This window comes from Desulfomonile tiedjei DSM 6799 (assembly GCF_000266945.1).
Classification (GTDB): domain Bacteria; phylum Desulfobacterota; class Desulfomonilia; order Desulfomonilales; family Desulfomonilaceae; genus Desulfomonile; species Desulfomonile tiedjei.
The window spans coordinates 4904800-4962470 of record NC_018025.1; the positions used below are offsets into that span (position 1 = coordinate 4904800).

The 57671-nt window shown below is 49.9% G+C and carries 55 protein-coding genes and 1 tRNA gene (2 of these 56 only partly in view); 38 read left to right on the plus strand and 18 right to left on the minus strand.

Features of this window, described 5'->3' with window-relative positions:
- On the plus strand, positions 1–592 hold the end of the coding sequence (locus DESTI_RS20905; RefSeq protein ID WP_237671475.1) for an IS4 family transposase. It extends 626 nt beyond the left edge of the window; 592 of the gene's 1218 nt are visible here — the last part of the coding sequence; its start codon lies beyond the left edge, outside the window; it ends in the stop codon at positions 590–592.
- Positions 593–845: 253 nt separating this feature from the next.
- Here DESTI_RS20905 and DESTI_RS20910 read toward each other — a convergent pair whose 3' ends face one another.
- The 3 genes from DESTI_RS20910 to DESTI_RS20920 all read right to left on the minus strand — a co-directional run bounded on the left by DESTI_RS20910 (position 846) and on the right by DESTI_RS20920 (position 3415).
- Entirely contained in the window at positions 846–1457 is a 612-nt protein-coding gene (locus tag DESTI_RS20910; protein ID WP_014811971.1) for a DUF47 domain-containing protein, read from the minus strand.
- The gene (locus tag DESTI_RS20915; protein ID WP_014811972.1) at positions 1435–2490 is read right to left on the minus strand and encodes an inorganic phosphate transporter; all 1056 of its coding nucleotides are present in this window, start codon (positions 2488–2490) and stop codon (positions 1435–1437) included. Before DESTI_RS20915 ends, DESTI_RS20910 begins: the two co-directional genes overlap by 23 nt.
- 445 nt (positions 2491–2935) lie before the next feature.
- Positions 2936–3415: a universal stress protein gene (locus DESTI_RS20920; RefSeq protein ID WP_014811973.1), complete on the minus strand. Its 480-nt coding sequence runs from the start codon at positions 3413–3415 to the stop codon at positions 2936–2938.
- A gap of 512 nt (positions 3416–3927) precedes the next feature.
- Between DESTI_RS20920 and DESTI_RS30935 the strand changes: the two genes are divergently transcribed.
- The 7 genes from DESTI_RS30935 to DESTI_RS20950 all read left to right on the plus strand — a co-directional run bounded on the left by DESTI_RS30935 (position 3928) and on the right by DESTI_RS20950 (position 11528).
- Complete coding sequence (locus DESTI_RS30935; RefSeq protein WP_014811974.1) at positions 3928–4074, plus strand: OadG family protein; 147 nt, start codon at positions 3928–3930, stop codon at positions 4072–4074.
- A 17-nt stretch (positions 4075–4091) separates the two neighbouring features.
- The gene (locus tag DESTI_RS20925; protein ID WP_014811975.1) at positions 4092–5240 is read left to right on the plus strand and encodes a sodium ion-translocating decarboxylase subunit beta; all 1149 of its coding nucleotides are present in this window, start codon (positions 4092–4094) and stop codon (positions 5238–5240) included.
- Between the two features lie 827 nt (positions 5241–6067).
- The gene (locus tag DESTI_RS29225; RefSeq protein ID WP_014811976.1) at positions 6068–8131 is read left to right on the plus strand and encodes a methyl-accepting chemotaxis protein; all 2064 of its coding nucleotides are present in this window, start codon (positions 6068–6070) and stop codon (positions 8129–8131) included.
- Positions 8132–8697: 566 nt separating this feature from the next.
- On the plus strand, positions 8698–9795 hold the full coding sequence (gene yedE, locus DESTI_RS20935; protein ID WP_014811977.1) for a YedE family putative selenium transporter: 1098 nt from the start codon (positions 8698–8700) through the stop codon (positions 9793–9795).
- Positions 9796–9898: 103 nt separating this feature from the next.
- Positions 9899–10114, plus strand: coding sequence for a sulfurtransferase TusA family protein (locus tag DESTI_RS20940; RefSeq protein WP_014811978.1), 216 nt, complete (start codon positions 9899–9901; stop codon positions 10112–10114).
- Entirely contained in the window at positions 10111–10680 is a 570-nt protein-coding gene (locus tag DESTI_RS20945) for a putative Se/S carrier protein (protein ID WP_014811979.1), read from the plus strand. Before DESTI_RS20940 ends, DESTI_RS20945 begins: the two co-directional genes overlap by 4 nt.
- The gene (locus tag DESTI_RS20950; RefSeq protein ID WP_014811980.1) at positions 10668–11528 is read left to right on the plus strand and encodes a carbohydrate kinase family protein; all 861 of its coding nucleotides are present in this window, start codon (positions 10668–10670) and stop codon (positions 11526–11528) included. Before DESTI_RS20945 ends, DESTI_RS20950 begins: the two co-directional genes overlap by 13 nt.
- A gap of 78 nt (positions 11529–11606) precedes the next feature.
- On the opposite strand, the gene DESTI_RS20955 is transcribed toward DESTI_RS20950, so the two are convergent.
- Positions 11607–12497: a LysR family transcriptional regulator gene (locus DESTI_RS20955; RefSeq protein WP_014811981.1), complete on the minus strand. Its 891-nt coding sequence runs from the start codon at positions 12495–12497 to the stop codon at positions 11607–11609.
- Between the two features lie 362 nt (positions 12498–12859).
- Between DESTI_RS20955 and DESTI_RS29230 the strand changes: the two genes are divergently transcribed.
- Together DESTI_RS29230 and DESTI_RS20965 are read left to right on the plus strand one after the other, a co-directional pair.
- Positions 12860–13579 carry a DUF1573 domain-containing protein gene (locus tag DESTI_RS29230; RefSeq protein ID WP_014811982.1) on the plus strand — a complete coding sequence of 240 codons (720 nt, stop codon included), beginning with the start codon at positions 12860–12862 and terminating at the stop codon, positions 13577–13579.
- Between the two features lie 184 nt (positions 13580–13763).
- Positions 13764–14123: a CGGC domain-containing protein gene (locus DESTI_RS20965; RefSeq protein WP_014811983.1), complete on the plus strand. Its 360-nt coding sequence runs from the start codon at positions 13764–13766 to the stop codon at positions 14121–14123.
- Positions 14124–14261: 138 nt separating this feature from the next.
- Here the strand turns inward: DESTI_RS20965 and budA are convergent, their stop codons facing one another.
- Both budA and DESTI_RS20975 read right to left on the minus strand, forming a co-directional pair.
- On the minus strand, positions 14262–14969 hold the full coding sequence (gene budA, locus DESTI_RS20970) for an acetolactate decarboxylase (protein WP_014811984.1): 708 nt from the start codon (positions 14967–14969) through the stop codon (positions 14262–14264).
- 190 nt (positions 14970–15159) lie between these two features.
- Entirely contained in the window at positions 15160–16011 is an 852-nt protein-coding gene (locus DESTI_RS20975; protein ID WP_014811985.1) for an ankyrin repeat domain-containing protein, read from the minus strand.
- 335 nt (positions 16012–16346) lie between these two features.
- Between DESTI_RS20975 and DESTI_RS20980 the strand changes: the two genes are divergently transcribed.
- The 8 genes from DESTI_RS20980 (at position 16347) to DESTI_RS29235 (ending at position 23329) form a co-directional block, all read left to right on the plus strand.
- On the plus strand, positions 16347–17564 hold the full coding sequence (locus tag DESTI_RS20980) for an ABC transporter substrate-binding protein (RefSeq protein WP_014811986.1): 1218 nt from the start codon (positions 16347–16349) through the stop codon (positions 17562–17564).
- 386 nt (positions 17565–17950) lie between these two features.
- The gene (locus tag DESTI_RS20985) at positions 17951–18847 is read left to right on the plus strand and encodes a branched-chain amino acid ABC transporter permease (RefSeq protein ID WP_041286372.1); all 897 of its coding nucleotides are present in this window, start codon (positions 17951–17953) and stop codon (positions 18845–18847) included.
- Between the two features lie 8 nt (positions 18848–18855).
- On the plus strand, positions 18856–19812 hold the full coding sequence (locus DESTI_RS20990) for a branched-chain amino acid ABC transporter permease (protein WP_014811988.1): 957 nt from the start codon (positions 18856–18858) through the stop codon (positions 19810–19812).
- Entirely contained in the window at positions 19813–20550 is a 738-nt protein-coding gene (locus DESTI_RS20995) for an ABC transporter ATP-binding protein (RefSeq protein WP_014811989.1), read from the plus strand.
- Positions 20550–21248, plus strand: a complete 699-nt coding sequence (locus DESTI_RS21000; RefSeq protein ID WP_014811990.1) for an ABC transporter ATP-binding protein — start codon at positions 20550–20552, stop codon at positions 21246–21248. The genes DESTI_RS20995 and DESTI_RS21000 overlap by 1 nt, the downstream gene beginning before the upstream one ends.
- Positions 21249–21653: 405 nt before the next feature.
- Positions 21654–22049 carry a hypothetical protein gene (locus tag DESTI_RS21005; RefSeq protein WP_014811991.1) on the plus strand — a complete coding sequence of 132 codons (396 nt, stop codon included), beginning with the start codon at positions 21654–21656 and terminating at the stop codon, positions 22047–22049.
- Positions 22046–22354, plus strand: coding sequence for a hypothetical protein (locus DESTI_RS21010; RefSeq protein ID WP_014811992.1), 309 nt, complete (start codon positions 22046–22048; stop codon positions 22352–22354). Before DESTI_RS21005 ends, DESTI_RS21010 begins: the two co-directional genes overlap by 4 nt.
- 57 nt (positions 22355–22411) lie before the next feature.
- Positions 22412–23329 (plus strand): restriction endonuclease, encoded by a 918-nt coding sequence (locus tag DESTI_RS29235; protein WP_014811993.1) that lies wholly within the window; start codon positions 22412–22414, stop codon positions 23327–23329.
- Positions 23330–23408: 79 nt separating this feature from the next.
- On the opposite strand, the gene DESTI_RS21020 is transcribed toward DESTI_RS29235, so the two are convergent.
- Positions 23409–24518 carry a PQQ-dependent sugar dehydrogenase gene (locus DESTI_RS21020; RefSeq protein WP_041286373.1) on the minus strand — a complete coding sequence of 370 codons (1110 nt, stop codon included), beginning with the start codon at positions 24516–24518 and terminating at the stop codon, positions 23409–23411.
- Positions 24519–24637: 119 nt separating this feature from the next.
- Positions 24638–25867, minus strand: coding sequence for an MFS transporter (locus DESTI_RS21025; RefSeq protein WP_014811995.1), 1230 nt, complete (start codon positions 25865–25867; stop codon positions 24638–24640).
- Positions 25868–26190: 323 nt separating this feature from the next.
- Here DESTI_RS21025 and DESTI_RS21030 point away from each other — a divergent pair, with 323 nt between their 5' ends.
- Positions 26191–26481, plus strand: coding sequence for a nucleotidyltransferase family protein (locus DESTI_RS21030; protein WP_041287422.1), 291 nt, complete (start codon positions 26191–26193; stop codon positions 26479–26481).
- Positions 26478–26819, plus strand: a complete 342-nt coding sequence (locus DESTI_RS21035) for a HepT-like ribonuclease domain-containing protein (RefSeq protein WP_014811997.1) — start codon at positions 26478–26480, stop codon at positions 26817–26819. Before DESTI_RS21030 ends, DESTI_RS21035 begins: the two co-directional genes overlap by 4 nt.
- 48 nt (positions 26820–26867) lie before the next feature.
- Here DESTI_RS21035 and rtcA read toward each other — a convergent pair whose 3' ends face one another.
- Genes rtcA through DESTI_RS21050 form a run of 3 tightly spaced genes read right to left on the minus strand, consistent with a single transcriptional unit; the run spans position 26868 to position 30142 of the window.
- Positions 26868–27908: an RNA 3'-terminal phosphate cyclase gene (gene rtcA, locus DESTI_RS21040; protein ID WP_014811998.1), complete on the minus strand. Its 1041-nt coding sequence runs from the start codon at positions 27906–27908 to the stop codon at positions 26868–26870.
- 9 nt (positions 27909–27917) lie between these two features.
- On the minus strand, positions 27918–28592 hold the full coding sequence (locus tag DESTI_RS21045) for an SOS response-associated peptidase (RefSeq protein ID WP_014811999.1): 675 nt from the start codon (positions 28590–28592) through the stop codon (positions 27918–27920).
- A gap of 47 nt (positions 28593–28639) precedes the next feature.
- A complete protein-coding gene (locus DESTI_RS21050) occupies positions 28640–30142 on the minus strand; it encodes a GNAT family N-acetyltransferase (protein ID WP_169316388.1) in 1503 nt (500 codons plus the stop codon).
- Between the two features lie 380 nt (positions 30143–30522).
- On the opposite strand from DESTI_RS21050, the gene DESTI_RS21055 reads away from it, so the two are divergent.
- Together DESTI_RS21055 and DESTI_RS21060 are read left to right on the plus strand one after the other, a co-directional pair.
- Positions 30523–31209 (plus strand): glycosyltransferase family 2 protein, encoded by a 687-nt coding sequence (locus DESTI_RS21055; RefSeq protein WP_014812001.1) that lies wholly within the window; start codon positions 30523–30525, stop codon positions 31207–31209.
- 46 nt (positions 31210–31255) lie between these two features.
- Positions 31256–31957, plus strand: coding sequence for a hypothetical protein (locus tag DESTI_RS21060; RefSeq protein WP_014812002.1), 702 nt, complete (start codon positions 31256–31258; stop codon positions 31955–31957).
- Between the two features lie 152 nt (positions 31958–32109).
- On the opposite strand, the gene DESTI_RS21065 is transcribed toward DESTI_RS21060, so the two are convergent.
- Complete coding sequence (locus DESTI_RS21065) at positions 32110–33111, minus strand: P1 family peptidase (protein WP_014812003.1); 1002 nt, start codon at positions 33109–33111, stop codon at positions 32110–32112.
- 617 nt (positions 33112–33728) lie between these two features.
- On the opposite strand from DESTI_RS21065, the gene tdh reads away from it, so the two are divergent.
- A complete protein-coding gene (gene tdh / locus DESTI_RS21070) occupies positions 33729–34757 on the plus strand; it encodes an L-threonine 3-dehydrogenase (protein ID WP_041287423.1) in 1029 nt (342 codons plus the stop codon).
- 242 nt (positions 34758–34999) lie between these two features.
- On the opposite strand, the gene DESTI_RS21075 is transcribed toward tdh, so the two are convergent.
- Positions 35000–35812, minus strand: coding sequence for a sugar phosphate isomerase/epimerase family protein (locus DESTI_RS21075; protein ID WP_014812005.1), 813 nt, complete (start codon positions 35810–35812; stop codon positions 35000–35002).
- A gap of 144 nt (positions 35813–35956) precedes the next feature.
- Here DESTI_RS21075 and scmF point away from each other — a divergent pair, with 144 nt between their 5' ends.
- Positions 35957–37060 carry a SynChlorMet cassette radical SAM/SPASM protein ScmF gene (gene scmF, locus DESTI_RS21080; RefSeq protein ID WP_014812006.1) on the plus strand — a complete coding sequence of 368 codons (1104 nt, stop codon included), beginning with the start codon at positions 35957–35959 and terminating at the stop codon, positions 37058–37060.
- A 240-nt stretch (positions 37061–37300) separates the two neighbouring features.
- Here scmF and DESTI_RS21085 read toward each other — a convergent pair whose 3' ends face one another.
- The 5 genes from DESTI_RS21085 to DESTI_RS21110 form a co-directional block, all read right to left on the minus strand.
- Positions 37301–40744 (minus strand): S16 family serine protease, encoded by a 3444-nt coding sequence (locus DESTI_RS21085; RefSeq protein WP_014812007.1) that lies wholly within the window; start codon positions 40742–40744, stop codon positions 37301–37303.
- Between the two features lie 388 nt (positions 40745–41132).
- On the minus strand, positions 41133–42389 hold the full coding sequence (gene icd / locus DESTI_RS21090) for an isocitrate dehydrogenase (NADP(+)) (RefSeq protein ID WP_014812009.1): 1257 nt from the start codon (positions 42387–42389) through the stop codon (positions 41133–41135).
- 19 nt (positions 42390–42408) lie between these two features.
- The gene (locus tag DESTI_RS29240) at positions 42409–43230 is read right to left on the minus strand and encodes a 50S ribosomal protein L11 methyltransferase (RefSeq protein ID WP_014812010.1); all 822 of its coding nucleotides are present in this window, start codon (positions 43228–43230) and stop codon (positions 42409–42411) included.
- Between the two features lie 10 nt (positions 43231–43240).
- Positions 43241–43819 carry a phage terminase small subunit-related protein gene (locus tag DESTI_RS21100; RefSeq protein WP_014812011.1) on the minus strand — a complete coding sequence of 193 codons (579 nt, stop codon included), beginning with the start codon at positions 43817–43819 and terminating at the stop codon, positions 43241–43243.
- 687 nt (positions 43820–44506) lie between these two features.
- Positions 44507–44594 (minus strand) — tRNA-Leu (locus DESTI_RS21110).
- Positions 44595–44739: 145 nt separating this feature from the next.
- Here DESTI_RS21110 and DESTI_RS30940 point away from each other — a divergent pair.
- From DESTI_RS30940 to DESTI_RS21185, 14 genes are all read left to right on the plus strand, one after another.
- On the plus strand, positions 44740–44901 hold the full coding sequence (locus DESTI_RS30940; RefSeq protein WP_157212236.1) for a hypothetical protein: 162 nt from the start codon (positions 44740–44742) through the stop codon (positions 44899–44901).
- Positions 44902–45550: 649 nt separating this feature from the next.
- Entirely contained in the window at positions 45551–46096 is a 546-nt protein-coding gene (locus DESTI_RS21125; RefSeq protein ID WP_014812013.1) for a 4Fe-4S dicluster domain-containing protein, read from the plus strand.
- 68 nt (positions 46097–46164) lie between these two features.
- A complete protein-coding gene (locus DESTI_RS21130) occupies positions 46165–47016 on the plus strand; it encodes a CoB--CoM heterodisulfide reductase iron-sulfur subunit B family protein (RefSeq protein ID WP_014812014.1) in 852 nt (283 codons plus the stop codon).
- A gap of 95 nt (positions 47017–47111) precedes the next feature.
- Positions 47112–50141 carry an FAD-dependent oxidoreductase gene (locus DESTI_RS21135; protein ID WP_014812015.1) on the plus strand — a complete coding sequence of 1010 codons (3030 nt, stop codon included), beginning with the start codon at positions 47112–47114 and terminating at the stop codon, positions 50139–50141.
- Between the two features lie 41 nt (positions 50142–50182).
- Positions 50183–50611 (plus strand): hydrogenase iron-sulfur subunit, encoded by a 429-nt coding sequence (locus DESTI_RS31430; RefSeq protein ID WP_014812016.1) that lies wholly within the window; start codon positions 50183–50185, stop codon positions 50609–50611.
- Positions 50608–51738 (plus strand): (Fe-S)-binding protein, encoded by a 1131-nt coding sequence (locus DESTI_RS21145; RefSeq protein WP_014812017.1) that lies wholly within the window; start codon positions 50608–50610, stop codon positions 51736–51738. The genes DESTI_RS31430 and DESTI_RS21145 overlap by 4 nt, the downstream gene beginning before the upstream one ends.
- A 53-nt stretch (positions 51739–51791) precedes the next feature.
- Positions 51792–51962 (plus strand): FAD-dependent oxidoreductase, encoded by a 171-nt coding sequence (locus tag DESTI_RS21150; protein ID WP_041286377.1) that lies wholly within the window; start codon positions 51792–51794, stop codon positions 51960–51962.
- A 66-nt stretch (positions 51963–52028) separates the two neighbouring features.
- Positions 52029–53225 carry a 4Fe-4S binding protein gene (locus DESTI_RS21155; RefSeq protein ID WP_157212237.1) on the plus strand — a complete coding sequence of 399 codons (1197 nt, stop codon included), beginning with the start codon at positions 52029–52031 and terminating at the stop codon, positions 53223–53225.
- Between the two features lie 12 nt (positions 53226–53237).
- Positions 53238–54914 (plus strand): CoB--CoM heterodisulfide reductase iron-sulfur subunit A family protein, encoded by a 1677-nt coding sequence (locus DESTI_RS21160; RefSeq protein ID WP_014812018.1) that lies wholly within the window; start codon positions 53238–53240, stop codon positions 54912–54914.
- Positions 54915–55135: 221 nt separating this feature from the next.
- Positions 55136–55579 (plus strand): hydrogenase iron-sulfur subunit, encoded by a 444-nt coding sequence (locus tag DESTI_RS21165; protein ID WP_014812019.1) that lies wholly within the window; start codon positions 55136–55138, stop codon positions 55577–55579.
- A gap of 29 nt (positions 55580–55608) precedes the next feature.
- Positions 55609–56433 carry a 4Fe-4S dicluster domain-containing protein gene (locus DESTI_RS21170; protein WP_014812020.1) on the plus strand — a complete coding sequence of 275 codons (825 nt, stop codon included), beginning with the start codon at positions 55609–55611 and terminating at the stop codon, positions 56431–56433.
- Positions 56369–56755, plus strand: a complete 387-nt coding sequence (locus tag DESTI_RS21175) for a hypothetical protein (protein WP_157212238.1) — start codon at positions 56369–56371, stop codon at positions 56753–56755. The genes DESTI_RS21170 and DESTI_RS21175 overlap by 65 nt, the downstream gene beginning before the upstream one ends.
- 171 nt (positions 56756–56926) lie before the next feature.
- Entirely contained in the window at positions 56927–57409 is a 483-nt protein-coding gene (locus tag DESTI_RS21180; RefSeq protein ID WP_014812022.1) for a hypothetical protein, read from the plus strand.
- Positions 57406–57671, plus strand: partial view of a hypothetical protein gene (locus DESTI_RS21185; RefSeq protein WP_014812023.1) — the 5' portion only. Its footprint extends 262 nt past the window's final position; 266 of the gene's 528 nt are visible here — the first part of the coding sequence; it begins with the start codon at positions 57406–57408; the stop codon falls past the right edge of the window. The genes DESTI_RS21180 and DESTI_RS21185 overlap by 4 nt, the downstream gene beginning before the upstream one ends.

Here is a 57671-nt window from a genome sequence, read left to right on the forward strand (position 1 = left end):
AGCCGAAATCGTGATTCCTCCGACATCGAACTATCTCAGCCAGGTGACGGCTGAACAACGAAAGGCCGCCAAGCCCATCAGAGTGAGAGTCATCAGACTGTCCAATCCTGACGGAACCCTCTCGGTTCTCCTGACGAATCTTTACGACAAGGTGGAGTTTCCGAGACAGGAGATCACTGACCTCTATTTCAGGCGATGGGAAATCGAGAGCTATTTCCGGGATGAAAAGATTGGGCTCGAAATCGAAAAATTTCATGGCAAAACCTGCAACAGCGTCCTGCAAGAACTCTTTGCAGCTGCGATCATGGCTGTGATCTCAAGAACTCTCATGGCCATTTCCACCCAGTTACTCGGTGGAGAGCTCGGAGAACCTCAGTTCAAGAATGCGGTCATGACGCTCGCGTCTGAAGCCGCCGTGCTCGCCGCAGACGATCCTGAAAGAGCCATCGAAATCTTTCAGGATATTCTCAAAGAAATCTATCGTGTCAAATACTATCGACCAAACAGTCAGCGACCACCCCAACCAAGGGTGAACAAGCAAAGCAAAAACAAATGGCTTTACCGCAGGTACAAAAATGTCCCCGCAGCTTAAGTCAACAGCATTGGGAGGCCGGCGCTACCAATTGCTGGGAACTGCTCTTCACAATCCGTGATTACTTTCGAGAATCGGTATACATCTTCAATCGGACATTAATTTTGACAAGTTCTGTAGGCTGTTTGCCGAATCAGTGCATCATAGAGATTTTTCCGGGGTCAACAGGTGACGCAAAGTTGATTTTTGCAGCGTGTGAGCGTCTCAAAGCCGTTGCCGGGAGAGCAACTTTGATGGGACTATTGAATGACACCTAATACATTTTCACAACGATATCACTGATAATATTGGCCGCCTCATCGACGCGATCGGCAGATCTATTGAAGTGACGATATATTTCCCGATAACTGAACATTATGCGCGGTTCGTGCCCACAGAAAAGCTGTTTGAGAGCGGCGAGAAATACATCGTTGATCTTATTCTCAATACGTTTTGCCCTGACTGCGTATTCAACTGCAACATTCGGATTCTTTTTGAGATGTCTAATCGCGTTTACCAACTGCTCCGCTCCTTGTTGGAGCAATTCAGCCATTTGAAAAAGAAATTCGTTGGGCTCTATTTCAAATACTTCCATTTCTTTGACTGTATTGTACGCATGATCCATGACATCATCGATGGCTCTCGAAAGCGCGAAAATGTCCTCGCGGTCCATCGGGGTCAAGAATGTCTGATTTAGCTCATCAATGAGTATGCGGCGGATGTCGTCGGCTTCTTGCTCCAGTCTTCTCAATGTTTCGGGTTCGCCCTGTTCATCGAGAAAAGCCACGAGTGCGGCGCACCCTGCAAGCGTTTTTTCTGCCTGGAGCAGCAACAATTCGTAAAAATCAGTTTCGCGTCTGCCGCTAAAAAGTTTCCAGAATGCCATGTGCTACTTCTCCGGAGGAGAGCAATCGCTTGAAAATCCAAAATAGTCCTGCACCGATTCCCGCAGATACCGGAAACGTGAGCAACCAGGCGTACGCGATATTCGTTGCAGCGGACCATTTCACACCGCTCAGTCTCCTCGATGCTCCCACGCCCATTACTGATGAAGCAACTATCTGAGTTGTGCTAACCGGGCCTCCCGTTAGAGACGCGACCATAACCACGAGCGTTGAAGCCAATTGCGATGCAAAAGAATGAACAGGTTCCATCCGACATATTCCCAGGCCGACGGTCTTCACGATTCGCCATCCACCAAGGAGAAGTCCCATTACCAGAGCCGAGGTACAAGACAGAATGACCCAGTACGGGAGGTGGAATTCCCCATAGGATTCGCCTGGGGTAAACGCTAATGCAATAGCTATTACTCCCATGGATTTTTGCGCGTCGTTCGATCCGTGACTCGCTGCCAGGAACAAGACTGTCGGCTTCTGAAGGGTTGCAAAAACACGACCGATTCCTCTATGAGATCGGCCGAACAGGCTTCTTATAATTCCAAATACCAGGAAACCCAACAGAATACCCACTATCGGAGAAAACAAGAGCGGAACCACAACAGATACCAGCACCTTCTGTATGGAAATAGACTCGTATCCCATGGCGACGGCTCCGGCTCCCACCAATCCTCCTATCAACGCGTGGGAACCGCTGGAAGGCAATCCCAGGAACCAGGTAGGCAGCTTCCACGCTATGGCTCCTCCGACACCGCAGGAGATCATGATATAGAGCGTTGCCGGTTTGAGAAGCCCCAGTGCTTCCGGTTTCAGGATGCTCGTGGACATAGTATGAGCTACCGCAGTTCCCAACAGCAACGGCCCCAGAAATTCACCGATCGCAGCCAGAAACAGTGCACGATAGGGACTCATAGATCGCGAACAGACAATGGTTGCGATCACGTTTCCTCCATCATGAACTCCGTTTACGAATGCGAAACAGAGAGTCAGGCCGATACAAATGTCAAAAAGGGCTGGGTCCAAAATTCACCTGCCGGTGTTGTGCTCGCCTCATCAGCCGGAAAAATATGGGGTAATCTCAAGCAAATTTCATTCCGAAAAACTGCCGCGTTTAGGCGAACGGAAATCTTTTGCAGAAAAAAAATGCAAGCAACAGAAATAACGATATAATTACGTGAGCAGCCATCGAGACCTAAAGACAAGCAAGTCTCTTGTGTCACCGCCGCTGTGGCACAAGGCTGTTCATACTTTTTCCATGAGAATAGAAAAAAGTAGTGAAAACCCGGGATGTGAGATCATGGATTAACTGCTATTCAGAGTCGTATTTATCACTCAAGAAGCCTCTCGGGCAGATTCATTCAGGAAGTCCGACCTTATGTTAGATTTTTGTTAAACACTTTACAGAGTGTAAAAAACGGTGACAGGCTCGTTTTCCAGGCTGAATCTCCCGGTGCATGGTCCATGCTCTTTATGTGCTTTCACCGGATTGTGCAGATTTCTCTTCAGGCGATCGCACGGTCAACACAGGGCATGGGGCCGAACGGACCACGTTCTCTGCCGTGCTGCCGAGGATGAGGTGCTTGAATCCAGTCCAACCGTGGGTTCCCATGACGATCAGGTCTACCTTTTGCTCTCCGGCGAATGTCACGATCTCGTTAGCAGGAACCCCGATTCTCGATGCGAATTCCATTTCCGGAACCGAACTGCTGCACTCATTCTCAATCTCCTGGAAATTTTTCTTAACCGAATCCTCTATTGCTTTGAGCACAGCCTGAAGGTCGAAGGGGACTCCAACTTCAAAAGCAGGGTAGCCAAGCCTCGAGGAGTTCACCACATGTAATATCAAAAGCTTGGCATTGAGATTCGATGCAAACTCCATTGCCAGATTGCGTGCGCGGAGCGAATTAGCAGAGAAGTCGGTGCACAGAAGTATTTTTTTCGGGAGCATGGAGCGTCTCCTTTCTTGGTGATAAACATCTTTGTGCAATGTACGTACCACGGGATGAGCGTCAGAGGAAGGTACAATGCACGTCGATTTCATTCCCGATTTGAGTGACTATTGGAAATAGTCTCCCGGCAAATCACCTCGATTTTGAATGCATGAAGAACCGAACTTTCCTTTTGGCCGAATTCCGGAATGTAATTTATGCATTACGTTTTTCCTGAGAGATCGCCTTGGGCTCTTCATAGAGTCGTATCCTCTTCTCCTCCTTATAGCAGCTATTTGGTTGTGAACATACGTAAAACTATAGATCGACCTGTCCGCCCGAACGATACGTTCACAAGAATTTGCTTGAAGTCGAATGAAATCTGCATTAAAGAAATGGTCTCATAGGGCTAAATTAGATCCCCCCAAAAGCCTTTCTGTTCGCTCCAATTCATCACTAGAAGCGAACATATAGCTGGTAGGACGATCTACCCCAATAGATCTACGGATCAACTATCCTGTTGAGGCGAAACATGAGCGATTGGAGTTTCGGCATTAGTTTGACAATAGTAGGTGTGAGCGGGACATTCCTCACGCTTGGAATACTTATTGTCGTTATCGAGCTCACCAAGAAAATCTTTCCGCTCCCCGGATCGAAGAAGGATTCGGTAGGGCGCTAATCGTAAGGGAAGGAACCATGCTTGAAAGTATATTAGCTGGGATTTCAGGACTCGGTGCAGGAACAATGTTTCTTGCCACCAAGGGTCTTCCCAATGTCGTCATGCTTTTTATCGGTGGGGTGCTGCTTTACCTCGCGATTAAACGTGAAATCGAGCCGCTTTTATTGCTTCCCATCGGCTTCGGTTGTGTGCTGGTGAACGTTCCTCTTAGCGATCTTATGGAACAAGGCGGAATGCTCAGATTCTTCTACGATATCGGTATCATAACGGAAATCTTCCCATTGCTGATATTTGTAGGGATTGGAGCTATGACGGATTTCGGTCCGCTCCTGGAGAATCCAAAAATACTCCTGTTCGGAGCAGCCGGGCAACTCGGCATATTCTGTACCTTGTTGCTGGCTCTCGCTCTGGGCTTTTCACAGCTTGAGGCCGTGTGCATCGGAATTATCGGAGCTTGCGACGGTCCGACTGCAATATACGTTACCTCGCAATATGCTCCTCATCTTCTGGGACCCGTTTCCGTTGCGGCGTACTCGTACATGTCGCTGGTGCCGATAATACAGCCGCCCATAATGAAGGCGCTCACCACGGAAAAAGAGCGCACCACGCGCATGGCCATAAATAGGGAAAGCGTTTCAAAGAATACAAGAATACTGTTCCCCATTATCGTCACCATTGCTACAGGCCTTATCGCTCCGAAAGGACTTCCCCTGATGGGCACCATCATGCTGGGAAATCTCATGAAAGAGAGCGGAGTCGTGGCGAGGCTCACAGGGGCATCCGAAAATGAAATAGCAAACATCGTAACGCTCTTTCTCGGATTAGCCATTGGTGGAACCATGGAAGGTCACAAGTTCCTCAGACCGGAGACCCTGATGATCTTTGGGCTCGGATTCCTGGCCATAAGTCTGGACACCGTAGCAGGCGTAATCTTCGGTAAAATCATGTATGGCCTGACGGGCGGCAAAATCAACCCTCTCATCGGAGCTGCAGGAATATCTGCCTATCCTATGGCCGCCAGAGTGGTCCAGGCCCAGGGACAAAGATATGACAAGAAAAATTTCCTGCTTATGCATGCAATGGGCGCCAATACCGGAGGTCAGATAGGATCGGTGATGGCAGCAGCGGTCATGCTTTCCGTTTTGAAAGGTATGGGACTGATCTAGTCTCTTCTTAGCAACTAGAAAAACCACAGAGGGCAATTCCATTTCCCTCTGCGCATTGAAGAATTTGATAATTTGACAAAGATTGTGCACCAATGAAACGCAAAATTCTGCATCATTTTGCAACGATTTCATTGTGAGTAGCAAGACGATCTGGGGAGGCTCCCTTATAAGGAATCTCCCCAAACCGAAACAGAGGACAGCGCCCTCTCTTTCATCTGCAGAAATCATAAATACCAGCCCGGCAATACATTCTGGAGAAAACGAATCGAGCTCACCCTTCTCGGGGACGTTCGACCAAACGTGCGCGATTTTCTTTTGATGAAGTTGCACTTCTCTCGTTCGCGTTAGGTAAATCGGAGAGCCATATTTCTTCCATTCATGGATATCGAATGACTCCTTATCAGAAAGATTGTTTGACCGTGTTTTTGTAGTGAGGTATCCTCTCGAGTGGTTCCGTTGAGCCTCTGCATTTGTTCGTACGCTCGAATCCGATTCGACCGAACTTTTGGATCTTCCGAGACAAGCGAAAAGCATCATCCTGGACTAATTTATATCACCGAGGCGGTGTGCGAAAAGAAGAAGTCGTATTCACGTGGTTTCAGTCTTCTCAATCGATGTTTTGTAGAATGTTCCGCATCTTTTCTCGTTCACTGTTTCTGAAGGAGAGAAGATGTCAGAGATATAAGTCCAAACAGTTGTTGCATTGAGTTTTAGGTAAATTTGGGAGGCCTTCTGCCAGCGGATAAATGCCGTTTATAGCTGTCGTGCGTCCCCCTTGCTCTTGAATAAGTCACTCAAAGACGGTTGTTTGCAGAGGAGAACGTCTCATGATGCAATTCGTTACAAAATCCATTAGAGGGAAGCTGGCAGTTTCCTTTGTCCTGGTAGGACTGGTACCAATTCTCGTTCTGGGATACATTGGGTTGCGTTTGGCCGGGGATGCACTTGAAAAGGCTGAATTCGCAAAGCTTCTGTCCGAACGAGAATTAAGGAAAGATGAAATTCTCAACTATTTGAACGCTACATTGAACAACCTTCAATATTTGAACGAGACAGGGGCTGCAACAATCGCACTCGACACATTGTACTCGTATATCGAATTCTCCAGAGCCTCTGCAGATGCCCCCTTCGACACAAGTTCAGACGTATACAAGAGCACCCGCGAAACCGTAAGTAAGCCTATCGAGGCCTTTGTCTCTATCTACAATAGCGATGTATCGGGCTACGAGGATGTGCTGCTCGTTGGCGCAAAAAACGGTGTGGTTATGTACTCCGTTCGGCAACTGTCGGATCTTGGCGCGAATTTGAAAACGGGGGATCTGAAAGACAGCGGGCTCGCAAAGCTGTGGTCCAGGGTGACAGAAACAGGCAAGCCTGCGCTTGTGGATTTTGGAGTTTACAAGGCTACCGGAAATCCTGCGGCATTCGCCGGTGTGCCCATAACGGACAGCAGTGGCAAAATCAAAGGAGTCATCGCCCTGCGCATGGGACCGCAGCACATTGTGTCCTCGTTTGGTTCGGGACATGACACGAACAGGAATGCCGGATCGTATCTCGTAGGCCAGGATTTGCTTTTACGGTCTCAATCGAGATTTGAGAAAGAGAATTCCGTACTCAAGAAGAAGATCGAAACTGACGCAGTGAAAAATGCTCTTGCGGGAAAAAGCGCAACCGCGCTTACCCGCGATTATCGGAATGTGTCGGTGCTCAGTTCCTATGCTCCTCTGAATTTGCCGAGTCTAAAGAGTCTCGGTGCCGACTTCGATTGGGCAATCGTATCGGAAGTTGCCGAAAGTGAAATGAGACAACCCATGAGCGCCATACTTACCTACATGGGTGTGATCATCCTGGTAGTAGCGATCGTCGTAATGTTGCTGGTGTTCTTTTTGTCGAGAGGTTTTGCCAGACCTATAACGATGATGTCCGAAATTGCAGATCGACTCAGTAAAGGAGACCTGACGGTTACGGTGCCAAAATTCAAGAGACATGACGAAATAGGTGCTTTGGCCGAATCGTTTCGTTCCATGCTGGAATCCATGAGGGCTCAGACAGGCCGCTTGTATGAAGGCATTAAGGTCTTGAGTGGTTCCGCAGCAGAAATTTCCACTGCAATTACTCAGTTGGTTACCAGTACCGCAGAGACAGCGACATCTGTAAACCAGACTACAGCCACTCTGGAAGAGGTCAAACAGGCGGCAAAGGTAGCCAACGACAATGCTATGAACGTTGCCCGCATTTCGCAGCAGGCAGTTGCCGTTTCTACTGAAGGGAAAAAGGCTACCGAAGCTGCCATTCAAGGAATCGGTCTGATCAGAGATCAGATGGAATCCGTCGGTGAGACAGTGGTGAGACTGAGCGAACATAGCGTTGCTATAGAACAGATTATAGCCAGCGTGCAGGATCTTGCAGACCAATCCAATCTCTTGGCGGTCAACGCATCCATAGAAGCGGCGCGTGCGGGCGAACAGGGACGAGGATTCGCTGTTGTCGCTCAGGAGATCAAAGGACTTGCCGATCAATCCAGGGAATCTACCCTTGAAGTGCGTTCTATCCTTGAAGACGTGAGAAAATCGGTCAGTGCAGTGGTTATGGCTACTGAACAAGGCAACAAAGCGGTTGACGCGGGAGTGCGACAATCGACCAAAGCAGAAGAGGCTATTACCAGCCTCACCAGAGCCGTGGAGACTTCTTCACAGGCAGCATCGATCATAGAAGTGTCCGCCGAGCAGCAGACGGCTGGAATAGACCAAGTCGCACTTGCCATGACCACCATCAATAAGGCAATGCACGATAGTCTTGCGAGTACGCAGCAAATGGAAGAGAACGCTAAGAAACTTGAAGAACTCGGCAATCAACTCCATACGCTCGCTCAAGCTTTCAAAATTTCCTGACAAATTCGTATTGCACACGCGCGAACTCCTCGGCTGCTGTACCTGGATTAGGTACGGCCATGAAAAACCGGGGAGTTTCTCTTTGTACGTCTGCGATCTGCAAAACGACCGCAAACCTACACCGCACTGGCAAGAGTTCCAAAAAACGTCAGATGTGAAATTTCACAATCAACAAGGGAATGAGCCGTACTAATTCCGATTTGCTTTTCTTTTCATAATCTGGGGGCTGGAGGTATCCTTCGCTCCAGAGGACGAAAGCCGTCTAATCACTCCGCTCAGGACACCCCAGCCTTCATTATCTTATGTGCATAAGTGCGAAATGGCATAAGCTCCATGAAGACGCAGCAATCTCGAAGCGTCAACATGCCGTTTCGAGTGTTTTCTTGTATCGGTTTTTCCTTGTTGACACATCATCTTTTCCGATATACCATTTCACCTTCTCGGTTTGCTCCTACATCGGAGAGAGAACACGATTCTTTTCGCATACGATAGACGCGTCGACATGAATCGAATACTGCCTGATTCATTGCATCGGCACTTCTTATGAATATCCTGAGGAGGTCGCTTTGGAGATCAGAAAAAACTTCTTCGCTTCTACTGCAGGTATTGTTGCCGTCGGTGGCGTAATCGGGATATTGGCTGCTCTGCTCCAGAAATGGGGCAATCCGGGGAATATGGGCGTATGTATGGCCTGTTTCGAACGTGATTTGGCTGGTGCAGTCGGCCTCCACAGAGCAGATGTTGTCCAGTATTTGAGGCCTGAACTGATCGGATTTGCTTTAGGAGCATTCGGCGCTGCGCTCGCATTCGGCGAATTCAAACCACGTTCAGGTTCGGCTCCTTTTATTCGGTTCATTCTTGGAATGTGCGCGATGATCGGAGCTCTGGTCTTTTTGGGGTGTCCCTGGCGAGCGCTGCTCCGTTTGGCGGGTGGTGATGGCAATGCCATTTTCGGTCTGCTGGGGCTTGTTACCGGAGTAGGAATCGGCACCCTGTTTTTCAGAGCGGGCTATACTCTTAATCGTGTAGCAAAGCAGTCCTTTGGTGCAGGGCTGATGATGCCTCTTGTAGCCGTTGGATTTTTCATACTCCTGCTCTTGTATCCGCAGATTCCGGGAGAGCCGAAAAACGGCATCCTGTTTTATAGCCTCAAGGGACCCGGTTCCCAACACGCTCCCTTGGCTATTTCACTGGTTGTGGGGCTCGTCATCGGGTTTATTGCCCAGAGAAGCCGCTTCTGCACTATGGGTGGATTGCGTGATTTGATTCTATTCAGGCATTTTCATCTGTTTGCGGGACTGGCCGCACTCCTGATAGCAGCATTCGCAACTAATCTCGTCCTGGGACAGTTCAAACCGGGCTTCGTAGGCCAACCGGTGGCTCATACCCAGAGTTTCTGGAACTTTGCCGGCATGCTGGTCGCTGGACTGGCGTTCGCCCTTGCAGGCGGGTGCCCGGGAAGACAGCTCTTCATGACCGGCGAAGGAGACGGCGATGCCGCAACATTCGTTTTCGGTATGATCGTAGGTGCGGCATTCGCTCACAATTTCGGACTGGCCAGTTCTCCGGCTGGTTTGGGACCTCACGGCATTGCCGCTGTTGCGGTTACCATGCTGGCGTGCCTATTCATCGGATTAACAAACATTCGACGCGTCGGATCGTAATGCCGATTCGCTTTCAAAGCAGTAATATCCGGAAACACTTCTTGTAAGAAGTGTTTCCCAGATTTTATCTCTTTGAATGCAAATCAATATCAGGAGGTTTGCCGTGACTGAGAAAGTGGATGCCCGAGGACTTTCCTGCCCGCAACCGGTGCTCATGGCGCTGGCGAAAATCAAGGAAAAAGGTTCCGGCGAAATTGAAGTGCTTGTGGACAATGAGGTGAGCCGGGAAAACGTCAGTCGTGCCGCAACCGGTCAGGGTTGGCAGATTGCCGATATCAAAGAAGCAGATGGTGAATACAGCCTTACACTGAGAAAATGATGAGTTTCTTTGGACGACTGCGTTCCGCGTTTCGGAAAAGCACCCCCGAGGACCGCATATCGAGGGAATTATCCGACCGCGGCATTCTGGTATTCGAGCATACGAGCGAAGTTATACGAGCAGAAACCCTGCTGAGAGACTCAGGGTTTTCCGTAGCCGTAAAAGGCCCTCCTCCCGAGGTCAGGAAGGGCTGCGATATGGTTATCGAGTTTCCCCTGATCTCTGAACTCGAGATATTCCAGATCCTTCTCAAGGCAAGAATCAAGCCTCTCGAAGTATTGCCTCTTCAGGATTTGCTCCTGGAACCCGTAAGCCTGTATCAGGTGAAAGACTTCGGAGAATACCTCATGGTACGAGCAGCGAACATGAAAATTACCGCTTCGAAGAAGTGTTTGACCATAGTCAATGTTTCCGGCGGCGGGTGTCCGGATGTTCCTTATTTGGCGGAACAAATGGTAGGCCGCAAGCTCGGAGAAGCGCCGGAACCGAGGGAACTCGGGTGCACCTTGTGCGGTTACGCTCTTCAGCTTGCCTATGAGGAATTGAGGCGCTTATGTCGTGGTTGATCGTGGGTACAGTGCCGTATGAGGGATTCCCTCTTCTTGACACTACGTGCGAGATCGATCGGGGGCAGCTTCGATTAGGGGCAGAATCCATCAGTATCGCTCGGGGCACTCCATGCCTCATTGCAACCGCATACCTTTGCGCCAAAACCTTGGGAATCGATCCACCGCGAACCATTCTGGCCGGAGACATCGGCCGGGGGGATGGAAGCCGAGCGGTGTACGAGCGTCTCTTCCAAACAGGAGCGGAACGGGAGGAATCGATCATTGTGTTTCATTATTTGCAACCGGAAGTAGATTGGCACAACAGGATTCTCTATCGTCTGCAGGAACGCGACAGTAAACAGACGCTCATCGCAGATGCCGGATACATGTACGTAGCCAAAATGAGCGGTTTTTCTGCGGATTACGACCTGTTCACGCCGGATGCGGGTGAACTTGCATTCCTTGCTGACGAATCGGCACCACATCCGTTTTATACCCGCGGCTTTCTCTTGCAGGAAGATGGAAGAATTCCCGGGCTGATCGCTCGCGCGTGTGAGCACGAGAACGCCGCTCGTTTCCTTCTCGTGAAGGGAAAGTGCGATTATGTGGCTTCTGCCGAAGGAATTATCGGGACGGTCTGCGAACCGCGGGTGGAAGCGCTGGAGCCTATCGGTGGCACCGGCGACAGCCTGACAGGAATTGTCTCATCGCTTATTGCCGCAGGCCACCCCATTCCGGATTCTGCACTGTCTGCAGCCAAGATAAATCGATTTCTGGGGTTGCTCGGCAATCCGAACCCTGCAACACCTGTTGCAGATTTGCTGGAATTCCTACCTGAGGCAATGGAACTGGAATCAAAGCAGTAATGCAGATTATTTCTTTCTTCAAAGCCTCATCCGGGCTGCAGCTTAGAGGCATTTCTCACGGATCGACGAGAGCGGTATCTATCCATTCCCTATGATATCTCTCGAGATCTCGAGAAACGATTGCAATGAGGGGGACAGCCATTTCTCCTTGTGCCGAATCATGAGAACCGCTGTCTCCATGAGCTCCTCCTCCCATCGCAGAACTGACAACTCGCCTCGGGCAATCTCAGCCCGAACTGTTATTTCTGGAATCATGGTGACACCCTCACTTATTGCCAGACAAGCCTTGAGCAATTCCACGCTGTTGAATTCCAGTACGGTCTGCGGCTTTATGTTCGCTTCGGTCAACATCTGCTCAAATGTCATTCTGTAACCGCAATCGGATTTTGCCAGAAAAATCGGCTGATCGGCGAGATCTTTTATGGACACTTTGGTTCTTTGAGTTAAAGGATTATCCGGATTAGACACCATGAGGAGTTGTTCAAATCGCAGCGGCTCTGCAACCAGACTTGCCGAATTAATTGAGTCGCCAAGCAAAAAAGCCAGATCAGTGACGCCGGTCTGAAGTTCATGTTCCAGACTGTGAAACGCGCAGGTATGAAAGTTGAAGCTGACCTTTGGGAACTGCTTGCGAAATGCGCCTACCACGCCAGCCAAATAGGTGTTGCCTATACTTTGGGGGGCTCGGATTGTCAGTGACCCTTGAGGCTGATCCCTCCCTTTCACACCGGCCATGGTTTCGGCCTCAATATCAAGCATTTTCTGAGCGTACTGGGACAATAGCTCGCCTGCTTCCGTGAGCACTATCCCTTTGCCCAACCTGTCAAAAAGCTTTACCTCGAGATCCTCTTCCAAGGCCTTTATCTGAGCCGATATGGTCGATTGCGCGTAGTTCAACACTTCCGCCGCCCGGTTGAAGCTCAAAAGTGTGGCTACGGTTCGGAATGTCTTCAGTTGACGGAGTTCCATATGCATGAGTCCTTATCGAAAAAAACGATTGCACCCATCAAAATTACTCGTTTGACTCAAAATAAATGATCTATTAAACCTAAGTCAGACACGTGACATGAGTCAAGATTTGTTTTCCCAAGGATGGCTAGGCCGATCGCGATGGGATCAACGGTATTTTCGCAAATGTCAGAATTTTTGTCCGATTGCGAAAAGCGCTTCTCTAAAATCGGTGGGTGCCGTGCCTCCGTGCCGGCACATTTTTCATAAGAAAATCGACCAGTTCGGCACGGCAGAGACGCCGTGCCCTACCGTTCCATATAAAAGATCCGGTGTGCGAAATCCTATAAGCACTCACGGAATGCAAAGGAGATCTGACCGTGATGCGACTCACTATACTCATCGGGTTACTGTTATCTTTGGTACCGACTTTTTTGCCGGCCGGAACCGGTCCGAAGATCGGCTTCTCAGAACTGGAACACGATTTCGGAGACGTGCGCTACGGCGACTCACCGTCTGTAGAGCTGACTTGCACAAACACGGGCGACGATATCCTGATCCTCGGACGAATAGAGTCATCCTGTGGCTGCGCAAAAGGTATACGCGGAAATCTGAGAATAGCACCCGGCTCTTCGAGCAAGATCTACGCTCAAATAGAGACTCTGGGCATGCCTCCGGGACGGCACTCCAAGACCATTTCAGTCCATTCCAACGATCCGGAGCACCCCAGGACCAGTTTGAGGCTGACATTCAATGTGATTCGGCACTTGGTCATCAATCCGGATTTCTTGGCCGGTCGCCTGTCCGAACCGGATAAGGACGCGGTATTCGACTTGAGAGCTACCAATCATTCGGCAAAAGTCATCGTTTTGAAAACAGCTACGGTCAATTCGAGTGAAGCACGCTTGATTCCAGACGAGGTTGTTGTGCCACCAGGGGCACAAACGCGTTTTCAACTGTCTGTCCGCACGAAGCCTGAACAAAATCAGGCGCATGTGAAAGGCGTGGCATTGATCGAGACAAATGACGCTCTCGAAAAAATATTGCCGGTCCGCTATTTTATCCAGTTTCCCAAGAAGAAAGACGTGAGCGGGCGTAATTGATACTGATTCGCTTCTCTTCTCATAATCTGGGAGGCTGGAGGTATCCTTCGCTCCGGACGACGCAGAGCCGTCTGATCACTCCGCTCAGAACACCCCAGCCTTCGCTATCTTATATGCGTAACTGCGAAATGGTGTGACTACCGATCTGCCGGGGGTCAGGCGTCGTTTCGACAAGGAGGAGGACATGGAAAAGATACTGATTATAGGTTGCAGGAAGATCATGGATGAAATCTGTTTTGCTTGTAATCGCTGCTTTACTGCTTTTAATCTGAATCAAGGCGAATTCGTCCGGTACGGTGAGCACGAGGCCGAGTTGATAGGTCTCACCGCCTGTTCGGATTGCCCTGGCAAGACGTTGGTCCCAAGGTTGGCCCTTCTATGGAATTCACCTCTAGGGGAGGAACCGACCAAGATTCATCTGGCTCCATGTGTGGTCAAGTGTCCGCATGGACAAACCATTGCAGACGACGTGAAATCGAGATGCGGGATAGAGATTATCGAAGGCACCCATCCATATCAGCATGTAGGAGCCATTTTCGGATGATTGTGAACTTCGTTTAACGCATTACCGATTTGCTTTCAAAGTTGAACGAAAATCCCCTCTACCCCCCCTTCATAAAGGCGGGAATGGGGCGATTTTGAATGCAAATTGGTACTGTGCGCCAAATGGCCAATTCAAGCGTTAATTCGAGCCGATCAGTCGAACGTTGAGCTGAGATACGGTTTCAAAGCTGCCTTGGGCTTCTTCTGTGCTGCAATCCAGCATATGCCCGCCGATAGTCCTGTCATCCGAGATGAAATGGAAATGGTATCCCGGTACGTTTACTCCATTCATGAAATCGGGAAATCGGAACCCTACGAGAGTGCCGCGGACGTTTGTATGTTCGAAAATCGCCTGTTTCTTAATTACTTCGTTCAAGGCGGGATAGGGTTTTGACTGTTTTGGCACGCTCCGGAGCTTTAGTTTGCTGAAAAGCCCGTCAATTCTCATGACGTATACAGCGGACCGATCCGGTATGCGAGCATCGATGGCAGCATGGAGCTCATCCGCGTTGTTCGCTTTTGCCGAAAATTCCGTTCCCGCGGTAATCGAGGAAATCGTCGCGAAGGGGGTCAGTTCGGAATCCGAGATTTCGTACACTTTGCCGTCATCCCTTATCTGGAAGAATCTCCCGTCCACGGCAATCATTTCCCCATACAACCCATTGACCGTACCTATTCCCGTATTACCGTTTTGTTTCAGTTCTCGAAAGGTGACAGGGCCGTCATATTGTCCATTTGCGAAAGAAGCGAATGTGGACACCTGGAACAATTCCGCGGGCCATGCCACCTGCGAAAGACCTGCCAACACGGTCAACATTATTGCAGTGCATAAAGAACGATGTTTCATTTTAACCCTCTTGTGAAGAAGACTCACACTGATTCGCTTTTCTTTTCATAATCTGGGGGAAGGCTGGAGGTATCCCTCGCTCCGGACGACGCAGAGCCGTCTAATCACTCCGCTCAGGACACCCCAGCCTTCGCTATCTTATGTGCACAACTGCCAAATGGTACATTTGCTCATCCAATGGCACAAATAACTATTGATTTGTAGAGCTGAGAAAATTTACCACCTCGGCTTTGCCTCGTGCGCGGGCCATATCGAGAGCGGTTTTTCCTCCTTTTTCCTTGAGAGTCGGATTTGCTCCGTTCTCCACGAGTAGTTTTACCATATCTATGTCGCCTTCGTGGGACGCAATCATCAGAGCAGTGCCGCCGGAATTCTCCGTAGCATTGACATCCGCACCACGTTTCAAAAGCAGTTGTGCAATGGGAACCAACCCGCGTACGGTCGCATGCATAAGCGGAGTAAACCCTTCATCGTCTTTTGCATTCACGTTTGCACCGCTTTCCAGGAGAATGCGAACTGCTTCGGTTTTTCCCTGCTGACTGGCCCATGTCAGTTCGGTCAACCCCTTCGGTCCTTTGCTATCCACCTGCGCGCCGTGACGGACAAGAACTGCAATCGCCTCAGAATTGCCTTTTCTTGCGGCTTCGGCAAGTGGAGTCATCCCCTTATTATCCGGCACATTGGGATTTGCCCCGGCAGCAAGAAGCATGGTCGTGAATCCCAAATCCTGGCGGGATACAGTGTCCAGGAGCGCCGTGATACCCTTGTCGCACTTCGCATTGACGTCAGCCCCGTACTCGAGGAGAAGCGCTGCTGTAGTGGTATCTCCTTTTGTGGCTGCAGCCATGAGAGCGGTTGCGCCATTTGTCGCTCGAACGTTTACGTCAGCACCCTGCTCCAGGAGGCGCCTGGCTTCGGCGGTCTTTCCGTCCAGCACAGCTTGTATGAGGACTCTGTCCCTATTTATATAATTTGATAATATTACGCTACCGGAAAGTGCCACAAACCCTAACAATGCAAGGATCCAAAGCTTTTTCGACATCTTTTAACTCCACATCGCGTTCTGGAAGGACATTATAGTATGAACTTGCTTGAACAATGGCACAAGTCAAACACGTGGAGTTCTCGACGAATATGGGCACTATCGAGGAAAAAATAGGATCGTGAGAAACCCGCGAACGGAAGATAACTTTTAGCTGATCGCACCGGCGATCCCGCCCGTAATTCTCTATTCTTTTGCTCAGCTCTTGCACTCTTTTCTTTGAGAGCCTATTCTCATGAGCCAGTTATTGGGGTAACATACACCTGCGCCCCGCGCCATATCCGTATGGCTACTCCGGATCACCGGCTAAATTCCAGAAAGACAGGAGCATTGCGATGCGAAAGATCTCATGGCTCATCGTGTGTGTCGGGCTTGTCATAGGACTTGCGGCAGGGACAACCCAGGCCGCAGATCCGATTAAAATAGGCATTATCGACTCTTATAGCGGACCGCCCAGCACGTATACCAATGACGTGAAGGACGGTTTCAAACTGGCGATAGACCAGATAAATGCAAAGGGCGGTGTGCTTGGTCGGCAAATCACGTTTGTGACACGGGACGACAAATTTAAGGTCGATCTGGGACTCAGCGCTGCAAAAGAGCTTCTCATGAGAGAAAAGGTAGACCTCTTGATGGGTACTATCAACAGCGCGGTGGCTCTTGCCGTTTCGGATCTGGCCAAGAACGAGAAGATCCCGTTCCTGGCGACCTATTCGAAGAGCTCCAACATAACGGGGGCAAAGGGTCACAAATATGTGTTTTCCATGAACGAGAACACCGAGATGGCAGGGAAAGCAGCGGCGGTTGGGTTGGCCAAACTGCCTTATGTTAATTACTGGATCGCCGGGGACGATTATGAATACGGCCATGCCATTGCAGATGGCGTTTGGAATAACTTGAAGAAGTTGAAACCCGACGTGAAACTTCTGGGCCAATCATGGTGGAAGGTGGGAGAACCGGATTTCACGCCGTACATTACCTCTATGCTGAACGCCAAACCCGATGCAGTAATCGTAGCTACCGGCGGAGCGGGATGCGTTCCCTTCCTGAAAGCGGCAAAAGCAACCGGTTTCAACGAGCGTGTTCCCTTTTTTATGCATACGGCCTCTGAACTTTCCACGCTCAGACCGCTAGGATTGAATGCTCCTGAAGGAGTTATAGGAACCTCCAATTACTTCTTCTATTATCCTGACACTCCGGAAAACAAGGCTTTTGCACAAGAGTTTGAAAAGGCGTACGGCAGAAAACCTTCTTTTGGAAGCCTCATCGGATGGTTTACAGCTCAGTTCATTGCCAAAGCTTATGAGAAGGCGGGAAAAGTGGATCCTGAGAAGTTTGCGGAAGCTCTCTCCGGAATGACGATTGATTCTCCCATCGGAAAGCTCACCGTAAGAGCAGAGGACAACCAGGTAATGCTCCCGATGTTCATGGGCAGAACCGCGAAAGGCAAGGGTCATGATTTTTTGATCGCTACCGATATCGTGACAATTCCTGCCGATCAGCTCATGCCCACAGTGGAAGAGATAAAGAAGGCGAGGGAGGCGGGAAAATAAAGGATTTCCGGTTCCGGAGTCGTTTCGTTCCAGGATTGCTTAGAGGTGTTTTTGGACGGAGCTCGGGCATAGGCTAACTCAAGCTTATTTTGTCTTTTGTTCTGGAGGAACAGTTGATAATAGGCCGGCGATTCATCGCCGGTTACTAGGCAATTATAGCAATTCCTGAGTCCCAGAGGGACGGCTGATACCCGGCAATAAATTACCGGGCTATTTTCTTCCGTCCCTACGGGACGAGGAGATTTGCAGGCAAAGTTTGCATGGGGGTTTGTAGAACCGTTCTTACCAAAAGGTCCCCAAGATCTTACTGCTTTAAAAACGCATTCGCATGGGCCATTTCACTGCCGGTATCACTCAGGATAGGGGTTATCGGCAAAGGTCGTAGCATGGAATTTGGTGTCAACATAACTCTTTCTGCGCTTGCGCAACAATTTGTCGTAGGACTGAGCAGAACTACCATACTGTTTATTGTCTCATCGGGTTTGAGTCTGGTCCTTGGGGTGTTGAGGATTCCAAACCTTGCCCATGGGTCTCTCTATATGTTGGGCGCTTTCCTCTGCTATTCCATAGCTGTCTTCCTGGGCGGAGGACCAGTCGGATTCTGGGGGGCAATCGTTCTGGCCCCCTTGGCGGTTGCGCTGATCAGTCTAGTCATTGAAAGAGGTCTGTTCTGCCATTTGTATGATAGAGAGCACCTGATGCTGCTTCTCTTCACATTCTCATTCACGCTTCTCTTCCAGGATTTGGTAAAAATCGTTTGGGGTTCTGACTACAGGTCCATTTCTGCACCCGAAGTACTGCAGGGATCTGTGCCTCTTTTGGGAATGCCGTTTCCCAAGTACAATCTTTTTCTGTTGATCGTGGGACCGATTGTAGCTGTGGGATTATGGTTCCTGATCAACAAAACAAAAATAGGGAAGATTTCACGGGCAGCAGCCGTGGATCGTGAGATGGTGGCTGCAGTCGGTATCAATGTGAGCTGGGTATTTGCATCGGTGTTTGTTATCGGGTGTTTTCTCGCGGGCCTGGGAGGAGCATTGGTGGCACCCACTCAGAATATTACGCAAGGGATGGATCATTCCCTCATTATGGAAGCTTTTCTCATTGTCATCATAGGCGGTCTGGGAAATATCTGGGGGGCTCTCCTGGGAGCACTCATATTCGGCCTGACGGATTCAATCGGGATTCTCGTTTGGCCGCAATTCGCCATTGTATTTCCGTACATGGCAGTTGTAATCGTGTTGCTCTTTCGGCCCAAGGGGCTGCTTAAAGCAACCTGGTGAGGAAAATTGTGCTGAACGAATCCACACATGGAAGAATGCTCGTGTTCGGTCTGGTCTTGGGGATCGTTCTCGTGCTCTCGCCGTATTTTCTGTCCAGGTATGACGTTTATTTTCTGGCATTGATTCTGGTAACCGGATTGCTGGCCACGAGCCTGAATCTCGTGCTTGGCTTCGGGGGCATGTACCAGTTCCATCATGCCGTGTTCTACGGAGTCGGAGCATATTCCGTCGCGCTGATAATCACCAAGACCGATCTTCCCGCGTTCGTGGGGTTTATTGCAGGTCCCATCGTTGCCGCGATTCTTGCAGTGATTATGGGGCTCATCTGTGTACGGTTATCCAAGCTTTACTTTGGCATGCTTCAGTTGTCCCTGGGGTCTCTGGTCTGGGCATTGGTTTTCAGATGGTATTCTTTTACTGGTGGTGATGATGGGATTCACGGTATTCCGTTGCCGTCGATAATCTCAACCGATAATGGATCGTATTATCTGACACTTGCAGTGACTTTGGTCTGCATGGCCCTGATGTACATCATACTGAATTCGCCGTTCGGGAGAGTTTTCCAGGCCATACGTGACAATCCGGAAAGAAGCGAGAGCATAGGCATAAATGTGCATCTCCATCAACTGGTCGGCCAGGCCGTAGCGGGGTTTTTCGCAGGGGTAGCCGGAGTTCTCTTTGTAGCAGTTGAGAAGTCCGTATTTCCCGATCTGCTGTTCTGGAGCCGATCGCTCGAAATATTGATCATGTGCCTTCTCGGAGGCTGGTTCACCTTCTTGGGACCCATGCTGGGGGCGGCGATAATCGTTAGTCTCAGGATCGTCTTAAGCGCCCATACGGAATATTGGACTTCTATCCTGGCCGTTATTCTGATGCTTCTCATCTATTTTCTGCCCGAAGGCGTGCTCGGGTATTTTCAAGAGATTGCAAAGCGACGCCAGACGAGTCGTCAGACTGGAGCATAAATGCTGAGCGTCACAAATCTGGAAAAAACGTTCGATCGGTTTGTTGCGGTAAACGATGCTAATCTGGATGTGCAGAAAGGCGAAATCGTAGCGGTTATCGGACCGAACGGCGCAGGGAAAAGCACGCTTTTCAAGCTGATAACAGGTCATCTGAAGCCTGATAAAGGCCGGGTGATTTTCAAAGGCGAGGACATCGCCGGACTCTCTGCTCACGAAATATGCAATAAAGGAATCAGCCTTTCTTTTCAGATAGTAAATATCTTTCACAGGCTCACGGTTTTCGAAAACGTTCAAGCAGCAGTTCTTTCCCGCCAAAAGAGGACTTTCAACCTGTTCTCCCAGGCTGCGAAGCTTGCAGTCCGGGAAACTATGGAAATCCTGGAGAGTGTGAATCTTGGGGGATCGGCCAAAAGGGTTAGCGGATCTCTGTCCCATGGCGAGCAAAAGGTGTTGGAAATAGCTGTTGCGCTGGGTAACGACCCCGAGTTGCTCATACTTGACGAGCCGACGGCAGGGATGTCACCGGAAGAGACCTTCGCAACCATAGCCCTGATTAACAAACTCACTTCTGAATTGGGACTGACCATTCTCTTTTGCGAACACGATATGGAGCTGGTCTTTTCTATTGCCAACAGGATCATGGTAATGCACCAGGGAGTATCAATTGCTCAGGCCGCACCTGATGAGATAAGACAAAACAAGCAGGTACAAGAGGCCTATCTCGGAGGGCACGAGTAATGCTCGAGCTCAAGGAAATCCACACCTACTACGGCTTGAGTCACATCCTTTTCGGTGTGTCTCTTTATGTAGCCAAAGGAGAAATCGTCTCTATCCTGGGACGAAACGGTGCAGGAAAAAGCACCATTATGAAAAGCGTGATGGGTTTGACTCCGCCACGTGCCGGCTCGGTCATATTCCAGGGTGACGACATCACGGGAATGAAGCCGCACCTGGTAGCCAGAAAAGGGGTCGGATTCGTCCCTGACGACCGGCGAGTATTCGCCGATCTTACGGTAGGTGAAAATCTGGAAATCTCGGAACGTAATACCGAAGGACAAAACCCCTGGAACAAGAAGCGTGCGTACGATTTTTTTCCGCCTCTCCGACGCCTGGACAACAGGAAAGCCGGATTCCTGAGTGGTGGGGAACAACAGATGCTGACCATCGCACGAGCATTAATGACGAATCCCGAGTTCCTGCTCCTTGACGAACCCACCGAAGGACTCGCTCCTCTCATCGTGGCCATGCTCGAGGAGCAAATTGTTGCGCTGAAGCAATCCGGGCTTACGGTGCTCCTTGCGGAACAGAACCAGCGAACCGCTCTCAAATTAAGCGATAGAGGCTATATCATCGATAACGGCGCTATCAAGTATCACGGGAGCATCGAAGAATTGAGGGCTGACGAGGAAATACGACGAAAATATCTCCTGGTATGATTGGCACTGTTGTTTCAATAATTTGTCACTATCGTGAATTTGCCGAATTGATTCAACGGATTTTTCGGCAAGTCCTTTCAAAGCGGCAAAACTGAGAGCCCTTCTACAGAGAATTTACGTCCTCATAGTAAAGCAACCCAGAATCAGATGGAATTTCCTGGAATAGGCCTGGCACATCATAAACATGGACCCAGTCTTAGGAAAAAGCATCTATGTGGTAACAAGTTGGTGTCATGTCCTCCGTCAAATCGTGCATGAGTACCATTTTGCATTCATGAGAGACGTGTCAAAAAACTAGTTCGACATACAGTCTAGATACGCCCTTGAAATTTTCTTGGAAGCGCGTAAAATCATACACACGCTGTTATCAGCGATTGACTGACAGACATGACCTGGTGGAAAGAGATGAAGCTGTTGCGATGGGCATTATTCACAGTTATTGCGTCCTTACTACCCATCTGTTTCAATTTAATTTACTTGCGGCTTTCCAAAGTGGCCCCTACATTGGAACTCTTGATGTCTCGCGGAGAGTTGCTACTCGTTATAACGGCTATAACAGCAACGGCTGCTGGTGAATTGATACCTACGAGTGACAAACTGGCTAAAACAAAAATGATAGTTTTGGCTGCTTGTTCTTTGGTCACTCTTTTGTCTTCCGTTGGATTCGCATTTGTCTCAACCACAATAGCTGTTCAGCGCGATATTGATTCAGCTTTTGTACTAAATGCTTCTGGTGGCCTCTTTTTAGCCGCACTTCTGGCTGGTGGAGGTTCTATTTTGTTGAGTGGAGACTCAAAATGATGATCGAAGAAGTGGTGTACATACTTGTTGGCGCAAGCATCATTTTGTCAGGTATTAGTTTCGTATTGGCGCTGAAAGTCCGGTTAGGGCGACGATTGCGTGATGCGTCAGATAAAAGCAAAAGCCAACTAGACAACCAGACGAATCGTTCGTTGATAGGCCGTGTCAGCGTAATAGGCATGAAGTCGCAGTGGACGGTGCAATCTTCACTTAGTCTCCAGACGGACGAATTTGTCAGTGCCCTCGAGAAAGAGGGCCGATTCGGGAATGCTTGCCTTCCGAACACATGTTGCCCCAGACCCTAGAATAGGGACAGCATAGGGAAAGAAGCGTCCCTCATTCCGGTTCAGGAAGGTGCGCGAATGGATGCAGATTTATATTCACAGGCAATAGAATATGAGCAACTGACTCAGGCGGTGTACCAAGCAATATGGAAGACCAAAGATATAGGCAACATAACTGTAACTAGAAACGGGAGATTCAAAGGAAGATCGGGTGTCGAACATCAAATTGATGTATTCTGGAAGTACGAGAAAGACGAGCAGATCCAGACCATTATAATTGAATGCAAGAATTACTCGTCCAATCTCACTTTGGAAAAGGTCCGAAACTTTTTTGGTGTATTAAAAGATCTTGAAAACACTCCAGAGGTTGGTTCCGTCAGAGGTTTGCTAGTCACCAAAGTGGGATACCAGAGCGGGACAGCCGATTTTGCGAAGTTCTACGGTATTGGATTAAAATTGTTAAGAAAGCCTATCGAAGCCGATTGGAAGGAGAGAATAAAGAATCTTCATTTTGAAATTGTAGCGAAGAGCCTAGTGAGCACTCCCGAGCATCCTATTGAGTTGAAATTATTCCTACGAGCCTCTACTAAAGAGCAAGCAGCTAGATTGCAAGCTACTGAAGCCGAAGGTAAATTGAAAATTCCTCTAGGACCGAATCTGAAATTCTTGGATCTGAATGGCGAAGAGTGCACTGATGAAATTGGTTGGTGGTTGCCACAGGCGTTGAATTGCTTGGATAAAGAGGAGGGAGTTCTCTATGAAGAGGCAATAAAGATGGGAGATCTTTACATCCGTTTGGATTTGGGGGGACCCGAACCGGAACTCGTAGAAGTAATTGGCCTCGTCGCGAAATATTACGTGGAAACCATCGCTTTCAGCGAGACTATTATTCACGGTCAGGAAATAGTGGAAGCAATTTTGAAAGATCATTTTACAGACGACGTTGAATTCGTAAAGTACCGCAATGACGAAACTTTATTTCACAATCCCGGGTAATTTCAGTTGACCTAATAGCCACCATCCATTTACCTACTGGATTTCCTAAATCCTGCTAAGCTCTTGACCGTCCTTTTTCTTACGGCGTACGGTACTGTATTCGGTACACCACTCCGGCACTATCGTCGGAAACCAGGAGCGCACCATCAGGCATCACGAGCACATCAACGGGTCGTCCCCATTCAGTTTGTCCCTGGAGCCAACCTTCTGCGAATACCTCGTATTTGAGATCTTTCCCCTGCCCCCTGGCTAAGGTGATCCGATATCCGATTTTCTTGCTTCTATTCCAGGACCCATGTTCCGCTATGAAGATTTGGTCTCTGTATTCCTGAGGGAACGAATTGCCCGTGTAGAAACGCATACCCAGAGCAGCTACGTGCGGACCGAGCAGCAGTCTTGGTGCAACGAATTCTTTGCAGGATCGTGCTCGTCCGAACTCGGGGTCTGGAATTGTACCGCCGTGACAATAGGGGAACCCGAAGTGCAGACCTTTTTCAGGGGCGGAATTCAGCTCGTCCGGAGGTACATTGTCCCCCATCCAGTCCCTTCCGTTATCCGTGAACCAGAGTTCTTTCGTAACAGGATGCCAGTCGAATCCCACGGTATTACGTATCCCATGAGCAAAGATTTCAAGTTGAGATCCATCGGGGTTCATCCTCATGATGGAAGCGAAACGCTTGTCTTCGGGATTGCAGATATTACAGGGGGCACCTACCGGAACATACAGCTTTCCATCCGGGCCGAAAGCTATGAACTTCCATCCGTGGGTTTCTTCTGAAGGAAAGCTGTCGTTTATCACCACCGGTTGGGGGAAGTTTCGCAGCCGCGAATCGATGTCATCGAATCGGAGAATTCTGTTAATCTCAGACACATACAAAGCATTGTCGCGAACTGCCACGCCATTTGGTGAATGCAGGCCTTTGGCAACCGTGATTACCTCTCCCGCCCTGGTGGGATCGGGACCAGCCAGGAGGGCATACACTTTTCCTTCATCTCGGGTGCCGACAAATACGATTCCGCCGAGTCCGAGCGTCAGCGAGCGTGCTCCGGGAACCTTTTCCGCATAGACACCGATAGTGAACCCCGGAGGTAGTTTGATCTTATCGAGATGAAGCTTCTGTGCGATACAGGACTCTCCGTGAGATCCCGAGAAAACTGAAATCATAGCGAAGAAGCACAATAATTTCATGACACATCGGAACACGTGTATTCCCTCCCCCACTGCAGTTCATTCCATACAGTATACGACAATTCACAACTCAGAAAGGCGGAAAGATCGGGAAAACACCTCCTGGAAGAAGCCGCTTTTCAGGCGCTGGTATGGGGAGGACTGGCCGGAGTGGGTGGTTTTACGAATGAGACGAGGATAGATGAGACAACGCAGAAGGCTCCCAAATAGCCGAAAACCACCACAAAATCTCCTTTGGTGAAATCCAAAAGGTAACCGCTGAGCGATGGTCCGATTGGACCGGCAAGGAACCCGTATGCTGTAAATATCAGCCCGAAGATGGCCCCGAAATGTTTTATGCCGAAACAATCAGTGACAAGAGGGGCCGAGGCACCAAGCAGAGTTCCAAAGCCCAACCCGATTGCTGACGCGAGAAACACAGCCAGAGAGAGCCAATTGCAGTAAGGCAACACCAGATAGCATATTCCTGCTGCAAGAAACGTTACGCTCATGGTCAAGTTCCTGCCGAATATGTCTGACAGAAAGCCTCCTGTAAATCTTCCGACCCCATTGGTGACATTAAAAGCAGTGAGAATCAGGACGGCCGATTCCAGGCTCCACCCCTTCGCGAGACCGAATGCAGTGCTCAGCGTAATCATGGCAATTCCCGCTGCCCCCTGAAGAGCACAGGTGAGCCACAAAAACCAGAAACTGCGCGTCCTTACAGCTTCATTTACCGTGAGTGAGCGGCCCACCAGCGGTAAGTTCGGCCCTGCCGCATGCATCTGAGCCATAGAAGGAGACCTGGACGGACCGTCCGTGAACTGGGCGGCGACGGTTCCGGCGATTAACGCGACCGCTGCCAGCAAAGCAATCATTTGGAAATAGCCCAGAGACTCAAACAGAATCCCGAATACTGGAGCCATTATTGCGGCCGAAGCACCGAAGGTGAAATTCACTATCCCAGCGACCAGACCTCTGTGCATGGGAAACCATTTTTGCACCACGGTCAGTGAAGGGATATAGATGAAGCACGATGCCGCGCCCAGCACAAAGGACCAGACATACAACGAAATGAGATTCGACGCGTACGCTGCTGCAAAAATGTCCAGGCCGGCAGCTATAACACCGATGGTAATCATGCGCCGGGGGCCGACTTTTTCCTGCCATCGGCCTACAAGGAACATGAAGACTCCTACAGCGGCAAGGTTGAAGAACAAAATATTGCCGATTGCTCCTCTACCCACCTGGAGCGTCTGTTGCCAGTAAGGAGCCATAACACCCGGAAATCCGAAGACGAATGCTCCGGTCCAGAAAATGCACGCAGAGCAGGCGACAATAGCGATAATGCCTCGTTTCTGTTCTTGCATAGAAGCCTTACTTTCAGAGATTCTCCAACCCAAATAATGCTGAAGCATGTTTCAGGAAATTGCGGAATTCGTCTGTTGAATGCACGGGAACAAAGCAGGATACAGACCATCCTCGCGAGAGAGTATTTTTTTGGTTATGACCACATGTGAAGTCTTGGGGAATCACCCGGATGTTGTCAATGAAAATCAACTCAGTCAGTTAGTTAGTACTCTGCAGTTATGGACGGAGATGAACAAGATTGGCATGGGAGGAAAGGTACGGTATTGTTCTGAGAAAGGTCTTGATCCTCCGAAGATACCAGAAAAATTCAAGGGTTATCGGCATGGTAATTGAACAATTGCTGAAAGAAAAGAGAGAAGAGATACTACAGATCGCTCACCGCCACGGAGCCAAGAATATACGGCTGTTCGGCTCCGTAGCCCGTGGAGAAGCCAATGAATCAAGTGATATCGACATGCTTGTTGAAGTTGGTGAAAATACTTCCCCCTGGTTTCCAGGAGGTCTGATAGCTGATTTGGAAGAATTATTGGGCAGACGGGTCCATGTCGTCACGGTCGGAGCTTTGCATTCATATATTCGGGACCGAGTATTGCAGGAGGCGGTTCCTTTATGAAAGACGATCGGCTCTATCTCGTACATATCCTGGATTGCATCGATCGCATCCTGCATTTCACGATTGACGGTAAGAACGCGTTCTTGGCTGATCGCAAAACGCAGGATGCTGTTTTGCGGAATCTTCATACTCTTTCCGAATCAATTCGGAGAATCTCAACCGATACGAAGCTCAAGTATCCTGAAGTACCGTGGCGAGAAATCAGCGCCTTCCGCAATGTTGTTGTACATGATTATCTGGGAATAGAGTTGGAACGAATTTGGGATATCGTTGAACGAGACCTCCCGTCTCTGAAGATGCAGATCAAAAGCATTCTTGACGAGTCGGAGGGACCGTGATCGCAAGAAACGATTTTCTCTACTTCGCGTAACTGAACGATTATCTTTCTAGCGGACAAATCCAATTCCCTGTATGCGCAGAAGATTTCCCTGCTGTTCCGTGTGGGCGCCGAGCAGCAATCGAACGAGCCAGAGATTCGATTCCACATGGTCTGTGAAGAAAGGAATGGTGTATTCCGAAGTTCCTTCAGCCAGGGCGGCAAACAATATGAGCTGATCCGCAAGATGCCGGTCCGTTACCGCTCCGGATTTCAGGTCTTCAAGGAAAGACCTCGTGACAAAATCAGCAATGGATTCGGAACTCCGGCCCTGCTTTCCCGCACGATCCGCGCCGAGAATAGCTCCTGTCGAAGTTTCAGCCCATACCACCAGTGCTGCTCCCCTCTGAGCCGCCGAGCTATCATGCAGCTTTTTGATTTCTGCCCGGATTTTCGAGCGCTGGAGATTTTCAAGCGTTCTCTGTGCCATACGCTCTGCAACCATCTGCTCTTCCAGGTGAGAAGCGAGTGCTATTCCTTGAACTGTAGCTATTGTGCCTCTGTCTTTCAGCACCAAGGGAAGAAGTGGTTTACGCGACGGCTTGACGGTCAGTAGCAGCTCGCCTTGTCCCTGGGGAACATATCCGGGTCTGTTCATGCGGAGTTCCACGTGCGCTCCCATGCGCCGCAAAAGCGGTATGAGCACGTGTTCCATGTGGAAGAATGGCGGAGCGAAATCTTGAAACAGTCCGCCGATGATTTTGACCGTGGACGGGCCTTCAGCAAACAGAAGCTGAGGGATAAGGCTGAATGCAGCCATAGTGGTCGATCCGGCAGAACCGATGTCAAAATGGTAATTTCCTCCTGAAATCACCGGTCCCGGTCTGTAGAGAATCTCCGTGGATCCCACTTCAGCACCTTCAACAGTTCCGCCGGAAATGATGCAGCTCGCTCGTATGGCTTCCAAGTGCTGTTTTCTGAGTCCCGGTTTATCCCGCTTCTTCCTGATCTGTACAATGCTGAGAGGCTCGCGTTTCAGAGTCGCAAGTGCTACTGCATACCTGAGAATTGTTCCGCTTCCTGAATACATCGATCCGTCAATGTGTATCATTCGGCATTCCTACTCCAGAGTAATCGGTTCTATGCAGTCCGGACCCTCGTACGTTGCCCTGTTTACTCGATCGCCTACGGGAACAGCGGCCATGAGACTTCCAGGAAACGGGAGCAGTAGCTTAAGAAGCGGTTCGCAATTCTTTGTCTTCGGGTCGAGCCATGCATCGTACAATTTCGGTGGGAGAATTGCAGGCATTCGGTCGTGAATGGGAGCAATCAACTCATTGGCCGGCGTTGTTATGATCGTGCAGGACTGTATGGATTCTCCTTCCTGACTTGTCCATCGATCCCAGAGACCCGCGAACACGAAAGGACTTGAATCCGCCATCTTGAGCAGAAAAGGCTGTCGCAGTTTTCCCTCTCTTTTCCATTCGTAAAAACCGTCCGAAGGAACGAGACAGCGTCTGAATTCTAGAGATGTTTTGAACGCCGGTTTTTCATGCAGCGTCTCGCAACGAGCGTTGAGCAAGCGAGATCCAATGGATGCATCCTTTGCCCAGGAAGGAATTAATCCCCACCTCACCCGAACACATTCACGGCCTCGTGTTGCCGGATTCAGCCGAATTATGGATATGTCCTGCGTAGGAGCGATATTGTATCGCGGAGCTTCTTCGTAGAATTCCACCTCAAATTTCTCGGACAGACTTGCTGTGGGAGTCATCAGGACGAATCGACCGCACATAGAAACGTGGCCTCTTTGCGAGAGGAGATGAAATCCAATCCTGGATGTCAAACTTCCCGTCTGTTGGGATCGTGAGCTTCCACATAGGAGAGAATCTCTTTTCCCATTTCAGAATGCACTTTGATCAACGAATAATCCAGCTCGATATTGTTGAAGTACTGAAGCATGAGTGTGTTTTTTCCGGGTACAATTCCCGAGAAGAAGAACCCGAGCTTCTCGAATTCCTTAATCATGACATGAGTTTCAGGCGCCATCATGCTAATTTCCAGTGCTATGACATCGTACTGAGAAAAGCGCAATTCTCGAAGCCGCGCCGCCACATGCTGCACAACATTTGAACCGTATTCTCGCACTTCTATTTTCGCGAAGCCTGGAGGCATCGAACCCGCTGCTTCAACTCTAATGTGAGGTTCCGACTCGTATCTGAGATCGTGAGCATCGGGGATCTGAAAAACAACATCCACCCCCATGGACGCGTACAGTCTCTTTACCATTCCTCTATGGTGCTCGGGCACGTAAAGTGTTTGTGAATGCTGTTTGATCAGATATTGGAATTCCATGGTGAACGTTTCCCGCTGTTTGAGGTGTTCGGTTATACCGCGAAAAGTCACGTTTTCCGGCGCGTACGCCAGGATCATACCGCAGGACCTGAATCCGAGTCTTTCCGAGACGCTCTGGGAAAATGTATGGTTCGTGACTGCACGCACGTACAGGCCGACGAGCCCTCGAGTCCGACCTTCTTTAATGAGAAATTGGGTCAGGTCAACAAGGCACCCCATCCCCCGGAACTCGGGCTGCACCACCGCCTGTCCTATTTCCGCGACTCGGGCGTGCTCGTCTATATTAAAGATAGAGCAGTGTCCGGCGAATACACCGGATTCGGAAAATGCTACTGCAGAGATAATGCTGCCTGCTTCGTTCAGGTGCGCCATGCGGTCCGGATAGTAGATATGGTCGTATGCGTAGGTGTATCGATATGCTTTGTACACTGCTTTTGCAACTTGCACCGCTTCTTCCGGGCGCATCAATCGTACGTGAAATCCGCCTTTTTCCAATGATGAAGGACGCACTTTTGGTGGTGCATCGAATACTTTCACATCACATGCATCCAGATAATCTTCCACCGTTTTGGTTGTGAGATGTTTCGTGAGGTGAACTTCTTTGCCGTCTCCAAGCCCGAGAATCCTGACTTCATCCATCATCCTGCGCATCTTTTGAAAACCGGTTTCCGCCGAGCTGCCGGATGTGCGGTTGATTATACGCTCAGCGTCCCAGGGGGTGCCCCGGTCCTTGACGACTATGCCGATTCCTGTCGGAACTCGTTCGCAGGAAATGGTGAATTCCGCACGTTCATCCGCTCGGAAAGCGTGCTCGATTACATTGCACGCTGCCTCGTACACTGCTGTTTCGATCTCATGCACATTCTGCTCGTCAAATCCCATTGCCCTGGCAACCTGGCTGACATAGCTCTGTGCCACCGGTATGTATGATTCATTGTTCGGAAGCCTCAGTTCCGAATATGAGCATTTCGGTATTACTTCGGTAAACATATCCGTCATCATTTTCCCCGGATTTCATCCCCTCTATTGTTCTTACGGAGACAATATGGACACTTGTGGCATCCTATGATAGTCCATTGACTGATACCGATGCGCTTTCATGCAAGTAACATCGATAAGCTTGTTCATTGCCGACCCTGGCAAATCTCCTCCGCTACGAACGGCGCAGCCTGACTTCGCTTCGGGGATCTGCCAGGGCCGGCTTCTTCCAATGTCACTTCTTTGGACGCGCATTTGTATAAAGCTGTTCTCATACGTTGTTCCTATTCAAGCTCAGAATTTCGGCTTATCGACAGAGAACCGGCTGCAGACAGGCTGCATCGCTTTCACTGTGACATCAAGGTTTCAGATTACCAGACTTAGGACGCTTCATGAAATTTTCCGTTGTAATCCCGTGTTATAATGAAGTGAACACTATCTCCGAAATTGTGACCGCCGTGCGGAACAGCCCTCTGGAGTCAGTGGAAATAGTCCTGGTTGATGACGGGTCCACAGACGGCACCAGAGAGCTAATTCAGACCGTGATCGCCTCGCGGGTGGATCGGGTCGTTCTTCACGAAACAAACCAGGGAAAGGGCGCAGCCCTGAGATCAGGGTTTTCTGCGGCCACCGGAGACGTTGTGATCGTCCAGGATGCAGATCTGGAATACGATCCCCAGGACTATCCAAAACTTATAGCTCCGTTTCTTTCAGGGAAAGCCGACGTGGTGTATGGATCGCGGTTTATCACCGGAGATCCGCGGCGGGTTCTGTATTTCCGTCATTATCTCGGGAATCAATTTTTGACGTTTTTATCCAATGTCTTTACGGACATCAATCTTACGGACATGGAAACGGGATACAAAGTATTCCGCCGTGAAATATTGGCCAAGATTACCATCGAAGAAAACCGTTTTGGATTCGAGCCTGAAATTACTGCCAAATTAGCCAAACTCAGACCCAGAATATATGAAGTGGGCATATCCTATACCGGGCGCACGTACGAGGAAGGCAAGAAAATCACGTGGAGAGATGGTTTCCGGGCCATTTATTGCATCATTAAATACTGGCTCAAATAGCGACTTCCTTCTATTTGGAGAAATCGTTTGTTCGACAAGAGAAAGTATGATTAGAGCCTTGATTAGGAAATATCCTGCAGGAACGAAGCCGGTTTTCACAAGAACTGTGAACCCACAGCGTGCCGTTAGCTGCGCAATGATTCTGATCATGGGCCTGGGCATGTTCGACCTCGGTCATGGCTTTGGCGCTGAATTGCGGGTTCCTCCTTCTGGGCAGCCGGAGCAGATGGTGTCTCGGATCGATTATGATCCGAAGTTGACGGATCCGTTCTTCAAGGTAAATGAGTGGAGCTATCCGGATTACGACCTTGAAGGAACTCCACTTCATAAGAGGCCTAAAAACCCCCCGCGATTGAGGCATACAGCCAAATGTTTTTCCACCTCTCTCGGGCAGGAGCACCGCGTCAGATTCTGTGAAGCCAAGTTACTGGATGGCGTGATCGATCTCTTTATCCATGAAGATAATCCGGCATTTTTTGATCAATTGACTATTCGGATCAGAAATGGAATGTTCACGTGTCAATACTGGACTGGGTACAAAGCACCGGGAAAAGGAGACTGGATATGGACAACGAAACGGCAAGAGTTGACGCTGGACAAGAAGGTGTACGAGAAAGGCGATTTGATCAAAGGCAGGATTGATTTCGAGTGCGCAGAGAAGCCAACCAATCCGAAGTACATTTGGAAATATGGTGACTATCTGGCAACTATCAAAGTCTACGGGGTCTTCAGAACAATTGTTAAGTAATCTACCGGAAGATTCTTTCGCGAGGCATGGGATCACTGCGCTCATCGCAGTGACAATCATTGATTCTGTTGCTGACTGATCAATTCCTGCGCTGTTCGCACACGTGTATTTTCAGACTCTTGATGGTACGGCTTACGGGGTATTCCCCCATTTCACTTGCCTCCATCGCTGCGTTTCACATCTTTCCATGCAGGCAACACTCCAAAGCCATCCGCGTGTTTGACCGCTTTTATTACTGCTCGCTGCAGGGCCTCTTGAGCCATAAGCGCTATTCTGTTGGGGTCTGCGTAGTCTTTTCCGACGCCCAGGACAATTGTGAGGTCGCCGTCCACCTGCGTGTGAAACGGGCTTATTACGCGACTCAGACCTAGCGTGGCCTGAACCGCGATTCTCGATGCAGCGATTTTGTTTAAGCTCGCGTTGACCGCCACCACGGCGAGGGTGGTATTGTCCACTGAGATTCTCCTGGATTCCGCTTTTCCCTGGAGAAGAAGAGCGCCTGCATCCGCAAATTCGTGAGAATCAGGAGAAATCCGAGCACCGGCAAGGATTTTTCCATCTTCACCCAAAATGTCGCCGTACGCATTCACAATAACGAGCGCCCCCACCACGAGATCGTCGGAAACACAGGAAGCTGAACCCTGGCCTCCTCTCATCGCGTGTCCGATCCCGAACAGTTTCCCGATACTTGCCCCGGTTCCTGCTCCGAAGCTTCCCTGCCTTACCGGATCGTCCGAAACATTTGAACATGCGTGCATGCCCATTTCCCGATCCGGACGAACCGAGCCATCTCCCACATTTAAATCGAATATGGCAGCAGAAGGGACTATCGGGACAGTGTGACCCACCACAGGAAAGCCTACCTGGAGAGCTTCCAGTTGCGAAAGGACTCCACCGACTGCATCGAGTCCGAATGCGCTTCCACCGCAAAGACAAATACCGTGAATACGATCTACGCTGTGAGCAGTACTCAATGAATCAGTCTGCCTGGTGGACGGAGCACTCCCGCCTACATGACACCCCGCGGTCGCGCCTTCGGAAGGCGGCAGGATTACCGTGACTCCCGTTTTCGCGTCAAAATCTTCCGCTGTGCCCACGCGTACAGCAGAGACATCCGTTATATCGTCGCGTATGCCTGAATTAGTCTTAGTCATGAAAAAGAACCTCCCGTTCAAAGCAGCATCCGGGAAACCTTTTTGTAAATTGATGATGCCGTTAACTCAGTTCCGGATTGAAAGCATCGGCTTCATCAACTGTCATTACATGGTCTTGGCATTGCGGGCGCAGCCGCTGTAGGGGCGGGCCTCGTGCCTGCCCGTCCCGGATGACCGGCACGGAGGCCGGTCGCTACCGGGCACCCACAAGGGATGCCCCTACCCGGTCCGCATTGGCCCTAACCCGCCGGACCATGAACATCTGAATTTCTAACTGACTCTCAGACTGAACTAAGGACAAAATCCAATTGTGAAAAGGTTCCCAGATGCTCCAAAAACTTTCAACACTTGTCTAATTCCGGGTTTTTTCGAGAGAAAGAACTCGGAATTAGACAAATATTAGAAGTTCTTGTGAAGGGGTTCGGGCCCCGCGAGACGCGGGGTTACAAGAAGGGTATCCCCGATATACTTCCAACAGGTATCTCATGGTAACGTGGATCTTTCATGCATATTCTCGGTTCGAGACAAAAAATTTGCTTTATTCGTCTTAGCGTTACAATGTAAACGTATCTTTCGCTCGCGTATAGACAATTCCCGGAGATAATCCAATGGCGTTGATGCAAGCACTGGTCAAAGTCCGGCCTGAACCCGGCATATGGCTGAAGGAAGTTCCCGTTCCCGAGATCGGGGCGAATGATGTTCTCATTCGTGTGCACAAGACTTCAATCTGTGGAACTGACATACACATTTTCAACTGGGACAAATGGGCCCGAAAAACCATACCCATTCCCATGCAAATCGGTCACGAGTTCGTGGGAACCGTGGAGGATTTCGGGTCAAACGTTCACGATTTTAAGCGGGGAGATCTCGTATCTGGTGAAGGACATGTTGTCTGCGGTCATTGTCGTAATTGCATGGCCGGCAGGAGACATTTGTGTCCGCATACCTCGGGAGTAGGGGTGAACAGGCCCGGAGCATTTGCGGAGTACATCGCTATCCCGCAAACCAATGTCTGGTACTGCGATCCCAGTATTCCCAAAGATGTTCTTGCGTGCTTCGATCCATTGGGCAACGCGACTCATACTGCGCTTTCGTTCGATGTTCTGGGAGAAGATGTGCTCATTACCGGTGCAGGTCCCATCGGGTGCATGGCAGCAGCAATCGTCAAACACGCGGGAGCACGGTACGTAGTGGTCACTGATGTCAACCCGTACCGACTTGAGCTTGCACGGAAATTGGGTGCGACCATGACCTTGGATGTCAGGAACGAGAGAATCAGTAAGGCTCAGGAAAAACTCGGCATGAAAGAAGGATTCGATGTTGGTCTGGAAATGTCGGGCAATCCCTGGGCGTTGGAAGAAATGCTATCCAACATGTGTCATGGAGGCAAGGTCGCCCTCCTCGGGATCATGCCTTCCGGAACGCCGATAGATTGGAATCTCGTGGTCTTTAACGGTTTGACCATGAAAGGCATTTACGGTCGAGAAATGTACGAGACCTGGTACAAAATGACTGCAATGATCCAGACCGGTTTGGATATCAGCCCTGTCATCACGCATCGTTTCGACTACACGGATTACGAAGAAGCATTCGAGATAATGCGTTCCGGACAATCAGGAAAGATAATCTTGAACTGGTCGGACTGATACGCAATCAAAGAGGGAAAATCGGGGAGGAACTTCTTGTAAGAAGTTCCTCCCCGAACCCCACCTCAAGAACTTTTGACACTCGCCGGAACCCGGATTTTCCTGGCAGGAAATCCGGGTTCCGGCCAATGATAAAAGTCTCTTGGAGCGGGTTTGGGGGGGACATTCTTTGCAAAGAAGGCCCCCAATATTGCCTTTTTTGAATGCAAAGCTATGTAAAATAGTATCCCGAACCGAAACCATCAGACGTTCGTATCGACAGATTGTGCCAGCATGGTCTTAAACTTTTCCCGGCTGGCCTTCAGGTAATCTTTGTCACGTGAAAACACTTCAAAAGTAACGGTTTTGTCGTACCCCATCTCTTTGATGGTCCTGGTGAAACGGGAAAAATCTATTGTTCCTGTACCAATGGGTAGGTGATTGTCTTCTTTGCCAAAATTATCGCTCGCGTGGATATGTTCGATTCTGTCAGGAAATCTGCTGAGGAATTCTCTTATTCGCTTTCCCCCTGTGGTCCCGATATTCGCATGTCCGGTATCCAGAGTAAGCTTCAATCCGGGAAAACGCTCGAATACAGGGGCAAAGTCGTTCGGTTCGGTCAAAGAATTGGCCCTGGGAAACATATTTTCCAGGCAAACGGTCAAGCCGAGCTTTTCTGCATGTTCCAGGATGTCGGTGAGACTTTCCGTGGCATATTCTTTTGCCTTGTCGAACACAAAAATGCCGAGCCCGGTCACATAACCCGGGTGCAGCACAACTTTCAGAGGTTCCAATTCAGCCGCAACGTCAAGAGAAGCCAGGGTTTCTTGGATGGATGCAATTCTGATACTTTCCGTAAGATCCGCGAGACAGAGAAAAGTTGGCATATGACACACGATTTGCATCCCGAAATCATGAAGACGTTCTAATAGTATCGACTTCTGCTGCAGGATCGTGGAGTGATGAGCCTGAGGCGGGTCCATACTCAGTTCAAGGTAATCGAATCCAAGCGACGCGATTTGTTCAAGCTCCTCCAGCACCGGCCTGACCGGAAAATTCATTGCACCGTATTGCATTGCAAACCTCCTCGCGGACACGGAATCGGGGAGGAACTCCCGGTAAGAAGTTCGGGAGCGCTCTATCGCAATCCCATGTTAAGACTGCCCGAATCCGTGCGTCTTTGCTATAATCGAAACACTTTCACACCCGATTGGGATAGCATGGACAAGTATCAATCCGATCCAGACCTGCTGCAAGACTTTCCTCTCCGGAGTCTGTATTTTTATTTGACTCGCGGCTGCAATTTGAAATGCAGGCATTGCTGGATCGCTCCCCACTTTCAAGGTGACGGAAAATCCCATCCTTCACTGGATCTCCAACTGTTCAAGTCCGTCATTTCCCAGGCCAAACCACTGGGGCTGTCCAGCGTGAAATTGACTGGAGGAGAGCCGTTCATTCATCCAGCTATTCTGGAGATTGTCGCTCACATTAAAGAAGAGAATCTCACGCTCAGTGTGGAATCAAACGGCACTTTCATTACCGAAGAATTGGCAGAGGCTCTGGTTCAATGCAGCGGAACCACGGTCTCAGTGAGTCTCGATGGAGCGGACTGGAAAATTCACGAATGGATGAGAGGTGTGAGAGGTTGTTTCCAGGATGCGGTAAATGGAATTAGAAGACTGGTCGACGCAGGACTGAAACCGCAAATCATTTTGTCCCTGGTGAGAAAAAACAAAGGGCAAATAGAACCGATAATCCGATTGGCGGAATCCCTCGGTGCAGGCTCAGTCAAGTTTAATCCGGTGCAGCCGACTGCACGGGGCGCGCTCATGCACCGGGAAGAACAGACTCTTTCCATAGAGGAACTTATCGAATTGGGACACTGGATAGAAACGGATTTATCCAAATCGACTCAAATTCACCTTTTTTACACACATCCCGCAGCCTTCAAACCTCTAAGCAATATCTACGGTCCCCAAGGCGATGGATGCAGTACCTGCGGTATCATGGGCATTCTGGGAGTACTTGCCGACGGTTCCTATGCCCTCTGTGGAATCGGGGAAACTGTACCGGAACTGGTTTTCGGGTCTGCAGCAACAGATTCACTGAAGAAAATCTGGCTGCATTCACCCATTTTGACACAAATCAGAGAAGGACTCCCCTCACGTCTTGAAGGAGTCTGCAGCAAATGCCTCATGAAACGACTTTGCCTGGGAGATTGCGTAGCTCAAAACTATTACCTCAGCAAGAATCTCTGGGCCCCGTACTGGTACTGCCAAGAAGCCCTGAATAAAGGTATCTTCCCAAAATCCAGACTCAAATAACCGAAAGAAGTAAGATCGGGGAAACCCTTCTTGTATAGTCAGTGCCAAAAATTCTGTCGTTTATCCCTCGTGTGAATTACTGGATATTGGTAGGGACCGGCGTCCCTGCCGGTCCATTCTATCGATATCATTGATCATATTGAAGATGTGCCGGCACGGAGGCACGGCACCCACCAATATTCCTAATCTTCAATCGGTCACTCATTTTGGCAACTGCTATAAGAAGGTTTTCCCCGATTCTTACTGCTTTGATCTCGAATTAACGGCTTCGACTTTGGTGAGCCAGTTCTTGAGACCTTCATTGAGTATGTGTTCGGCTCGTGCGGTATCGATTCGGTATTTCTCGGGGATATATGAGAGATCTACCAGATGGACGCCGTCGCGACTTATGAGGAACGGGCAGGTCTTGATCAGTTCTTCACTGAGGGGAGACAGCAATTTGAACACCTTATTCAGAAGCGATTTGCTTTCTTTGATCTTGATCCCTTGAGAAGTATAATTATTGACGAATACCCTAAATCCGTTCACTCCCGGTCCTGGAGTACATCCTTCGAGGCACACCCCCTGTTTGAGCAGGAAGAAATAGGGCGCGAGCATGGACAATCGCATCCCGGCTCCAATGTCTTTCTGTACGGATGCATCGATATCGGCAAGTGTTCTGAATAGATCGTCCTGAAATGGATCGAATTCGCATATGTGAGGAGGCGCTTCCGTGATCGGCAGCAGTTTGAGAATAGCCTCCTTTGAACCGGCCCGCGCGAGGAGGACGAATTTGCAGTGTTCTTCAGCAGCCTCTTTGATCAAATCAGTATCCAGTTCGCTCGGGTCCTTCACGTACAATATGTTGAAGCACTGCCCGGGAGTGCTCGAAATGCCGACGATTGCCCCTGCAACATCGAGGGCGTGAGAATCGAAAAAGTGTTCAAGACGCGTAATCTCTGCATCGTCGATGCACGAAATGTCCATTGCTTGAGTGATATTATCGACTGCAATAACCTGCAACACGTGTCGTGTATAGTCGAATGGCGCATGATCGCTTTTCCATTCCTCATACGTGAGGGTATGCAGTTCCTGCTTCAACGCATCCGACAGTCTTTCAAGTCCGTCTTCCCCGAACACATTTTCTTTAGGGATGATCACGCAACGGCAACCTGCATCAAAAGCCGTTTCAAGTTTTAATGCAAGGCCGCCCACTGCGGTAATTCTTCCCTGGGTGTCGATTTCTCCTGTCATTGCCACATCTCTGCGGATTCGTTTTCCGGCCATCAGTGAAACAAGAGCCAGGGCAATTGCTCCCCCTGCAGAAGGTCCGTCTTTGGAGGTCGAACCGCCCATAAAGTGAAGATGAATGGGAAAGTGCAGTTGGGACAGATCTATCCCGAGTGTTTCAGCCTCGTGGCAGATAGCGGTCAATGCAACTCTACGACTCTCGTCCATGACCTTCTGAATATTGCCGGTGGCATGAATCATGCTGGTAATACTGTGGCCGTCAGCTTCTCCTTCAATTCGCGTTGCCTGGATCGGTATGATCGAGCCGATGCCCATTTCCACATTGACGCCTAGGGCCAGCATTTCTCCGATCCGGTCTTCGGGATTGATTTTTCGAGGACCCCGCGGTTGATCCAAGCAGTCTTTGATTTTGTCACGGGTTATCCGGACGCTCTCAAGTCCTTTTCCGAGTATCTCTTTTCGGAATATTCTCAGGAATAGCGCTCGTATTATTCGCTCCAGCTCGCGCACTCCCGCTTCGTGGGTATAGGTTTTCACAAGAAATCTCAGCAAGTCCTCGATTTCGTGTTCTTCGAAGAATACTTGCTCTTCGTCGATCCTGTATTGCTTTCGGATTCTCCTTATGAGGTGCTCCCGCGCTATGCAGACTTTCTCTTCAATACTGTAACGATCCAGAAGTATGACTTCGCACCGGTTGATTACCGGCGCCGGCACGGTTTCGAGCGTATTTGCGGTAAGCATGAAATGACAGTTCGAGAGGTCTACATCGACGGTTGTTTCGGTATATTTGTCATGAAACAGATGGTTCTGCTCCGGATCGAGGATTTCCAGAAGTGTGGAGATCGCGAACTTTTCAGTTTTGTCTGCTTCATCCATGATGAACATACCGTTCATGATGCCCATCTTAATGAGCCCCTGGAGAATCGCACCGGGTTTCGATCCTTCATAGGTGAAACCGTGACCTTTCAGATCCGCTTCATCACGCATCCCGCCAAGGGAGAGTTTGTGATAAGGAATCTTCAGGTTCTCTGCGATCGAAATTGCGAGGGACGTTTTTCCCACCCCGGGAGGACCGACCAGGAGAAAAGCGCTCCCATTCCGTCTCCATGTCGCCACGTCGGCATCTTTGAAATAGTTGTATCTCCAGATGAGATTTGAAAAGAAATCGCAGATGATTTCTTTTGGTTTCGCGAGACCGTAATGGGTCGTATTGAGACCCTTTTCAAAATCCTCGGCGGAAACGTTTATTCTTTCGATTTTTCCCCAGGGAACGGCAAGGAGTGTTTCAATCAGCTCGCTGAATTTCGACCCGCTGTGCCCCACCGCATTGAGTTTGTTCTTGTCTATGACCTGCAGAACCTGTCGAGGAAATCTCGAATCCTGCCTGGCTTCTTCTATGCGGTCAGCAAGGCTCTTCAATGCAACAGGAACCGCTTTCGGCGCGGGGCGTTCCACCGGAGACGGCTGAACGGGAGGAATGAAACTGTCGCCTTCCTCATGGAATTGCCTGAGAGTCGCCCTGAGCAAGTGAAAGATATCTTTTGTGCTCTTCCCGTCTATCCCGGACACCGGAATGCCGATATCCGTCAAGAGATTGTACAATCCCCATGCTGTCTTGAATTTGCCAAAGACATTTTCTGCCTCCGGGATATCGCTATCCGCTGCTGGGATCAGCAATGAGAGAGTCTTCTGCAAAAAGGAGCTTCTTGCCATCAGGGACGACGATGGAGACTTGCTTCTTGCATAGCAATTCCCAATAATCTTTGTCTTGAGTTCTTCGTCGAATTCTGGAAAAGCCTTGTATAAAAACGATCCGGGGATTTCACTCACGATTTGCACAAAATTATCGAGTAATTCGATGCACTTGGATTCCCATGGAATGCCTTGTTCCGCGCAATCGATCACCGTCAAGTACGGCGCGCCTATTAACCCGTTCATCTCGTCGTCGAGCGCTGACCGCAGTGCCCGGAAATACGTCGGGTCATCCTCCCGTCTATCCATCGCGAACTCGATGTCGCTCTGAATGACTTCCTGTTCGGTATTTTGAGGGTAAAGCAAGTGCTCCGCTTGGTGACGAAGGAGAAGTTCCGCAAAAGCAAATACTTTTCGTTCCTCCAACGACCTCGTGCCCAGATGCGACTCGGGATCCGTAGGAATAACGAAGACGAAGTAATCAAACACGCGCTCATGAATGTGAATGGTATACTTATTGTTCTTCTTGGTGACGAAACTCACCACGCGAATTCTGTTATCTGCATCCTCCAGGCGTTCGACAGAAAGGTGTTCCACCATTCCGGCAGAGGCAATGGGGTCTGTCCCCTTCTTCTTCTTTAAGTAGGGGATGACGCGACGAATGACTACAGCCTTGAGTATTTGAACGATCCTTGTGATGTCGTCATCATCAGGCACGGGCAGACTGTCCAGGACTCTGTGATCGAACTCAATGGGGAACATTGCTTACCTCGCACGGGGCGGCATTGCCGAGGCTCTATTATCGGATTTGTTCGGGTCAGATGGCGAGCAAAAAAATAGGAGAATCGGGGGAGGAACTTCTTGGAAGAAGTTCCTCCTCCACCTAAAGAACTATCATGGGAAGTGTATAGAATAACGTCCGATTGCGAAACGCACTGCTCGACAATTGGTGGGTGCCGTGCCTCCGTGCCGGCACGTTTTTCAAATATAAATCAACTAGTTCGGGCCGGCAGGGACGCCGGCTCCTACCGTTTTTTCATAAAACAATGTGGTCAAGACGTCAGAAAGTATGTCAACTGCTATAACACTCACTTGGAACTTTCCAATTTCCTTCAGGAGATCGGAAAGTTCCAAGTGTAAGCCTTCAATGTCAGCTCGTAAAAGATTGCATTTTCTCTATGACTGCTGCGCCGAAGCCCGAGCATGATACCTCAGTCGCCCCCGGCATGAGTCTCGCGAGATCGTACGTGACGGTCTTATCCTGTATAGCTGCGGATATACCGCGTACGATGAGGTCTGCCGCGTCATTCCACCCCATGTATTCAAACATCATGGCGCCGGATAAGAGCATCGAGCCGGGATTCACCTTGTCCAATCCCGCGTACTTGGGAGCGCTTCCGTGAGTCGCTTCGAACAGAGCGCAGGTGTCACTCATGTTGGCTCCTGGAGCCATCCCCAAGCCTCCCACCTGGGCTGCGAGAGCATCGGAAAGGTAATCTCCATTGAGATTGGGCAATGCCAATACCTCGTATTCCCGGGGTCTGAGCAGAACTTGCTGAAACATGGAATCGGCGATTCTATCATTCAACAGCACTTTTCCTTCCGGAATGATTCCATCGTATTTGTCGGCAAGTTCAGGTTCCAAAATCACTTTGTCCGCGAATTCTTCCCGGGCCAGTTCATATCCCCAGTCCCGAAAGGCTCCTTCCGTGAATTTCATGATATTGCCCTTGTGTACAAGGGTTACGCGTTTTCGTTTCTTTTCCAGGGCATGGTTTATCGCTCTCCGTACGAGCCTCTTGGAAGCATCCGGGCTCATGGGCTTCAGACCGACGCCCGATTTAGCATCCAAAGATACTCCCATAGTTTCTTTCAGCATTCGTATGAGCTTCAGCGCGTCTTCACTGCCCGACTTCCATTCTATCCCCGCGTAAACGTCTTCGGTGTTTTCACGAAAGATTACCATGTCCACGTCTTCCGGTCGGATCACAGGAGCAGGTGTGCCCTTGATATACTTCACAGGCCGTACGCACGCGTACAGATCGAGTTTCTGTCTAAGCGTCACGTTCAAGCTTCTGAAGCCGCCACCGATTGGTGTGGTTAACGGCCCTTTAATGACGACTCCGGCGCGCTCGATCATTTCGAAAGAGGAATCAGGCAAGTAATGTCCGTGTTGTCGATAGGATTTTTCTCCCGCAGGGATTTCCCACCAGGATAGAGACCTTGTGCTTTTGTATGCCAGTCGAACCGCTGCTTCAAAAACAGGTTCGGATGCTTTCCAAATATCGGGGCCCACTCCGTCACCCTCAATGAATCCAATCACCGGATTGTCCGGAACCGACAGTTGACCGCCAGTCGTGGTAATCCATTCGCCTCCTTGCGGAGATTCTTGCCTAACCGATGCCATAAAAAGTCTCCTGATGCTTTTATCTTAGCGCTAGCGTGCTGATTGTGGTGAACGTTACCCAGGGAGCATCTGCAGCTTCATCGCCGATCCGATATCCCTGTTCAAGAAAAAGCTCTTTCAGCACATTCGCCTGATCCGGATCTATTCCCGATACAATCCAAAATTTGTGCAGATTCGCTCCTCGCAACGTCACGATATCGCGTAACACATGAAACGGCAGGTTTGCCAACACTATATCATAGGGTCTGTCGATAAATATGCGGGCTTCTCCCTGGTGCACTTCTATACTGGATTGAAACCCGTTAATCACAACGTTTTCACGCGCCGTCTGCACTGCGAGAATATTGCGGTCCACAGCGGTGACATGAGGAACACCCAATTTGGCGGCGGCAAGAGCGAGAATTCCCGTGCCCGTTCCTAAATCGAGAACTGAGTGAATTGCGTGAGACTGAATTATCCGAGAGAGAAACTTCAGACACGAACACGTTGTAGGATGGCTCCCGTCTCCGAAAACCACCGAAGGATCCAGGAGAATACTCCCCTCAGGGGCAGATGCGTGATCTGCAGGCACAAACTCGATTCCTTCCACACTCATCCCATGAGCTGGAAGTCCGGTCTGCCAATCGCGATACTGCATGTCGTGTCTGGAGAACGCACAATCAGCAGACTCGCCGCATATATTCCTCTTCACATAGTCGTCCTCGGGTTCTGTGAAGAAGAGATACGTAAAATCTTCTTCATTCCAAATTCCGATAAAAGAAGACGGCGGCTCGTGAACTGCAATTTCATCCGAGTGTCCCCGAATTTCATAAATATACAGATGTGTATCCGGGGAGATCATAAAAACTCAATCATTCCTGCTCTCTAATATCGCCCACCTCTCGTACGATCGACAGATAAATCTCGACTGCTGCCAACAAATCACTCTTTGCTTCTGCAAGAGCAGCAACTTCGGAAGCGGTGAGGTAGTCTCTCTCGAGCAGGCTGTCTATACGGCGATTCAGACGAATTATTTGTTCGGGAGAAGCCAATTCTCCCATATCGAGGTCCGTTTCGGGCTGTTCTATTTCTTCTATTCCTTCTTCTTCAGGCTCTATTTTTTCTATCCAATTGTCCAGGAGTTTCCATTTGCTGATGGTTGCAGGGCTCACACCTACTCGTTTGGCCAGATCTTTGTTCGTAATATTTCCATCTGCATCCAGATAAAGCTTAATTGCCTTGTCACGGGCTGCCTTCTTACGAACTACGCCACCCATTTCTTTCGGTTGTTCTTCTTCACCCTTTAACTTGGCTTCCCAATCGTTTTCTCTCTTCCATCTTCCTATGGTGAGCGCATTTACTTTGGTCGCTTCCGCGATTTCTCTGTTCGTAATTTTACCCCCGGCCTTCAGAAACATTTTCTCTGCTTGTATTCGTGCTTCTTTTTTCATACGCGTAACTTCCTCCCATGTGTACTGACTTCGCCGGGTTTGGTTCGTTAGAGCTGGACCGGTTTGGGATCTAAGATCTATTTACCTCGTAACAAAAATCTGTTTGCATTGCAATAGATACAAACATTTAAATTCTGGTTTTCATCTATCCAAGTTCCTGAGCATGGCGCGGGACACCCCGGGAGTATCATTTACCGTCGTAACATCAGACATTTAACATGGAATAAAGTTGCGCTTGAGATCACTTTTCGATAACACTTTTTCTACCAATTTATGCCGAAAAGCTCTTATAGAGTGTTTGTCTCCTATCATTTGATTTACCGTGGATGCACCTTTTTGCACATGCGGAACAACTCTTTTTTTAGATTGTGCGATTTTATCGGCTCTTGGAGTCAGCCTCAGAACGATGAGCCAGCCCCACTGCGCCATTTGCGATACTGTTAGTTCTTGAAATATCGTTGCGGACATCATACACGCTGTCATAAGAGCGTCTGAGAATCAGCTAATTTTGATGAGATTCCAGGAGCAATAGTAAGACAGCAACACATGGAATCCAAGCAGTCCCGGCCTCAGGATAGCGTACAAAATAAAAGTGGAAGCTCAATGTCGTTCAAAAACCCCGACTCGTTAACGTCCCCTCCCCTATGGCCGAAAATTTAGTGATGGATAAAGCGCAAGAAGAAGTTGTGGTGCCTGAGGACGGAGTCGAACCGTCACGGGGACAAGCCCCAAGGGATTTTAAGTCCCTTGTGTCTACCTATTCCACCACTCAGGCTCCTGCCCGGTTCAGAATACCAAGTCAATCAATCGGTTTCAATCATTTCCCTGTTTCCGCACGAATGATCCGCTCGGTTCCCACTTCGCGCAATGCTCGCAACAACACACACGGCACGTCAATGAGTAGGAAGAAGGTCCCACGCATGCAAGCCATCTACGGATACATTCTCGTTTTGATCGCTGCAATCATCATCGTCAGCTTGCTGATGGTTGTGCAACGTAATGCCAAGGGTGATTTTTCCGGTATGAATCAACAGAATACTGTGAGACGCTTCGTAGTTTCCGATTATCGAGGTCTGGCGTGAATGCAAGAGGTCCAAATCCAGACCGTTAAAAAGGTCTTCTGTATTTGCCCAACACATGTCTGCGATCGATCCCAATGACCACCTCCTGTGCCGGTTCCAAAGCTGAACCGTTCTACAGCGCGGAAGAGGAGCTGAATATACCTGCAAGGCATGATGTGTGGTATCCCGGTTTTGGAAGATAGTGTCAAGATAATTGTGATGGGTCGAGCAATCTTTCAGATTTGGGGATGAAGTGTTTAAGAGACAGATTATCTAAAGCCTGTAAGACAGTTTCATGCAGTACCCGCGAGATTGCCGCGCTATCTTCTTGTCAAATACACCGAAATTCATTTTCTCTGAATGGAGATTTGGCTCGATCCAGGCATGAAAGAACGGAGAGTATTTCTTAGACACCGCTCAAAGTCTGTATTGGTCGCCTAATCTTCCCTTGACATGCCTTGTACACCAGATTAATATCGTCTTTGGTGCTCGATTCAGTGATTTCTTCAACATTACCCGTTGCCTGCGAATTCGCGAGATAAGCAATAATAGAATGCTTGAACGGATACTTGTCCCCGTGAATCGTACCTGACGGAATATTGCTTTTCGAAGATTTTGAATCACTGTTTTCATGACCTCGTGACAGGAACACATCCGAACAGGAAAGCCAATGACACCTTCTCAAAGTCCTTCATCGACGCGAGTATCGAGTCCCGCTGGAGATCTGCTGTCGGTAATCAATCAGTGTTATCAGTGCGGGAAATGTTCTGCCGGATGTCCTATGGCTCCGGAAATGGATATTCTTCCCCATCAACTGGTGAGGCTTGCGGTTTTGGGGAATCATGATCGCATTGTGGATTCCAAGAGCATATGGCTGTGCCTGTCCTGCCACACCTGCGGCGCGAGATGTCCCAACGGCATCGACGTACCCGCCCTTCTGGATCCGATCAGGCATGAAGTTATTCGCAAGAAGATCAGCACCCGTGAACCCCAGGTTCCGATATTCCACCAGATATTCATGAAGACTATCCGTATGTTCGGCCGAGTTCACGAGCTTACCCTCATCGGCATGTACAAGATGAAGACCAAAACGTACTTCAATGATATGGAACTTGGGTGGCAGATGTTCCGCAAGGGCAAGATGCATATCCTGCCCCATCGGTCAGGCCATCAGAGCGAAGTAAAAGAAGTGTTCAAGGCTTCTTCCTTTAAATAAGGGTCAGGATCGAATTGGAAATCTCTCCGGGTACTCACTGCCCGGTCAACTTATCCAGAGGACGGACAATGGAATTCAGCTATTATCCCGGATGCACGCTCACAGGGTCCGCGAAGGAATTGGACGAGTCCTTCCGCAGTTCCGCAGAGCGCCTGGGCGTAACGCTTCGCGAGATCCCGGATTGGACCTGCTGCGGAGCATCTTCTGCTCACATGGTCGATCATTATCTTGAAGCGGCTCTTCCAGCGCGTGACCTCATGACAGCCGAGCGGCTCGGCAATGATGTGGTGGCACCGTGCGCAGGATGCCATGTTCGGATGAAAGCCGCATCCCAGCGCATGATGGAAGAAACAGCGCTGCGGAACCGGTTCCCGTTCAAGGGAGAGATCAAGATTCTCGCAGGGTTGGATCTGTTCCATATGGATGCAGTCCTTTCCCGTTTGAAAGAGAGAGTAACCAAGCCTCTGGAAGGTCTGCGCGTGGTACCCTATTACGGATGCCTGGCAGTACGGCCGGTGGAAGTGGTGGAACCCGAGGACCCCGAGAATCCCATGCAGATGGACCACATTCTAGAAGCCCTGGGAGCGGAAGTGCTTTCCTGGCCGTACAAGACCGACTGCTGCGGAGGTTCTCTGGCGCTGACCCGTACGGATCTCGTGCTGAAGCTTTCCCGTAAGCTTCTGGATATGGCAAAGCTGTTGGAAGCGGATGCAATGGTGACCATGTGTCCCATGTGCCAGGCGAACCTGGATACCAGACAGGCGGATATCACGAAAGAAACCGGTCAGGTGTACCATGTTCCCATCGTGTACGTTACGGAACTCATTGGCGTGGCCTTGCAGCATCCGAACGTCAGGGAATGGTTCAAACGGCATATCGTTTCCCCGGAAGCAGTGTTTGCGAAAAAAGGACTCATTTGAGTCATCGAATCCCGTGCGGAGCGTGACCCAAATGGAAGCTTCAATATTCATCTGTCGGGCATAACCAGCTCGGCGGTCCTGGACGGAGCGTGATCGTGAGTACGAAAATTGGTGCAGTAATGACCATCGGAGGAGGCATCGGCGGAGTGCAGGCTTCGCTGGATCTCGCCGAATCGGGCTTCAAGGTCTATCTGGTTGAGGAAAAACCCTGTATCGGCGGTGTGATGGCACAGTTGGACAAAACATTCCCAACGAACGATTGTTCAGCGTGCATCTTCTCCCCGAAACTTCAGACCCTTGCTCAGAATCCCAATATTGAAATCCTTGCATACAGCCAGATTGAAGGGATCGAAGGAGAAGCAGGCAATTTCAAGGTAAAAGTGCGTCAAAAAGCCAGGTATGTAGACCCTGAAAAATGTACCTCCTGCGGTACCTGCGCTGAGAAGTGTCCCACAAAAGTTCCGAACGAATACAATTTCGGACATGACAGAAGAAAAGCCATCTACAAAGATTATGCCCAGGGCATTCCGTCGGTGTACACAATTGACACAAAGAACTGCCGGGTCTTTCAGGGCAAGAAGTGTGGAGTCTGCAAGAAAGTGTGTCCCGCAGGCGCAGTGGATTATGAACAGCAGGACACGATAATCGACGTCAACGTCGGCGCGGTGATCCTTACGCCTGGCTACGAGCTGTTCAACACTGCCGGCATCTCCGAGTACGGCCACGGATACATGCCCAATGTCGTAACCAATTTGGAGATGGAGCGTATTCTCAGCGCATCCGGACCTTTCGAAGGGGAAGTCACACGCCCTTCCGACGGTAAGCATCCCAAAAAGATCGCGTGGATTCAGTGCGTGGCTTCGAGAGATAGACGAAAGAAGATGCCGCACTGTAGTTCCGTATGCTGTATGGCGTCCATTAAAGAAGCCGTAATAGCCAGAGAGCACGATTCTTCCATCGAACCGACCATTTTCTATATGGATATTCGTGCATACGGTAAAGATTTTGACAAATATTACGAACGCGCAAAAACACTCGGCGGAGTCCGTTTTCTGAGATCCATGGTCAGCCGAGTGGTAGAAGACCCTGTCACCCACGACCTTCAGATCACCTACCTGACCGAAGATGACAAGCTGATCACCGAAACCTTCGATATGGTGGTTCTGGCCGTTGGAATCAAGCCATCCAAATCGACCCTGGATACTGCACAGGTCATGGGAGTCGAGCTCGACGAGAATAATTTCTGTTCCACCGACACCTTTGCTCCGGTAGCGACCTCTAAGCCGGGTATTTTTGTCGCAGGCTGTTTCCAGGCTCCTAAGGACATACCACAAACGGTGGTAGAGGCTTCTGCTGCCGCGGGTGTTGCCATCAGTATGCTCGCCGACCAGCGGAACACGCTGACCAAGAAGAAAGAGCTTCCGCCGGAGAAAGATTTCACCGGTCAGGAACCTCGCATTGGTGTTTTCGTGTGTCGATGTGGAATCAACATTGCTGCCACGGTGAATGTTCCCGGAGTGGTAGAGCGCATAAAAGATTTGCCCGGGGTCGTATATGCAGGGGAAAATCTTTTCACATGCTCTCAGGACGCGCAGGTTGGGATCAAGAAGGTCATTGAAGAAAACAATCTCAACCGCGTTATCGTTGCTTCCTGTACCCCCAGAACCCACCTGCCCTTGTTCCAGGAAACCGCCCGCGAAGCTGGTCTGAATCGTTATCTCGTTGAAATGGCGAATATTCGTGAACACTGTTCCTGGGTCCATATGCAGGAAAAGGAAAAAGCCACGGACAAAGCCGTCGATCTGATCCGCATGGCAATCGCCAGGACAGGAAGACTGGAACAGGTCCAGGATCAAAAATTACCGATGGTCCAGTCCGCGCTCGTTATCGGCGGCGGAGTGGCAGGAATGACGTCTGCTCTGAACATTGCAGATCAGGGCTATCCGGTATATCTGCTGGAATCCACGGATAAGCTTGGCGGAAACGCTCTCAAGCTGGATCACACGCTCAAAGGCGAGGACATTCGGCCGTATGTAGCCAAGCTTGTGGATCGGGTCACTGCAGACAATCGCATTAAGACGTATTTCGGTGCGAAAATAGAAGACGTGCATGGATTCATCGGCGCATTCAAAACTAAAGTGTCGGTGAATGGCGGAGATCCGCTGGAGATCGAGCATGGAGTTGCAGTCATAGCCATCGGTGCAAGTGAATGGAAACCCGACCTCTATGGGTACGGAACCGACCCGAGAATACGGACCCATTTGGACATGAGCATGGCAATGCAAGCCAAAGATCCTGCCGTCCTCAACGCGGGCACAACGGTCTTCATCCAATGTGTCGGCTCCCGGTCCGAGGAGCGTCCCTGGTGCTCGAAAGTATGCTGCAATCATACGATAAAGGATGCGATAGCCCTCAAGGAAGCCAATCCGGCTGCAAAGGTGTACGTACTTTACCGTGATATCCGGACGTTCGGGCTCAACGAGCCGTACTACGAAAAAGCACGAAGACTGGGAGTGGTCTTCTTCCGGTACGAACCGGACAGTCCTCCCATTGTGACGCCGGGCGATAAGATTGCCGTAACGTTCAAAGATCTCGTTTTGGGCGGAAACATGACCGTGCAGGCAGACAGCCTGGCTTTAGCAGCAGCGGTAATTCCAAACGACTACAACAAGGAACTCGCCAGGATGTTCAAGGTATCTGTCAACGAGGATGGATACTTTCTCGAAGCACATATGAAATTGAGGCCGGTGGATTTCGCGACTGACGGTGTTTTCCTCGCGGGACTCGCACATTATCCCAAGCCTCTCGATGAGACCATCGGTCAGGCTGAAGCGGCGGGATCTCACGCTGCGCAGGTTCTTGCCAGAGGATACGTCGATGCGCCGGGCATGGTCTCCTTTGTCGATCCGTACCTGTGTAGAGGCTGCGGAAGATGCGTTGATGTGTGCCCATTCCACGCGCCGGAATTGAAGGAAGTGGCACCTGGAATGTTTGTCTCGGAGGTCAATCCGGCTCTTTGCAAAGGCTGCGGTGCGTGCGGAGTTGCCTGTCCTACTGGAGCCGCATCAATTCGGCATTTTAAAGACGAGCAGATCGGTGAGATGATCGATGCTGCCATGGCCTGATTTTAGAAACAAGGAACGAAACTCCTTTTTGCGGAGATGACATGAGTGAAGAATTCGATCCTAAGATCATTGCGTTTGCATGTAACTGGTGTTCCTACGCGGGAGCGGATCTTGCCGGAGTGAGCAGGATGCAGTATCCGCCAAGCATACGGCTGATCCGACTGATGTGTTCGGGAATGCTGTCGCCGTCGTATATCCTCAAGGCTTTCGAAAAGGGAGCTGACGGCGTCCTGGTCACCGGTTGACACCTCGGTGAATGTCATTACCTGGAAGGTAATGAAAAAGCGCTGAAAATCCTGGACAAGACCCGCAAGCTGATGAAACTGCTCGGCATCGAAGACACTCGTCTCCGAAAGGAATGGATTTCCGCATCCGAAGGGACCCGTTTCGCAGAAGTCATCCGGGAATTTACTGAGGATGTGCGGAAACTGGGTAGGAATCCTCTTATCAAGAGGGAGACCGCAGCATGAGCCTGAACAAAATCATTGATGAAACACGAGCGTACTACTGCCTTGATTGCGGGATTTGCACCGGAAGTTGCCCTGTGTCGAGGGTCAGTCCGGAATTTTCTCCCCGGCTCATGGTCGAGAAGTCCCTCATGGATGAAGAAGAGAATCCTCTGGAAGACGTGAATATCTGGTCCTGTTTGTCCTGCGGCCAGTGCAGTTCGCGTTGCCCCAGCAAAATCGATTACCCCGAGTTCGTCCGGAAAGTCCGTGAAGAGGCGGTCCTCCAGGGCAAAGGAGGGGTAACGGCTCACCGGGGACTGTTCCAGACAATCATGAGGCTTCAGACTCTCGAGCTGAAACAGAGCAAGACCGAGTGGGCCAGGGAAACAGGCAGGATATCCGAAACCGGTGATACGTACTACTTTGTCGGGTGTTCCCCTTATTTTGATGTGGAATTCCATGACGATTGGGGCCTGAATGTTATGGACGGCCCCAAGGGTGTTTTGAAACTGCTGAATAAAGTAGGTATAGAACCGGTTATTCACGATGATGAGCGGTGTTGCGGACACGACCTCCTGTGGAACGGCGACAAAGAGAATTTTGCAAAGCTGGCACGGCGAAATGTGGAGTTGATCAAAAGTCTCGGGTGTAAACGCGTGGTATTCCAGTGTCCTGAAGGGTACATCACGTTCAAGAAGTATTATCCGGAAGTGCTTGGCGATCTCGGTCTGGAGCTTGTGCACTTTTACGACCTGCTTCTTGATCAAGTAAAAGCGGGTGCATTTTCCTTCGAACCGTTGGAAGGGATCGTCACGTACCACGATCCCTGCAGGCTCGGACGTCAGGCCGGCATCATGGATACTCCCAGGGCGCTCATCGAGAGCATCCCCGGAATCGTGCTCAAGGAAATGGAGCATAACCGTGAAAACGGCCTGTGTTGCGGAACCAGCGCGTGGATGAGCTGTTCGAGCTGTTCCAAAGCAATTCAGAAAAATCGCATTAATGAAGCGATCGCCGTACAGGCCGGAACGCTGATAACTGCATGTCCGAAATGCCGGCTTCACCTGAGCTGCGCGTTACGGGATATGGAAGTTGATATAAAAATACAGGATATGAACGATCTTCTTGCCGGCGCGCTCAAGGCGTGACCGAAGCGGGTTGAGCGCACGCTTGGCCCCGATAAGCGAAGGACGGTAATAGTATGGCTTCACAGGAAGTTCTCATAATCGGTGGTGGAATAGCGGGGATGCAGGCTGCCCTGGATCTGGGCGACATGGGAATCCGCGTTCACCTGGTGGAGAAGAATCCCAGCATTGGCGGAAAAATGGCCCAGTTGGACAAGACTTTTCCCACCAACGATTGCACGATATGAATTCTCTCGCCCAAGCTCTTGGATGTCGGTCGACATCCAAACGTAAATCTTCTGGCGTATAGCCAGGTGGAAGAATTTTCAGGCGAGGTCGGCAACTTCAACGTGAAGGTGCACCGCAAAGCCCGGTACGTGGACAGCTCCAGGTGTACTGCCTGTGGAGCCTGTGCGGAAAAATGCCCTACAAAGGTCCCCAACGAGTTCAACTTTGGGCTCGATGACCGAAAGGCAATCTACAAGGATTATGCTCAGGGGATTCCAAGCGTATACACTATCGATCCCAATCACTGCAAAGTGCTTCTGGGGCAGAAGTGCGGTGTGTGTGCGAAAGTCTGCCAGGCCAAAGCAATAGATTACGAGCAAAAAGACTCCTATGTGGATCTGAACGTGGCAGCCGTAATAGTCTCGACCGGGTATGAATTGTTCGATGCCACGCAAATCTCCGAGTACGGGTACGGCAAGCTTCCGAATGTGATCTCATCGTTGGAAATGGAGCGGCTGCTCAGCGCGGGCGGTCCCACCAAAGGGCATCTGACCAGACCTTCAGTGATCCGCGGTGAGTCGAGATTGAAGGAAGTGGCCAAGCTTGTGAAAAAAGCGGAAAAAGCTGAGGACACCGCTCAATTACAGCAGCTCGCGAGAGAGCAGGAACGTCTGGAGCATCAGGTTCATAAATATCACACAGCCAAGAAGCTCGGCTTTATCCAGTGCGTTGGCTCGCGTGATTTCCGATTTCACAAATATTGCTCGAGCTACTGCTGCATGCACGCGATCAAAGAAGCAATTATCGCGAGGGAACATGAGCCTGAAACGGAATCGTACATTTTCTACATGGACCTCCGAACCGTTGGAAAAGGATTCGAAGAGTACAAGGTTCGAGGTGCAAACGTTTCCGGACTGAAATACATTCGCGGCCGAGTGGCTGAGATTGTCCAGGACGAAGACTACAATCCTGTAGTCTATTATGAAGACACCGAGCAACGTAAGGTGAGCAGCATGACTCTGGACATGGTAATTCTTGCCAACGCGTGTTCGGCTCCGCGGCAAATTGGAGATCTGGCAACGCTTCTGAACGTGGAACTCGACGAAAATAATTTCATCAAAACCCATCCAAACAGACCTCTGGACACGAGCGTCCCGGGCATTTTTACCTGTGGATGCGCGCAAGGTCCGCTTGATATTCCCGAATCCGTAGCCCAGGCCAGTAGTGCTGCTGCGCGAGCTGCGGAAGTAGTCATGACCGGAGGCCGGGCGCTGGCCGTTTAGGGAGATTACGCATTGAAAAGCGAAGATACATCTGACATCCGGATCGGAGTTTTTATCTGCGATTGTGGTTCCAATATCGCAGGCTACCTTGATATGAAGGCTCTGGTGGAGTATTCCAAAACCCTGCCCAATGTGGTGTTCGTGCAGGAAAATCTGTACACGTGCTCAGAGGGCGGAATAAATGAGATCAAAGTGGCCATTCCCCGGGAAGGACTCAACCGTGTCGTGGTGGCGTCCTGTACTCCGAGGACCCATGAACCGCTATTCCAGAGCGCATGCGAAGAAGCGGGCATGAATCCATACCTCTTCGAAATGGCCAACATCAGAGACCAGTGCTCCTGGGTCCATATGCGGGAAGGTGAAAAGGCTACGGAAAGAGCAAAAGGCCAAATCGCTATGGCTGTTGCCAAGGCAGCACGCTTGAGAGAATTGAGCCGTATAAAACTGGGGCTGACTCACCGAGCGGTCATAATCGGAGGCGGCGTTTCGGGAATGTCTGCGGCTATGGCTCTCGGAAATATGGGATACGAGGTGGATCTCGTCGAAAAACAGGAGCGCCTCGGAGGCTTGCTGAACGGTCTAAATCTCATCCTTCCGGCCAACGAACCTCCATCGGTGCTGCTGGACGACCTCACGCAGCGGCTGAATGCCAATCCCAAAGTTACGATCCACACACGAGCGGAAGTGAAAAAAGTCGAAGGCTATGTGGGGAACTACGTTGTAACTGTTGCGGAAAACGGTTCTGAAACCACATTGAAGACAGGGGTGATTGTCGTTGCCGTTGGTGCCAGGGTCATGAAACCTGAGGGCATGTACGGCTATGACGGCCAGAAGGTCATTACCCATTCGGAACTTGAATCCTGGCTCGCTGAGCGCAAACCGATCCCGCAGACTGTAACAATGATCCAGTGCGTCGGTTCCCGAATTCCCGAGAGGTCGTACTGCTCGCGCATATGCTGCATGACTACAGTGAAAAATGCCATTCTCCTTAAAGAAGCGTCCCCGGATACGACCATCACCGTTCTTTACAGAGATATGCAGATGTACGGTGTTGAAAATGAGGACATGTTCCGCAAATCCAAAGAGCTGGGTGTGCGTTACGTCACGTACGACCCGGATCGGCCGCCTGTGGTAGAAGACGGAAAAGTGCGGGTATACCATCTCAGGATGGGCAAAGAAATTGCCATGCCGTCAGACCTGGTGGTGCTTTCGACACCTCTTGTGGCTCAGGAGGACGTGGGAGACATATCCACCATGCTGAAGGTTCCGCTGAACGAAAACGGCTTCTTCCTCGAAGGCCATGTGAAACTGAAACCTTTGGACTTCGCAACCGACGGTGTGTATCTCTGTGGAAATGCCCGTTTCCCCTCGACCATCCGGGAAGCCATTTCCCAGGGCCTTGGAGCTGCGTCCAGAGCTGCGGGCGTCCTTTCCAAGGAAGCGCTTTATACCAGCGGCATCGTTGCGGATATCAACGCGGAGACCTGCTGCGGTTGCCTGGGGTGCGTTGCGGTCTGTCCTTACGGAGCAATCAACTACTTCGAGGATCGCGGGGTTTGTCAGGTTAATAAGGTTTTGTGCAAAGGTTGCGGAGGTTGCGCAGCCACGTGCCCGTCCGCCAGCGCGAGGCTGGACGGTTTTTCCAACGACCAGATCTTCGCGCAGATCGAGCGAGCGTTTGCGAGCTGACAGAAGGCAAGATTTGGGGAACCTTTTTTGTAAAAAAGGTTCCCCAAACCCTTCCAAAAAACTTTTAACACTTGTCTAAATCCTGGTTTTTTCAAAAACCAGGATTTAGACGAATGCTAGAAGTTCTTGGGAAGGGGTTTGGGGAAACACTTCTTACAAGAAGGGTTTCCCCGAATCTTACTCCTTTGAAAGCGCATTGGCATGTATAGCAGGAGAACTCTATGAGCAACGAAAATTTCGAACCCGTAATCGTCGGGTTTCTATGCAACTGGTGTGCATATGCAGGAGCCGACCTCGCGGGGGTCAGCCGACTGCAATATCCGCCCAATATGAGAACAATACGGACTCTGTGTTCTGCTACCGTGGGGCCTCACCAGATACTGAAAGCGTTTCAAAAAGGTGCTGACGGCGTCTTTGTAGGCGGGTGACACATCGGAGACTGCCATTACCTGTATGGTAATTACATGACGGTCAAGAGAATAGATTTCATGAAGAAGCTCCTCGAGTTTTCCGGAATAGACCCGGAACGTCTCAATCTGAAGTGGGTTTCTTCCGCTGAAGGTCCTCGTTTTGCGCAAGTCGTAGGGGATTTTGTGGAGAAGATCCGTGCACTCGGTCCGTCTCCGCTTGGGTCTTCAACCGCTAAAAGTGCTAACACTCTTTAGTTGATCTTATTCACCATCGAGAAAACGAGATGATCGAACAAATAAAACAGCATGTAAAAGCGCTTCTTTCAGACGGCAAAATCTTTGCTTTCGTCGGACTCAGGGATCAGGACGGCAATGTGGTGCCCCATCTTTTTTACACCACAGAAGATGTCGATAACGGATTCAGCCTGGGAGAGGTCAAGGATCCGGGAGACTCCCGATATCCCATCTCGCGAATAGCCATGACAGCTCTCGCCAGGGAACCTGAGAAAACATTCGGAGTACTCGTACGTGGATGCGATGACCGTGCTCTCAACGAGCTGTTGCGATGGAACCAGATTAATGGTTCCGATCGTGTCGTGCGAGTCGGAATTGCGTGCCCTCAGGAACTGGCCAATGCGCACGAATGCCGAAAACCTTTCCCTGATGATTTGATTGCGGGTGAAAAGAGCCAGCCGGTCGAGAACGCGACTGTATCGGAAGTGATGGCGAAGGATCTCGGTGAGAGGCTCGCGTACTGGACTGCAGAGTTTAATCGGTGCATCAAATGCTATGGTTGTCGCGACGTTTGCCCTGTATGCTTCTGTAACACGTGTTCACTCGAAGAGGACAAACTGATCAGAACAGGAGATCTGCCTCCGGAAAATCCGATTTTCCACCTGACCCGTGCCGTTCACATGGCCGGACGCTGTATTGACTGCAATCTCTGTACAGAAGCCTGTCCTGCGGATATTCCGCTACGCACGTTGTACAAGAAAGTCGCTCAAATAGTCCTGGACGAATTCGGATATGCTACCGGCGAAACCGGTGAAGGAAAATCTCCTCTCAATATACTTGGACCTGCTCCGGGACATACTTCTGCAAACGATTGATGCCCTGGACCCGAACGATCTAGAATATGGTACTATGCCGATGGATCCGAAAATAAAGGTCGCCACCTTCATTTTTTTCGATGAACAGATCCTTATGGAATGCCCGTTCTGCGGTAGAACACTCATAAAGACCGATTACAGCAAAATAAAAAAATTGCTCAACGAAGAAAGTACTCCCAGAGGCAAGATCTGTGAGAAATGTGGCGGCGTGTCTGTTCTCAGACTGAATGCAGAAGCTAGGAATATTATTATGACAAAGCTCGGCGAAACCCTCGCCTCAATACCCGAGGCAGAAGCTCCAAAAGACCAGGAGCAGGGGTGAAAAAACTTTCAGTGGTTTTGCCAATGTGAAGGCGCAATTATTTGCGTTGACATCTTTCTGAGAGGTCCTAACTTTACACGAATTTCCACCGTAAGATTTGGGAACCTCCTGAGAGATCGCCTTACTACTTAAATATGATAAAGCGCTTTCCCTAAAGGAGATTCAGAAAAGATGCAAGAACCTGAACGTTCAGTCGACGAGCGCTTGGACAAGTTTAGGGAGGCACTTTCCGAGCTATACAATTCTGTTGAGCACTGGGTAGTTGAAAGAGACTTGCTCGCGCGAAGAGAAGAGGTGCAGATTGTCGAGCCAAAACCCGGGAAATATCCAGTTGAAAAGCTCACGATTACAGATACCGATCAAACCGTCATTGCAGAGTTGATTCCCAGTGGGGCATGGATAATTGGGGCAGATGGGCGAGTCGATTTGAATGGTTCGGTAGAAACCGAGATTCTCGTCTATTGGGAAACAGGGGCTCCTGTAATTAATTCCATGGAACAGGGCAAACCCTCAACTAAAGGGAAGAGCTGGCGACTTTTCAAAGGGGCGGATCGCCAGGGCTGGTACTGGATCGAGGACAGAGTTCGGAGTAGGGCTCACATATTAACGAAAGAGCTTTTTTTTGATTTGCTTGACGAGGTCAGTTCGCTGTGAGCAATCGGGTTGACCAATTAAATGTCATTTTGAACACATACTTTACCACCCGCGATTGCATCAGAGTGACCACCCGGGCACACAAGCAACAGGATTTGCGCCTCCTCTCCGATACAGGATTTACCGCTTTGGAAGTACCGGCCGCAGAGGAATTGACAGAAAAATGTCGCAAAGAAGTGGAGGATTATGCGATAGTAGCCCTATGGGCAGTGTTTGAACGATTTCTGATCGAATATCTCCAGACAAAAGGATTGCCGCTGCG

Coding starts and splice junctions, on each gene's coding strand:
- DESTI_RS20910 (WP_014811971.1), bottom strand. CDS start 1,457: ATGGCATTCTGGAAACTTTTTAGCGGCAGACGCGAAACTGATTTTTAC.
- DESTI_RS20920 (WP_014811973.1), bottom strand. CDS start 3,415: ATGCTCCCGAAAAAAATACTTCTGTGCACCGACTTCTCTGCTAATTCG.
- DESTI_RS30935 (WP_014811974.1), top strand. CDS start 3,928: ATGAGCGATTGGAGTTTCGGCATTAGTTTGACAATAGTAGGTGTGAGC.
- DESTI_RS20925 (WP_014811975.1), top strand. CDS start 4,092: ATGCTTGAAAGTATATTAGCTGGGATTTCAGGACTCGGTGCAGGAACA.
- DESTI_RS29225 (WP_014811976.1), top strand. CDS start 6,068: ATGATGCAATTCGTTACAAAATCCATTAGAGGGAAGCTGGCAGTTTCC.
- DESTI_RS20945 (WP_014811979.1), top strand. CDS start 10,111: ATGATGAGTTTCTTTGGACGACTGCGTTCCGCGTTTCGGAAAAGCACC.
- DESTI_RS20950 (WP_014811980.1), top strand. CDS start 10,668: ATGTCGTGGTTGATCGTGGGTACAGTGCCGTATGAGGGATTCCCTCTT.
- DESTI_RS20955 (WP_014811981.1), bottom strand. CDS start 12,497: ATGGAACTCCGTCAACTGAAGACATTCCGAACCGTAGCCACACTTTTG.
- DESTI_RS29230 (WP_014811982.1), top strand. CDS start 12,860: ATGCGACTCACTATACTCATCGGGTTACTGTTATCTTTGGTACCGACT.
- DESTI_RS20965 (WP_014811983.1), top strand. CDS start 13,764: ATGGAAAAGATACTGATTATAGGTTGCAGGAAGATCATGGATGAAATC.
- budA (WP_014811984.1), bottom strand. CDS start 14,969: ATGAAACATCGTTCTTTATGCACTGCAATAATGTTGACCGTGTTGGCA.
- DESTI_RS20975 (WP_014811985.1), bottom strand. CDS start 16,011: ATGTCGAAAAAGCTTTGGATCCTTGCATTGTTAGGGTTTGTGGCACTT.
- DESTI_RS20980 (WP_014811986.1), top strand. CDS start 16,347: ATGCGAAAGATCTCATGGCTCATCGTGTGTGTCGGGCTTGTCATAGGA.
- DESTI_RS20985 (WP_041286372.1), top strand. CDS start 17,951: ATGGAATTTGGTGTCAACATAACTCTTTCTGCGCTTGCGCAACAATTT.
- DESTI_RS20995 (WP_014811989.1), top strand. CDS start 19,813: ATGCTGAGCGTCACAAATCTGGAAAAAACGTTCGATCGGTTTGTTGCG.
- DESTI_RS21000 (WP_014811990.1), top strand. CDS start 20,550: ATGCTCGAGCTCAAGGAAATCCACACCTACTACGGCTTGAGTCACATC.
- DESTI_RS21005 (WP_014811991.1), top strand. CDS start 21,654: ATGAAGCTGTTGCGATGGGCATTATTCACAGTTATTGCGTCCTTACTA.
- DESTI_RS21010 (WP_014811992.1), top strand. CDS start 22,046: ATGATGATCGAAGAAGTGGTGTACATACTTGTTGGCGCAAGCATCATT.
- DESTI_RS29235 (WP_014811993.1), top strand. CDS start 22,412: ATGGATGCAGATTTATATTCACAGGCAATAGAATATGAGCAACTGACT.
- DESTI_RS21020 (WP_041286373.1), bottom strand. CDS start 24,518: ATGAAATTATTGTGCTTCTTCGCTATGATTTCAGTTTTCTCGGGATCT.
- DESTI_RS21025 (WP_014811995.1), bottom strand. CDS start 25,867: ATGCAAGAACAGAAACGAGGCATTATCGCTATTGTCGCCTGCTCTGCG.
- DESTI_RS21030 (WP_041287422.1), top strand. CDS start 26,191: ATGGTAATTGAACAATTGCTGAAAGAAAAGAGAGAAGAGATACTACAG.
- DESTI_RS21035 (WP_014811997.1), top strand. CDS start 26,478: ATGAAAGACGATCGGCTCTATCTCGTACATATCCTGGATTGCATCGAT.
- rtcA (WP_014811998.1), bottom strand. CDS start 27,908: ATGATACACATTGACGGATCGATGTATTCAGGAAGCGGAACAATTCTC.
- DESTI_RS21045 (WP_014811999.1), bottom strand. CDS start 28,592: ATGTGCGGTCGATTCGTCCTGATGACTCCCACAGCAAGTCTGTCCGAG.
- DESTI_RS21050 (WP_169316388.1), bottom strand. CDS start 30,142: ATGTTTACCGAAGTAATACCGAAATGCTCATATTCGGAACTGAGGCTT.
- DESTI_RS21055 (WP_014812001.1), top strand. CDS start 30,523: ATGAAATTTTCCGTTGTAATCCCGTGTTATAATGAAGTGAACACTATC.
- DESTI_RS21060 (WP_014812002.1), top strand. CDS start 31,256: ATGATTAGAGCCTTGATTAGGAAATATCCTGCAGGAACGAAGCCGGTT.
- DESTI_RS21065 (WP_014812003.1), bottom strand. CDS start 33,111: ATGACTAAGACTAATTCAGGCATACGCGACGATATAACGGATGTCTCT.
- tdh (WP_041287423.1), top strand. CDS start 33,729: ATGCAAGCACTGGTCAAAGTCCGGCCTGAACCCGGCATATGGCTGAAG.
- DESTI_RS21075 (WP_014812005.1), bottom strand. CDS start 35,812: ATGCAATACGGTGCAATGAATTTTCCGGTCAGGCCGGTGCTGGAGGAG.
- scmF (WP_014812006.1), top strand. CDS start 35,957: ATGGACAAGTATCAATCCGATCCAGACCTGCTGCAAGACTTTCCTCTC.
- DESTI_RS21085 (WP_014812007.1), bottom strand. CDS start 40,744: ATGTTCCCCATTGAGTTCGATCACAGAGTCCTGGACAGTCTGCCCGTG.
- icd (WP_014812009.1), bottom strand. CDS start 42,389: ATGGCATCGGTTAGGCAAGAATCTCCGCAAGGAGGCGAATGGATTACC.
- DESTI_RS29240 (WP_014812010.1), bottom strand. CDS start 43,230: ATGATCTCCCCGGATACACATCTGTATATTTATGAAATTCGGGGACAC.
- DESTI_RS21100 (WP_014812011.1), bottom strand. CDS start 43,819: ATGAAAAAAGAAGCACGAATACAAGCAGAGAAAATGTTTCTGAAGGCC.
- DESTI_RS30940 (WP_157212236.1), top strand. CDS start 44,740: ATGCAAGCCATCTACGGATACATTCTCGTTTTGATCGCTGCAATCATC.
- DESTI_RS21125 (WP_014812013.1), top strand. CDS start 45,551: ATGACACCTTCTCAAAGTCCTTCATCGACGCGAGTATCGAGTCCCGCT.
- DESTI_RS21130 (WP_014812014.1), top strand. CDS start 46,165: ATGGAATTCAGCTATTATCCCGGATGCACGCTCACAGGGTCCGCGAAG.
- DESTI_RS21145 (WP_014812017.1), top strand. CDS start 50,608: ATGAGCCTGAACAAAATCATTGATGAAACACGAGCGTACTACTGCCTT.
- DESTI_RS21150 (WP_041286377.1), top strand. CDS start 51,792: ATGGCTTCACAGGAAGTTCTCATAATCGGTGGTGGAATAGCGGGGATG.
- DESTI_RS21170 (WP_014812020.1), top strand. CDS start 55,609: ATGATCGAACAAATAAAACAGCATGTAAAAGCGCTTCTTTCAGACGGC.
- DESTI_RS21180 (WP_014812022.1), top strand. CDS start 56,927: ATGCAAGAACCTGAACGTTCAGTCGACGAGCGCTTGGACAAGTTTAGG.